This window comes from Nocardia sp. NPDC003963 (assembly GCF_053605105.1).
Map to the genome: position 1 here is coordinate 1 of NZ_JBSGIP010000030.1, position 57276 is coordinate 57276.

General features: G+C 68.5%; 53 protein-coding genes (1 of these 53 only partly in view). 30 read left to right on the forward strand and 23 right to left on the reverse strand.

What is annotated here, in order from left to right:
• Positions 1 to 178 precede the first annotated feature (178 nt).
• Both ACWEWT_RS28945 and ACWEWT_RS28950 read left to right on the forward strand, forming a co-directional pair.
• Complete coding sequence (locus tag ACWEWT_RS28945; RefSeq protein WP_452563654.1) at positions 179 to 334, forward strand: hypothetical protein; 156 nt, start codon at positions 179 to 181, stop codon at positions 332 to 334.
• Positions 331 to 1296 carry a glycerate kinase gene (locus ACWEWT_RS28950; RefSeq protein WP_452563655.1) on the forward strand — a complete coding sequence of 322 codons (966 nt, stop codon included), beginning with the start codon at positions 331 to 333 and terminating at the stop codon, positions 1294 to 1296. The genes ACWEWT_RS28945 and ACWEWT_RS28950 overlap by 4 nt, the downstream gene beginning before the upstream one ends.
• A 20-nt stretch (positions 1297 to 1316) precedes the next feature.
• On the opposite strand, the gene ACWEWT_RS28955 is transcribed toward ACWEWT_RS28950, so the two are convergent.
• On the reverse strand, positions 1317 to 1784 hold the full coding sequence (locus ACWEWT_RS28955; RefSeq protein ID WP_452563657.1) for a PPOX class F420-dependent oxidoreductase: 468 nt from the start codon (positions 1782 to 1784) through the stop codon (positions 1317 to 1319).
• A gap of 146 nt (positions 1785 to 1930) precedes the next feature.
• A complete protein-coding gene (locus ACWEWT_RS28960) occupies positions 1931 to 2368 on the reverse strand; it encodes a MarR family winged helix-turn-helix transcriptional regulator (protein WP_452563659.1) in 438 nt (145 codons plus the stop codon).
• Positions 2369 to 2479: 111 nt separating this feature from the next.
• On the opposite strand from ACWEWT_RS28960, the gene ACWEWT_RS28965 reads away from it, so the two are divergent.
• From ACWEWT_RS28965 to ACWEWT_RS28980, 4 genes are all read left to right on the forward strand, one after another.
• A complete protein-coding gene (locus ACWEWT_RS28965) occupies positions 2480 to 3394 on the forward strand; it encodes an SDR family NAD(P)-dependent oxidoreductase (RefSeq protein WP_452563660.1) in 915 nt (304 codons plus the stop codon).
• A gap of 7 nt (positions 3395 to 3401) precedes the next feature.
• Positions 3402 to 4295 (forward strand): 4-hydroxyphenyl-beta-ketoacyl-CoA hydrolase, encoded by an 894-nt coding sequence (gene couO / locus ACWEWT_RS28970; protein WP_452563661.1) that lies wholly within the window; start codon positions 3402 to 3404, stop codon positions 4293 to 4295.
• Positions 4296 to 4321: 26 nt separating this feature from the next.
• Positions 4322 to 4786 carry a p-hydroxycinnamoyl-CoA hydratase gene (couM, locus tag ACWEWT_RS28975; protein WP_452563662.1) on the forward strand — a complete coding sequence of 155 codons (465 nt, stop codon included), beginning with the start codon at positions 4322 to 4324 and terminating at the stop codon, positions 4784 to 4786.
• Between the two features lie 70 nt (positions 4787 to 4856).
• A complete protein-coding gene (locus tag ACWEWT_RS28980; RefSeq protein WP_452563663.1) occupies positions 4857 to 6416 on the forward strand; it encodes an acyl-CoA synthetase in 1560 nt (519 codons plus the stop codon).
• Positions 6417 to 6899: 483 nt separating this feature from the next.
• Here ACWEWT_RS28980 and ACWEWT_RS28985 read toward each other — a convergent pair whose 3' ends face one another.
• The 11 genes from ACWEWT_RS28985 to ACWEWT_RS29035 form a co-directional block, all read right to left on the reverse strand.
• On the reverse strand, positions 6900 to 7802 hold the full coding sequence (locus ACWEWT_RS28985) for an alpha/beta hydrolase family protein (protein ID WP_452563665.1): 903 nt from the start codon (positions 7800 to 7802) through the stop codon (positions 6900 to 6902).
• A gap of 30 nt (positions 7803 to 7832) precedes the next feature.
• Positions 7833 to 9596 (reverse strand): CocE/NonD family hydrolase, encoded by a 1764-nt coding sequence (locus tag ACWEWT_RS28990; RefSeq protein ID WP_452563666.1) that lies wholly within the window; start codon positions 9594 to 9596, stop codon positions 7833 to 7835.
• A gap of 58 nt (positions 9597 to 9654) precedes the next feature.
• Positions 9655 to 10875, reverse strand: a complete 1221-nt coding sequence (locus tag ACWEWT_RS28995) for an MFS transporter (RefSeq protein WP_452563668.1) — start codon at positions 10873 to 10875, stop codon at positions 9655 to 9657.
• A 5-nt stretch (positions 10876 to 10880) separates the two neighbouring features.
• Positions 10881 to 12143 (reverse strand): 2-hydroxyacyl-CoA dehydratase, encoded by a 1263-nt coding sequence (locus ACWEWT_RS29000; RefSeq protein ID WP_452563670.1) that lies wholly within the window; start codon positions 12141 to 12143, stop codon positions 10881 to 10883.
• Positions 12140 to 13225, reverse strand: coding sequence for a 2-hydroxyacyl-CoA dehydratase (locus ACWEWT_RS29005; RefSeq protein WP_452563672.1), 1086 nt, complete (start codon positions 13223 to 13225; stop codon positions 12140 to 12142). Before ACWEWT_RS29005 ends, ACWEWT_RS29000 begins: the two co-directional genes overlap by 4 nt.
• Entirely contained in the window at positions 13222 to 14460 is a 1239-nt protein-coding gene (locus ACWEWT_RS29010) for a CaiB/BaiF CoA transferase family protein (RefSeq protein ID WP_452563674.1), read from the reverse strand. Before ACWEWT_RS29010 ends, ACWEWT_RS29005 begins: the two co-directional genes overlap by 4 nt.
• Entirely contained in the window at positions 14460 to 15614 is a 1155-nt protein-coding gene (locus ACWEWT_RS29015) for a CapA family protein (protein ID WP_452563676.1), read from the reverse strand. Before ACWEWT_RS29015 ends, ACWEWT_RS29010 begins: the two co-directional genes overlap by 1 nt.
• Positions 15611 to 16429, reverse strand: a complete 819-nt coding sequence (locus ACWEWT_RS29020; RefSeq protein ID WP_452563678.1) for an amino acid ABC transporter ATP-binding protein — start codon at positions 16427 to 16429, stop codon at positions 15611 to 15613. The genes ACWEWT_RS29015 and ACWEWT_RS29020 overlap by 4 nt, the downstream gene beginning before the upstream one ends.
• On the reverse strand, positions 16426 to 17358 hold the full coding sequence (locus ACWEWT_RS29025; RefSeq protein ID WP_452563680.1) for an amino acid ABC transporter permease: 933 nt from the start codon (positions 17356 to 17358) through the stop codon (positions 16426 to 16428). The genes ACWEWT_RS29020 and ACWEWT_RS29025 overlap by 4 nt, the downstream gene beginning before the upstream one ends.
• A gap of 61 nt (positions 17359 to 17419) precedes the next feature.
• Entirely contained in the window at positions 17420 to 18337 is a 918-nt protein-coding gene (locus ACWEWT_RS29030; protein ID WP_452563682.1) for a transporter substrate-binding domain-containing protein, read from the reverse strand.
• A gap of 134 nt (positions 18338 to 18471) precedes the next feature.
• Positions 18472 to 19281: a PaaX family transcriptional regulator gene (locus tag ACWEWT_RS29035; protein WP_452563684.1), complete on the reverse strand. Its 810-nt coding sequence runs from the start codon at positions 19279 to 19281 to the stop codon at positions 18472 to 18474.
• Between the two features lie 727 nt (positions 19282 to 20008).
• On the opposite strand from ACWEWT_RS29035, the gene ACWEWT_RS29040 reads away from it, so the two are divergent.
• The 8 genes from ACWEWT_RS29040 (at position 20009) to ACWEWT_RS29075 (ending at position 27740) form a co-directional block, all read left to right on the forward strand.
• A complete protein-coding gene (locus ACWEWT_RS29040; protein ID WP_452563686.1) occupies positions 20009 to 20338 on the forward strand; it encodes a hypothetical protein in 330 nt (109 codons plus the stop codon).
• A gap of 7 nt (positions 20339 to 20345) precedes the next feature.
• On the forward strand, positions 20346 to 21809 hold the full coding sequence (locus ACWEWT_RS29045; RefSeq protein ID WP_452563687.1) for an aminotransferase class I/II-fold pyridoxal phosphate-dependent enzyme: 1464 nt from the start codon (positions 20346 to 20348) through the stop codon (positions 21807 to 21809).
• A gap of 138 nt (positions 21810 to 21947) precedes the next feature.
• Positions 21948 to 22082, forward strand: coding sequence for a hypothetical protein (locus ACWEWT_RS29050; protein WP_452563689.1), 135 nt, complete (start codon positions 21948 to 21950; stop codon positions 22080 to 22082).
• Between the two features lie 278 nt (positions 22083 to 22360).
• Complete coding sequence (locus ACWEWT_RS29055; protein WP_452563762.1) at positions 22361 to 23011, forward strand: ABC transporter permease; 651 nt, start codon at positions 22361 to 22363, stop codon at positions 23009 to 23011.
• Positions 23004 to 24191, forward strand: a complete 1188-nt coding sequence (locus tag ACWEWT_RS29060) for an ABC transporter ATP-binding protein (RefSeq protein WP_452563690.1) — start codon at positions 23004 to 23006, stop codon at positions 24189 to 24191. The genes ACWEWT_RS29055 and ACWEWT_RS29060 overlap by 8 nt, the downstream gene beginning before the upstream one ends.
• Positions 24188 to 24967 carry an ABC transporter permease gene (locus ACWEWT_RS29065; protein ID WP_452563692.1) on the forward strand — a complete coding sequence of 260 codons (780 nt, stop codon included), beginning with the start codon at positions 24188 to 24190 and terminating at the stop codon, positions 24965 to 24967. The genes ACWEWT_RS29060 and ACWEWT_RS29065 overlap by 4 nt, the downstream gene beginning before the upstream one ends.
• On the forward strand, positions 24964 to 25941 hold the full coding sequence (locus tag ACWEWT_RS29070) for a glycine betaine ABC transporter substrate-binding protein (RefSeq protein WP_452563694.1): 978 nt from the start codon (positions 24964 to 24966) through the stop codon (positions 25939 to 25941). The genes ACWEWT_RS29065 and ACWEWT_RS29070 overlap by 4 nt, the downstream gene beginning before the upstream one ends.
• 23 nt (positions 25942 to 25964) lie before the next feature.
• Positions 25965 to 27740: an FUSC family protein gene (locus ACWEWT_RS29075; protein ID WP_452563696.1), complete on the forward strand. Its 1776-nt coding sequence runs from the start codon at positions 25965 to 25967 to the stop codon at positions 27738 to 27740.
• A 54-nt stretch (positions 27741 to 27794) separates the two neighbouring features.
• Here the strand turns inward: ACWEWT_RS29075 and ACWEWT_RS29080 are convergent, their stop codons facing one another.
• A complete protein-coding gene (locus ACWEWT_RS29080) occupies positions 27795 to 29348 on the reverse strand; it encodes an alpha/beta hydrolase (protein WP_452563698.1) in 1554 nt (517 codons plus the stop codon).
• Between the two features lie 359 nt (positions 29349 to 29707).
• Here ACWEWT_RS29080 and ACWEWT_RS29085 point away from each other — a divergent pair, with 359 nt between their 5' ends.
• The gene (locus ACWEWT_RS29085) at positions 29708 to 30847 is read left to right on the forward strand and encodes a lipase family protein (protein WP_452563700.1); all 1140 of its coding nucleotides are present in this window, start codon (positions 29708 to 29710) and stop codon (positions 30845 to 30847) included.
• 182 nt (positions 30848 to 31029) lie between these two features.
• Here ACWEWT_RS29085 and ACWEWT_RS29090 read toward each other — a convergent pair whose 3' ends face one another.
• Together ACWEWT_RS29090 and ACWEWT_RS29095 are read right to left on the reverse strand one after the other, a co-directional pair.
• Positions 31030 to 31623, reverse strand: a complete 594-nt coding sequence (locus tag ACWEWT_RS29090) for a TetR/AcrR family transcriptional regulator (RefSeq protein WP_452563702.1) — start codon at positions 31621 to 31623, stop codon at positions 31030 to 31032.
• A 40-nt stretch (positions 31624 to 31663) separates the two neighbouring features.
• The gene (locus ACWEWT_RS29095; RefSeq protein WP_452563704.1) at positions 31664 to 32887 is read right to left on the reverse strand and encodes a cytochrome P450; all 1224 of its coding nucleotides are present in this window, start codon (positions 32885 to 32887) and stop codon (positions 31664 to 31666) included.
• Between the two features lie 117 nt (positions 32888 to 33004).
• Between ACWEWT_RS29095 and ACWEWT_RS29100 the strand changes: the two genes are divergently transcribed.
• The 10 genes from ACWEWT_RS29100 to ACWEWT_RS29145 all read left to right on the forward strand — a co-directional run bounded on the left by ACWEWT_RS29100 (position 33005) and on the right by ACWEWT_RS29145 (position 44351).
• Positions 33005 to 33349 carry a YnfA family protein gene (locus ACWEWT_RS29100; protein WP_452563706.1) on the forward strand — a complete coding sequence of 115 codons (345 nt, stop codon included), beginning with the start codon at positions 33005 to 33007 and terminating at the stop codon, positions 33347 to 33349.
• 224 nt (positions 33350 to 33573) lie between these two features.
• Positions 33574 to 34899 carry a bifunctional o-acetylhomoserine/o-acetylserine sulfhydrylase gene (locus ACWEWT_RS29105; protein ID WP_452563708.1) on the forward strand — a complete coding sequence of 442 codons (1326 nt, stop codon included), beginning with the start codon at positions 33574 to 33576 and terminating at the stop codon, positions 34897 to 34899.
• Positions 34900 to 35070: 171 nt separating this feature from the next.
• Positions 35071 to 35499, forward strand: a complete 429-nt coding sequence (locus tag ACWEWT_RS29110; RefSeq protein ID WP_452563710.1) for a hypothetical protein — start codon at positions 35071 to 35073, stop codon at positions 35497 to 35499.
• Positions 35500 to 36101: 602 nt separating this feature from the next.
• Complete coding sequence (locus ACWEWT_RS29115; protein WP_452563712.1) at positions 36102 to 36209, forward strand: potassium-transporting ATPase; 108 nt, start codon at positions 36102 to 36104, stop codon at positions 36207 to 36209.
• Entirely contained in the window at positions 36206 to 36295 is a 90-nt protein-coding gene (locus ACWEWT_RS29120) for a potassium-transporting ATPase subunit F (RefSeq protein WP_452563714.1), read from the forward strand. The genes ACWEWT_RS29115 and ACWEWT_RS29120 overlap by 4 nt, the downstream gene beginning before the upstream one ends.
• A complete protein-coding gene (kdpA, locus tag ACWEWT_RS29125) occupies positions 36296 to 37966 on the forward strand; it encodes a potassium-transporting ATPase subunit KdpA (RefSeq protein ID WP_452563715.1) in 1671 nt (556 codons plus the stop codon). It begins immediately after the preceding gene.
• Entirely contained in the window at positions 37966 to 40113 is a 2148-nt protein-coding gene (kdpB, locus tag ACWEWT_RS29130) for a potassium-transporting ATPase subunit KdpB (protein WP_452563717.1), read from the forward strand. Before kdpA ends, kdpB begins: the two co-directional genes overlap by 1 nt.
• Before the next feature lies 1 nt (position 40114).
• Positions 40115 to 41059, forward strand: coding sequence for a potassium-transporting ATPase subunit C (locus ACWEWT_RS29135; protein ID WP_452563719.1), 945 nt, complete (start codon positions 40115 to 40117; stop codon positions 41057 to 41059).
• A 26-nt stretch (positions 41060 to 41085) separates the two neighbouring features.
• A complete protein-coding gene (locus ACWEWT_RS29140; RefSeq protein WP_452563722.1) occupies positions 41086 to 43632 on the forward strand; it encodes an ATP-binding protein in 2547 nt (848 codons plus the stop codon).
• Positions 43632 to 44351, forward strand: a complete 720-nt coding sequence (locus ACWEWT_RS29145) for a response regulator (protein WP_452563724.1) — start codon at positions 43632 to 43634, stop codon at positions 44349 to 44351. Before ACWEWT_RS29140 ends, ACWEWT_RS29145 begins: the two co-directional genes overlap by 1 nt.
• A gap of 158 nt (positions 44352 to 44509) precedes the next feature.
• On the opposite strand, the gene ACWEWT_RS29150 is transcribed toward ACWEWT_RS29145, so the two are convergent.
• A complete protein-coding gene (locus ACWEWT_RS29150; protein ID WP_452563725.1) occupies positions 44510 to 46333 on the reverse strand; it encodes an alkyl/aryl-sulfatase in 1824 nt (607 codons plus the stop codon).
• 286 nt (positions 46334 to 46619) lie between these two features.
• On the opposite strand from ACWEWT_RS29150, the gene ACWEWT_RS29155 reads away from it, so the two are divergent.
• Positions 46620 to 46850 (forward strand): lipopolysaccharide assembly protein LapA domain-containing protein, encoded by a 231-nt coding sequence (locus tag ACWEWT_RS29155; RefSeq protein ID WP_452563727.1) that lies wholly within the window; start codon positions 46620 to 46622, stop codon positions 46848 to 46850.
• Between the two features lie 43 nt (positions 46851 to 46893).
• Here the strand turns inward: ACWEWT_RS29155 and ACWEWT_RS29160 are convergent, their stop codons facing one another.
• The 5 genes from ACWEWT_RS29160 to ACWEWT_RS29180 form a co-directional block, all read right to left on the reverse strand.
• On the reverse strand, positions 46894 to 48591 hold the full coding sequence (locus ACWEWT_RS29160) for a SulP family inorganic anion transporter (protein WP_452563764.1): 1698 nt from the start codon (positions 48589 to 48591) through the stop codon (positions 46894 to 46896).
• A 59-nt stretch (positions 48592 to 48650) separates the two neighbouring features.
• On the reverse strand, positions 48651 to 49310 hold the full coding sequence (locus ACWEWT_RS29165; RefSeq protein WP_452563728.1) for a GAP family protein: 660 nt from the start codon (positions 49308 to 49310) through the stop codon (positions 48651 to 48653).
• A 169-nt stretch (positions 49311 to 49479) separates the two neighbouring features.
• Positions 49480 to 49908 (reverse strand): DUF7144 family membrane protein, encoded by a 429-nt coding sequence (locus ACWEWT_RS29170; protein ID WP_452563730.1) that lies wholly within the window; start codon positions 49906 to 49908, stop codon positions 49480 to 49482.
• A gap of 84 nt (positions 49909 to 49992) precedes the next feature.
• Positions 49993 to 51165: an AI-2E family transporter gene (locus ACWEWT_RS29175; RefSeq protein WP_452563732.1), complete on the reverse strand. Its 1173-nt coding sequence runs from the start codon at positions 51163 to 51165 to the stop codon at positions 49993 to 49995.
• Positions 51162 to 51536, reverse strand: a complete 375-nt coding sequence (locus ACWEWT_RS29180; protein ID WP_452563734.1) for an SHOCT domain-containing protein — start codon at positions 51534 to 51536, stop codon at positions 51162 to 51164. The genes ACWEWT_RS29175 and ACWEWT_RS29180 overlap by 4 nt, the downstream gene beginning before the upstream one ends.
• A 222-nt stretch (positions 51537 to 51758) precedes the next feature.
• Between ACWEWT_RS29180 and ACWEWT_RS29185 the strand changes: the two genes are divergently transcribed.
• The 3 genes from ACWEWT_RS29185 (at position 51759) to ACWEWT_RS29195 (ending at position 55849) form a co-directional block, all read left to right on the forward strand.
• Positions 51759 to 54392 carry a LuxR C-terminal-related transcriptional regulator gene (locus tag ACWEWT_RS29185; protein WP_452563735.1) on the forward strand — a complete coding sequence of 878 codons (2634 nt, stop codon included), beginning with the start codon at positions 51759 to 51761 and terminating at the stop codon, positions 54390 to 54392.
• A 116-nt stretch (positions 54393 to 54508) separates the two neighbouring features.
• Positions 54509 to 54706: a hypothetical protein gene (locus ACWEWT_RS29190; protein WP_452563736.1), complete on the forward strand. Its 198-nt coding sequence runs from the start codon at positions 54509 to 54511 to the stop codon at positions 54704 to 54706.
• Between the two features lie 270 nt (positions 54707 to 54976).
• On the forward strand, positions 54977 to 55849 hold the full coding sequence (locus ACWEWT_RS29195) for an aldo/keto reductase family oxidoreductase (protein ID WP_452563738.1): 873 nt from the start codon (positions 54977 to 54979) through the stop codon (positions 55847 to 55849).
• Positions 55850 to 55881: 32 nt separating this feature from the next.
• Here the strand turns inward: ACWEWT_RS29195 and ACWEWT_RS29200 are convergent, their stop codons facing one another.
• Entirely contained in the window at positions 55882 to 56895 is a 1014-nt protein-coding gene (locus ACWEWT_RS29200) for a polysaccharide deacetylase family protein (RefSeq protein WP_452563739.1), read from the reverse strand.
• A gap of 151 nt (positions 56896 to 57046) precedes the next feature.
• Here ACWEWT_RS29200 and ACWEWT_RS29205 point away from each other — a divergent pair, with 151 nt between their 5' ends.
• A protein-coding gene (locus tag ACWEWT_RS29205; protein ID WP_452563741.1) for a putative glycoside hydrolase crosses the window boundary here: on the forward strand, positions 57047 to 57276 show its 5' end (the start). Its footprint extends 1330 nt past the window's final position; only the first 230 of its 1560 coding nucleotides appear in the window; the start codon lies at positions 57047 to 57049; its stop codon lies off the right edge, out of view.

Consider the following 57276-nt stretch of genomic DNA (forward strand, 5'->3'; position numbering starts at 1 on the left):
GGGACGACGGAGATGGCCGACGTCATCCCGATCACCGATGCATGTGCCCGGGCGCTGACGGACCTGCAGTACGGCGTCCCTCGGGCGCCCGGATGCGGTGTCGTGCGCAGCGGGTCCGGAGCCGTTCGGCAGCCGGCACGGGGACCGGGGTACCGCGCTGACCGATAGAGTCGGCGCCATGAGCGTGTGTACGGTGGATCCCGGCCGAGAACCACTGATCGAGGGATTCGGCGGCGGGACCCGGCCCCCGGGATCCCGGGCGGTATTCGCCGCTGTTCCCGGCCGGCGCCCCGAGGCGCGACGGGCGCTCGCGAACGGCGGATTCGCGGCATGACCGTTCTCGTCTGTCCGGACAGTTTCAAGGGCACCTACTCCGCCACCGAAGTCGCCGACGCCGTCGCCGCGGGCGCCGAGGAATCCGGCGCGACAGCTGTGCGCCTACCCGTCGCCGACGGCGGCGAGGGCACACTCGACGCGCTCACCCGGCCGCTCGGACTGCACCACGTGACCGCTGCGGCGCGAAACCCCTGGGGCGCCCCGTATACCGCGACTTTCGGCCTGTCCGAAGACGGTACGGCGGTGATCGAGATCGCCGCGGCCGGTGGTGTCACCACTCCGCACGACGGTCCGCGTGATCCCGTGACCGCCGATACCTACGGCACCGGCATGCTCATCGCGGCGGCGGTGCGACGCGGAGCTCGGCGGATCGTGGTCACCGCGGGCGGTTCGGCCACCACCGACGGGGGCACCGGAGCGATCGCGGCCATCGAGGAAGCCGGTGGTCTCGGTGGAGCGTCGATCACCGTACTCACCGATGTGACCACCCGGTACGTGGACGCGGCGCGGGTCTTCGGACCGCAGAAAGGGGCCGATCCGGCCACTGTCGAACTGCTCACCCGACGCCTCGCCGAAACCGCGCGCACCCTGCCCCGTGATCCCTCCGGAGTCGACGCGACGGGCGCGGCCGGCGGTTTCTCCGGCGGTATGTGGGCCCGGTACGGGGCCGAATTACGTTCGGGCGCGGAATACGTGCTCGACAACACCGATTTCGACGCTCTCGCGGCAGAGGCGAGCGCGATAGTCGTCGGGGAGGGCCGCCTCGACGGGCAGACCCGGGCGGGCAAGATCATCTCGGCGATTCTCGGACGGGCCGGCCACACCCCCGTCTACGCGGTGGTGGGCTCCGTGGGCGCGGACCTCGGCGACTATCGGTCGCGGTTCGCCGAGATCATCGTGGCCTCCGATCTGGCGGCCATGCGCGCGGCCGGCCGGCGGATCGGCGCCGCCGCCCGCTGACCGCGAACAACCCCGGACGGTCAGCCGGCGGTGCCGGGATCGGGCGGGAATCCGCCCGTGGCGATCGGTCCCCACCGCTCGATCGCTATCCGGACCAGCGATTTGTTCTGCCGCGCCATGGCGGCGCGGTAATCGTCCCAGTCCGGATGTTCACCGGCGATACCGCGGTAGTAGTCGACCAGCCCGTCGAGCGCCTCGGGCATATCGAGAATTTCGGCGCGGCCGTCGACCTGCACATACGCATCGTCGAACTCGTCGGAGAGCACACAGATCGAGACCTGCGGTTCGCGACGGATATTGCGCGCCTTCGCGCGATCGGGATATGTGGAGACGACGATCCGGCCCTGCGGATCCAGTCCGCAGGTCACCGGCGACATCTGCGGACGGCCGTCGGCTCGGGTGGTGACGAGCACACCGTGATGCCGGGAGCCCAGGAACGCCAGCAGATCGGCCCGGTCGACGAGGGTGGTGGTCGCGATACGCGGCATGGAGACCTTTCGGGAGCGGATAGGTACTCGGGTGCACAAGCAGCATAGCCACCGTCGCCGCGCGGCCCGGCGACGCGCGGACCCGGTACGGGGCGATTCCGGTGTCACCGGGCCCTGAGCCGGTACGACAACGCTCCCGGCTCGGGTCACTCGTTGAGGACCACTGCGCGCAATGCCTCTTTCAGGCTGTTCACGATATCGCCGGGCAGTCCGCCGAAGAGCCGCGCGTGCACGTCGTCGACCCGGCGGTGCGCCTCCTCCAGCAACTCCTGGCCGGCGTCGGTGGCCACGATCAGTTTGTTGCGCCGGTCCGCGGCGTCGGCGACCCGCTCGACCAGGTCGCGTCGTTCGAGATCGTCGATCAGCGCGACGATCTGGCTGGGGTCCAGACCCAATGTGGCGGCGACACTCCGCTGGTTCACGCCCTCGGCCTTCTCACAGGCGAGCATGAGCACCGAGTAGGGGCGCACCTTGAGGTCGACCGGGGCGAGCGCCCGGTTCACCTGCGCGGCTACCAAACCCCCCGCTCTGGACAGCAGAAACCCGAGGTCATCGGCCAGCTGCACCTGCCGCGATCGAGACATCGACCCTCCTGTTCGCACTCTCCGCGGCCATACAGTACCAGAAGTCAATGATTGACATTCTCAATTATAGATGTTTACTTGTGATGCGTAACCCCTTCCGAAGGAGCCGAAGTGGACTTGAGCAACAAGGTGGCGGTCGTCACCGGCAGCGGGCGCGGCCTCGGCCTCGCCTACGCGAAGGATCTCGCGCGCCACGGCGCCGCCGTCGTGATCAACGACGTCGACCGGAATACCGCCGACAACGCGGTCGCCGAGATCCGCGCCTCCGGTGGCCGCGCGGTCGCCGTGGTCGCCCCGGTCGGACCCACCGACACGGCGCAGCAGCTCGTGGCGACGGCAGTCGAGGAGTTCGGCCGACTCGACATCATGGTCACCAATGCCGGCATCCTGCGCGACGCCGTGGTGTGGAAGACGAGCGATGAGGCGTTCGACGCGGTGACCACCGTGCACCTGCGCGGCACCTTCACCTGTGTGCGCGAGGCGGTGCTGCGGTTCCGCGAGCAGGGCGAGGGCGGCCGCATCATCTGCATCGGTTCCCCCGCCGGCCAACGGGGCAACTTCGGTCAGACGAGTTACTCGGGCGCCAAGGCTGCCATCGTCGGCATGGTCCGCACCTGGGCGATGGAACTGCAGCGCGCCGGGATCACCGCGAACGCGGTCTGCCCGGTCGCGGTCACCGCGATGACCGAGACCGTCCCCCTCTTCCGGCCTCATATCGAGGCGGCGCGGGAGACGGGCACGCTGCCCGCCGTCCTGCGCCGTGACATCGGCCTGGGTACTCCCGACGACGCCGCCGGGATAATCACCTTCCTGGCGAGCGACGCGGCCGCCGATATCACCGGTCAGGCCTTCGCCATCGGCGGCGACCGCGTCGCCTTCTGGACTCATCCGCAACTCAGCGGTATCAGCTACCACGACGAGGGTTGGTCCGCCGAGGATCTCGCGGCCGAATGGCCGAACCTGTCCGAGCATCGGGAATCGGTCGGCGAGGAGTTCCCCGCCGAACTGATCGGTGGCGGAAAGTGAGGCAGCGATGACAACACGTTACGAGTACGCCATCGATTTCGAACGCGTCGAAGCGATCGATATCCACACCCATGTCGAGATCGACGGATGTGGGCATCGATCCCTCGACGACGAACTCATGGCGGCGTCGGCGAAGTACTTCAAGTCCGGCGAGGACCGGACGCCGGCTATCGACTCGATCGCCGAGCACTACCGCCGGCGGAATATGGCCGCCGTAGTGTTCACGGTCGACGCGCAGTCCGGTAGCGGGCATTCGCCCAACTCCGTCGAGGAGATCGCCGAGAAGGCCGCCGCCCACAACGACGTCCTGATCCCGTTCGGGTCCGTCGACCCGTGGCAGGGCCGAGCGGCGGTACGCCGCGCCCGCCGCCTCATCGACGAGTACGGCGTGAAGGGGTTCAAATTCCACCCCAGTATGCAGGCATTCGAACCCAACGATCGTGCCTTCTATCCCCTGTACGAGGCGCTGGCCGAGGCCCGCGTACCCGCCCTCTTCCACACCGGTCAGACCGGTATCGGCGCGGGTCTGCCGGGCGGGCACGGTATCAAGCTGCGGTATTCGGACCCGATGCTCCTCGACGATGTCGCCGCCGACTTCCCGGACCTCACGCTGATCATGGCGCACCCCGCGGTGCCGTGGGTGGACTCCCAGATCGCGATCGCCACGCACAAGGCCAATGTCTATATCGACCTGTCCGGCTGGTCGCCGAAATACTTCCCGCCGCAGCTCGTCCGGGCGGCGAACTCGATGCTGAAGTCGAAAGTGCTCTTCGGCTCCGACTTTCCGGTGATCCAGGTCGACCGCTGGATGACCGACTTCGCGAAACTCGAGATCGCGCCGGAAGTCCGACCGCTGATCTTCAAAGAGAACGCACTGCGCGCTCTCCGTATCGAACGCTGATCCTTTTCGATCCCGTAGGAGACACCATGACCACCACCCGCGTCGCCACGCTGGCCGAACTCGCGGCACTCGAGGGCCAGCCGCTCGGCACGAGCTCCTGGATCGAGATCCCGCAGCAGCGCATCGACACATTCGCCGACGCGACCGGCGACCACCAGTGGATCCACGTCGACCCCGAACGCGCGAAGGCGGAGAGCCCCTTCGGCGGACCGATCGCCCACGGCTACCTGACGCTGTCGCTGATCATCCCGATGTGGGACGAGGTCCTGACGGTCGACAGTGTCACCATGGCGGTCAATTACGGCCTGAACAAGGTGCGCTTCACCAACCCGGTACCCGCGGCGGGCCGCGTGCGCCTGCGGGCGACCCTGAAGAAAGCCGAGGAGCTACCGAAGAACGGACTGCAGGTGACCGTCGACGCCCTGATCGAACTCGAGGGTGCCGAACGCCCGGCCGTGGTCGTCGAGGCCGTGTACCGCTTCTTCGAGTAGCCTCGCCCGCCCCGCTCTCCGGAGGCGCGGGCCACCCCGCGCCTCCGGTCCTGCCTATCGAAGGAGTTCCATGCGCAACGAAGGCCTCGGCTCCTGGCCGCTGCGGCGCTCCCGCCTCTCCCCCGACAAGGTGGCGCTCACCTTCGGCGGCCGGACCACGACCTACCGCGAGCTCGACGACCGGGTCACGCGGTTGGCCCACGGCCTGAACGGGCTCGGCGTCGGTTCGGGCGACCGGGTGGCACTGCTCAGCGGGAACCACCCGGCGTACCTCGAAGCGCTGTTCGCCGCGGGACTGCTGGGCGCCATATTCGTCCCGCTCAACGCCCGGCTCACCGCCGCCGAAATCGAATACTCGCTGCGGGATTGCGGCGCCTCGGTGCTGATCCACTCCGCCGCGGCCGCCGAAATCGCGAGGGACGCGGCACAGGCAGTGGATCTGCGCGTACGTGTAGTCCTCGACGGTCCGGACGACCATGGCGCCCCGGGGTACGAAGAACTGCTCGCCGCAGCCGCGGCCCAACGGATCGATGAACCGGTCGGCCGGGAAGACCCGTGCTTCATCATGTACACCTCCGGCACCACCGGGCGGCCGAAGGGTGTCGTGCTCACCCACGGCAATATCGTTTTCGCGGCGCTGAACGCGGTCATCGATCTGGACCTGCACAGCGACGAGATCGCCCTCGTCTGCGCCCCGCTGTTCCATACCGCCGCACTGGACATGGTCGCCCTGCCGACCCTCCTCAAGGGCGGAAACGTGCTCATCGAACCGGGCTTCGACGCCGGCCGGGTGCTCGAGGTGATCGACCACGACCGGGTCACCTACGCGTTCGCCGTGCCGACGATGCTCGATCAGATGACGGCACACGACAGCTGGCCCGGCACCGATCTGTCCGGGATCCGCCGGATTCTCGTCGGCGCCGCCCCGGTACCACCCCGGACCCTGCGCACTTACACCGAACGCGGCGTCAAGATGTGCCAGGGCTACGGGCTCACCGAGGCGGGCCCGGGCACCCTCGTACTCACCCCCGACAATGCCGAACGCAAACTCGGCACCGCGGGTGTTCCGCACTTCTTCACCGATGTACGGATCGTCGACGCGGACGGACGGGAGGTGGCCCCCGGCGCGAGCGGCGAGATCCAGATCTCGGGACCGAACGTCATGCGCCACTACTGGAACAATCCGCAGGCCACCACCGACGCGTTCGCCGACGGCCGGTGGTTCCGCTCCGGTGATGTGGGCACGGCGGACGCGGACGGTTTCGTCACGATCGTGGACCGCCTGAAGGACATGATCATCTCGGGCGGCGAGAACATCTACCCCGCCGAGGTCGAGGCCGCGATTCTCGATATGCCCGGCGTGACGAGTTGCGCCGTATTCGGTGTGCCCGACCGGAAGTGGGGCGAGACCGGCTGCGCGGCGATCACTCTCGCACCCGGAACCGAGATCGACCACGAGCGGCTGGTCGACTTCCTCACTCCGCGCCTGGCCAAGTACAAGATCCCGAAATCGACCCTGGTCCTCGACGAGATTCCCCGCAACGCTACCGGGAAGATCCGCAAGGACGTCCTGCGTGCGCGCTACCCACAGGGCGGGAACCGATTGCCCTCGCGCCGGGCCGGCGACTGAGCCCCGCGACCGGCAGGCAGACACGGTCGCCCGAGACCCGGCTCTCGACGTCGCGGTGCGCTGCCGACCGGGGACACCCGTGGAGACGGCCGGTGGCGCGGGAGCGCCGCGGGTCACGGATCCGCGGCTACCGGCGCCCCCGGTCGGCGGCCGCCGACCGGGAAACGATGGTGCCCGGCCGGCACCGCCCACTCCGGCCCCTCGAGAAGTCCGCGATGCCCGGTCCCCAGCGCATCCATTCCGGAACAACAGCATTCACATCCTCCATGCCGTCACGTGAAAGTTGCCCGCCGCGAGAGACGGTCGGACTTTCGATCCCCCGCACCCCGGCCGGCGGGAGAATTCTCGTTCGCCCGGTCGTCGGATCTCACCGCACGACCGGGCGAACCGCGTGATGTCGACCGGATGAGCAGCGAGACGGCCACCTGCCGGGGCCGACCGGCCGGATCTCCCCTCATATCGAGATCCGGCCGGCCACCGGATTCAGAGATTCTTGGTCCGGACCGTCCAGGTGGGTTTCGTGCACAGCCCGCAGTCCGGGCCGGCGAACTGCGCTTCCGCCTCGGCATTGCCGTGCAGGGTGTAGTCGAACCAGTCGGTGACCATGGTGTAGCCGGCGATCATCATGGGACCGCTGGTATCACCGGCGTCCAGGCCGTAGGTCAGACCGCTGTGGCCCGCGGTTTCCTGGGAGACGAGAGCCGCCGGGGTATCGAGCAGTTCGAAATTGTCGATGCTGTTCTGTTTCGCCTGGTCCTCGTCGCCGCCGTTGAACAGCAGCGTCGGTACCTCGATCTTGTCCAGTTCGGCGCGCTCGTAGCCGAAGCGTTCGCGCGGGAAGAAACCGGTATTCAGGCCCACGACCGCGTCGACCCGCGGGTCGGACGCGGCCAGGAGCGCCTCCACTCCGCCGCACGAGGTGCCCATGACGCCGACTTTCCCGGTGTCGGCCTTACCGCCGAGTTGGTTGCCACCGGCGCCGAGAGCCCAGTCGATCGCGTCGGTCAGCCGGTCCGGGCGGGCGAGAGTGTCGTCGGGCAACTGTTCGATCGGGTGTTCGGCGGGAGCCCCGTTCGCGATCACGATATAGCCCTGGGCCGCGATCCCGCTCAGGAAGCTGGTGGTAGCGATATTGCTGGTGCGGCAGCCACCGTTGGCCCAGGCCAGGACCGGGACGCTACCGTCCGGGAAGGTGTCCAGGTCCGCGGGCCGGAAAACGGTGTGCCCGGCCAGCCCGGCGGTCGCCTCACGCACGGTGGGGTGGTAGTCGTCGCGGGCATCGGCCACCGCGGCCGGTCCGGGATCATCCTGCTCGGTTCCGCAGGCGGTGAGACCACCGGCCACGGTGAGCGCGCACACCAGTGCGGCGGTTCGGGAAAATCTCATGGATGGTTCTCCTGGTGATTCGGGCGATTGTCAGGGCTGGGCAACGGGCAACCGGACCAGCGAGGGTTGCGCCGGATCGGAGACGACCTCGATCGCCGACCCGTGGGCATCGGGCAGCGGGATGCTCTCGCGGTGGTCGTAGCCGGTCACCGTGATCTGCATGCGGTGGCCTTCGCGGAATACATAGGACAGCGGCAGGATGTCGAAGCGCAGGCGCACGGATTCACCGGGTGTCAGCGGTTGCGCGTCCTCGCGGAACGAGCGGTGGTACGGGACACCGTCCGGAAGTGTGTACGGCGCTTCGCCTTCCGCGCGCAGGGAGGCGGTGAGCCGGCCCTCGGTGACCACCGAGACCGTACCGTCCGGTGCCACGTCCTCGACATAGGCGAAGATATGGGCGTCGGTGCGGTCGACCCGGACGGTCAGATCCGCGAGCGGGGTTCCGGTCACCTCGGTGTCCGTGGTGAGCGGTGCGCTCGTATACGAGGTGCCCTCACCGGCCGTATGGCACGGCTGGACGGTCGATCCCGAACCGGCGTCCGGACATTCGACGGTCGTGTGCACGGTGAATTTCCGGTTGCCGGGTGCGGACGAGCCGAGCACCCCGTCACCGCCGAGCACGAAATCGGTCTGTCCCGAATCGGTGGGCGGCCAGGCCCGGGCCTCGCGCCAGTCGATGGGGCCGGTGGGGTCGTCGATATCGGAGACGGTGGCGTAGCGGATCGGGGGTGCGTCGTCGAGACCGGTATCGATCCCCTTCAGATTCTCGTCGAAGAAACGGTGCGCCTCCTGCACCAGGGCCAGGCCCGGGTTCTCACAGTGCAGCCACGGTCCGATCAGCAGTTTCGACCCGGAGGTGTTGAGAGCGGTCACGATTCCCTGATCCCGGAACTCGTCGCGCCAGCCGCCCACGATGTACAGCGGCACGTCCGATTCCCGGATCTGGTCGGCATAGGTGCTCAGGCTGCCTTCGGCCCAGAAGCGGGAGCCGACGAGCGGCGAGAAGTCGTCCCGGTACGGCATACCGGCCCACATCTTCGCCAGCGGGGTGGATTGCTGGTGCTCCTCGGCTGCCTGCCGCAGCAGGACCTTGTCCTCGTCACCGGCGACCGGGGTGACTGTCATATCGTCGGCCACGGTGCGCGTGGGACCGTAGCCCCATTGCGCAGCGATCCCGCCCCGTCGCATGGCATCGAACTTGTTCCACGAGAAGCACCCGGCGAAGGCCGCTTTCAGATGCGGGGGCCGCATCGAGACCGCGTGCATTGCGGCGTCACCGGTATTCGAACAACCGTAGACACCGACCTGCCCGTCCGACCAGGGCTGAGCGGCTAGCCATTCCGTGACGTCGTAGGCATCCTGCGCCTCGACCCGGTCGTGATAGCCGCGCCGGACCCCGAACGATTGACCGTTACCGCGGCGGGCCACCTGCGCGATGATGTAACCGTGCTCGGTCATGGCGGTGAGGTTCGAGTAGCCGGCTTCCCGCGGGCCCACACCGTCCTTCGGGCTGGGGTAGATATCCAGCTTGTGGTGCCAGATCACCGGGAACTTCCCCGCGACCGCCTCTCCGTTCACGGCGGGGCGGTGCAGGAGGACCGCCAGACGGGTGCCGTCGCTCATGGGTAGGTAGAAGGTCTCGGTGGTCGCATCGGTGAACTGCTTGTCGGGGGCGTATTCGGCGAAACCTACTCGAGCGGAGTCGATTCCGGGCGTTCGCGCGATCGCGAACACCGCGCCCGCCACGACCAGCAGGCCGACGAGACCCGCCACCAGCCAGCGAGATCTGGACATACTAATCTCCTTGAAATTATCACGGCGAGAACAGATCTCGCCTGTGCGCACCGGTCCGTTACGGAACAGCCGGAGCGTGTTCGGGCGCCGGATGGGGTGTCCGGCCGCCCTTCGCCAGTACGGCGCCGCAGACGAGACAGGTGACGGTCCCGACGAGCAGTGCGATACGCGCCGAGGAACTGTCGATGATCGAGCCGGCGATCAGCGCGCCCACGGGTGCGACACCGACACTGCTCATGGTGAGCAGCCCCGCGGAACGCCCGAGCAGACCGGGCGGGCTCAGCTGCTGCACCGTACTGTTGAGCGAACTCTGGAACGCGCCCAGACCGAGCCCGATCAGCGGCGAGATCGCGAGGAATACCAGCGGATTCGGAGCCAGAGCCGCCGAACCGAGCGAAATCCCGAGGACGGCCGTGGCCGGCGCCACCACCCGGGTTCCCCGGTGGGTGATCGTCGAGATGATCAGCCCGCCGATCACGGCCCCCACCGCATTGAGCGTATGCGCGGCACCCAGTTGCGCCGGGTCACCGTCGAGGGTGATGGTGACCATGGCGGTGACGACGACCATGAAATTCATGGCGAGGACGGTCACGGCGATATTTGTCCCGAAGAGCCGCAGCAGGGTCGGGTCGGCGAGCAGCGTCCGCGCTGCGCCTTTGTCGGTGGCCGCGGTTCGAGATCGTTTCTCCGCGAAGGCTTTCGGATTCATCACGCACAGGGCGAGCAGGACCCCGGAGTAGGTGAGCGCATTGACTGTGAAGCAGGTCGCGGCGCCCGCCGCGGCATAGGTCACCCCGGCCAGGCCGGGCCCCAGCGACCGGGCCGCGGACAGGGCGACCGTATTGAGCGAGACCGCCGCGCCCAGCTCGCGAGCGCCGACGAGTTCGTACAGGAATGCCTGGCCCGCAGTGCGGTCGAAGGCCTGCACGATTCCGCTGAGCGCGACTATGCCCAGCAGGGTGGTGAGTTCGTCGTGACCCGAGGCCGCGGTGACTGCGAGTGCCGCCGCGGACAGTGCCATGAGCGGCGCGGTCACGAAGAGTATGGTGCGCGGGCGGAACCGGTCGGCCACCGCACCGGCCGGCGCCGACAGGAGCAGCATCGGCGTGAACTGGCAGACCGCCACCAGCGAGAGCGCGAGTGCGCTCTCGGTCGTCTCGACGATCCACAGGCTCAAAGCCAGATTCTGGAACCAGACCCCGGTATTGGCGCAGATCTGGCCGCAGAAGTACAGGAGGAAGTTCCGCCGGCGCAGCGGGGGCGGGAGCAAGGTCGGCATGGCGGTCAGCCGAGTACTCGCCGCTCCAGGAAATCGCCGATGGCGGCTTCCAGCGCCGCCGCGGCCCCACCACGCGAATCGGCATTGTCGGCGTTGATCTCCAGTACCGGGATTCCGGCGACTTCCAGGGCCTCGGTGGTGAACGCCGAGCCGGGGACATCGTCGGCAACCAGGTGGACGACCGCGTCCACCCCGTGACTACGCGCCTCCTTGACATACCACTGCGACGACAGCGGTGGGGTGTACAACTGGTCGGTGAATCCGGTGAACCGGGCCGCCAGGGCGCGCATCGGGTCGTCGCCGTAGCGGGCGTAGCCGTCCGCGGCGATCGCCAGGTACATGGACCAGACGAACACCGCCCCGTACTTCTCCTGAAACCGCTGGTAAAGACCGAGATCGAACCACAGACCACGCCCGATCCACATCAACCGCACCCGTTCTCCGGGGCAGACGGCGCGGCCGTCGCGCACCGCTTGCTCGACCTCGTGGAACAACGCGCGCGCCGCGTCTCGTCCCCATACGCTGCCGCGATGCCACTGCGGGATCATCACCGCGGGAATGCTGTCGTTGACAGAGACCGGGGTGGGCCTGGTTGCGGCGAGCAGATCCCTTGTCCGCCTGTTCCATTCGGCCTGCTCGTTGACCAGCGCCATCACCTCGGCGAGCCGATCGATATCGAAGGACCGGCCCGTACGCTCGGTGAGGAAGTCGACGAGTTGCCAATTCTCGCTGGTCATCAGGTCGAGCCGATCCTCGGCGTAGGCACGTTCCCATTCGTGCGGGACGATTTCCCACCAGTTGTCCGGGGCCGTGGTGGCCGAGGACCTCTCGAACGGGAAGAATTCGGTATCCGGATGTTCGGCCCACAGATCGAAGACTTTGCGGGTGGCGTCGGCACTGCATTCGGCGATCACGAAATCGGGTCTGGGCAGGCCACCCCACGGTGCGTGGGCGGCCGGCAGGTCCATGGAGCCCAGGCCGATCGCGTCGTATTGCAGCGAGTCGTCCGGATAACCTCGGGCGGCGACACTGTCCAACGCGGCGGGGCCCATCCGTTTGGCCGATACCACCGATGCCCACCACTGGTTCACCACGTAAGGGATGCCCATGGCCCGCAGGATTTCCTGCGGCGCGTCGGCGTTGACCAGGGCCAGTGGCGCGCCGGCGGCGACCTCTTCGCGCATCCGCGCGAACCAGCGCTTCTGGTATGCGATCGCGGCGGTCGCCGCGGCCAGCCGCGCTACCGCGGCGGTGTGGGGTGCGTTCATCGTGCCGTGGCCTCGCAATCTTGCCGGGTGAGCAACTGGGCGGCGGTGGCGAGTTCGCCCGCCGACCAGAGGTGGCCGGCGACGGGCACCGTCACCACCCGCACATCGGGACCGAGCTCCCGGATCAGTCCCGGACGATCCCAGCCGGGCGCCGGGTCGTTGCGCCGACCGACCGAGAGCACCCTCTGCGCGCCGCAGCGGCGGACGCAGGCCGCGCTGAAGCGGGCGCGATCGGAGAGTCCGGAGGTCTGTGCCATCGGTCCGAGTCGCAGCCGGTGCCCGGCGATATCGGTGAAGGCGGTACGTAGATCGGTCGCCTCGGTGGGTGTCTCCCAGAGGTCGGCGACCGGGTCACCCCAGTTGTGATCCTCGCCGGCGATCAGTACACCGGCCGATTCGAGGCCGGCGTACACCGAATCCTGGTCGACGGTACTGCCGGTGAGGAAGACCCTGGGCTCCTCCGATGCTTCCGGCGCGGTTTCGAGTACTGCGCCGATCCGGGCGAGGCAGTCGGCCGGGGTGTGCGTTTGGGCGAGGGTGTACAGACGCAGCGCGGTCACACCGGGAACAGCACCCAGGGCCCGGCGCGCGCGGAGCTCACGCAGCGCGGAGCCCAGCCGCCCCCGGACCGCCCGGGCCTCGTACAAGGCGCCTGGGGTGACAGCAGTTCCGGTCCATTCGGCAATGACGTCCGCCAGTTTCGCGACCTGGACGGCGTTGTAGTCGCGCGTCGATTCACGCGGGAGATGCAGCAGGTCGACCAGATGCACTTCGGGCACCGCGCGACCCTGTTCCGCCAGCATCCGCAGTACGTAGAACAGTCGCAGAGATCCCTGACAGTCGCGGGAGACAACCAGCCCGCGCAGGCACCCGAACTCTCCGGCGAGGATGCGATCCAGTAGTGAATGGAAAACGGAATCCACTGCGGCACCCAGTAATTCGACCGCATCGGCGCCCGCCGTCCGCGCTGCGGCGGAAAGCCGGAGAGCATGCGCGCCGCAGGCCTCGATGATCTCTACCGGCACATCGCCACCGATCACACCGATCACCGGCCGTCCCGACTCGGCAGCGGGTGTGCTCACAGCACTTCGCCTTCGGTCAGCGCGGCGATCCGTGCCGCGTCGTATCCCAGCAGCTCGCCCAGCACTTCGTGGTTGTGTTCGCCCAGTGCCGGCGCGGGCCGGTCGAGGCTGGTGTCGCTGCCGGACATGGTGATCGGCAGACCGCTGCCGAACAGCTCGACCACCTCGCCGTAGCTGGGATGGCTCAGCGGAACGACCTCCCCGCGCTGCCGCACGATCGGATCCCGGACCGCGTCCCGCGGTGACCGGACCTCCGCGCAGGGCGCCCCGTGACTCTCCAGCTCGGTGATCACCTCGGCAACCGGCCGGTCGGCCGCCCACTTCGTGATCATGGCGTGCAACTCGTCGGCGTGGTGGACTCGGCCGTCCCGCTTCGCGAAACGCGGATCGGTGATCAGGTCGGCACGGCCGATGGCGGTGAGTACCCCGTGTGCGAACGGGTCCGTGGGACCGCAGATCGCGAAATAGCCGTCGGCGGCCGGGAAGACCCCGAACGGCGCCAATCGCGGCACCATATCGCCGGTGCGAGTGGGCAACCCGATCATCTCGAAAGCATCGAAAGGTTCGGCGGCGACCAGTGAGGTGAGCGCACCCAGCATGGAGACGTCGACGTGCTGGCCGTGGCCGGTCTGCCCGGCCTGGATCACCGCCGACAGGGTGCCGATCACCGCGAACAGCGGGGCGAGCAGATCACCGATGGGCAGACCGAACCGGATGGGACCGTCCCCGGGACTACCGGCGGTCATCATGACCCCGCTGAGGGCCTGGATGATGGTGTCCATCGCCTTGCCGGTACCCGGGCCGCCCTGGCTTCCGAATCCGCTGATCGAGGTGTAGACGATTCGCGGGTTCACCGCGGCGACGGCACCGTGATCGATACCCAGCCGCGCGGTGACCCCGGCGCTGTAGTTCTCGACGACGATATCGGCCTGCGCGACCAGATCGAAGAACACCTCCCGTCCTTCGGGCTTCTTGAGGTCGAGGGTGATCGACTCCTTGTTCCGGCCCCGCGAGAGCATCGATACCGACATGTCCTCCTCGGTGGTGCGCCGTACCGACAACCCGTCGCGGGTGATGTACGGCGAGTTGTTGCGGGAGGCGTCACCACCGCGCTCCGGGTTCTCGATCTTGATCACTCGGGCGCCGAGCCCGGCGAGCAACAGGGTCGCGTACGGACCGGCGAGCGCCGTCGTCAGGTCGAGTACGATCTTGCCTTCCAGCGGCCGTCGATCCATCAGGGTTTCCTTTGCTGTTGCTCGGGCTCGGCCACCGTGACGAGGTCGGTGTCGTGGCGGAACAGGGTGTCGAAACCGGCCGCCCGGGTGATCTTTTCGATATAGTCGGCGACCTCGATACCGCGCGGATCACCCGGGGCGAGCGGCACGGGGCGAGCGTCGTCGTCGATCCAGCACGGCACGAATCCGGCGCGGAGGGTTCCGTCCGGACCGAAGGTGCACGAGGCGATCGCGGTGTTCCGGCTCTCCGGATGGAAGGGATAGGACGGCATATCCGGGTCCGGGACGAATCCGAACATCTGCTGCCGGCGTGCGGCCCACGCCCGGCGTTCCGCCGAGTCGCCACCGACCGGGGTCAGCGCACGAGTCACGGTGACGAAATTGCCGAGCCCGTGGAATATCGGTTTACCGCGGTACATCTCGATCCCGCGCATGATGTGCGCGTGATGCCCGATCACCATATCGGCACCGGCGTCGACCGCGGACTGCGCGAGAGGTGATTCGTAATCGGCCAGTACCGCCGGGGTATGACCGATCCCTTTGTGCAGGGCGACGACCACGATATCCACTTCCGCCCGCAATGCCCGGATATCGGACTTCATCTGCGCAAGGCTGTCCGGGGCCACGAAGGTGTAGACGGTGGGCGGTCCGCCGGGTGTCGCCGATTCCAGCTCGTAGTGGGTGAGCACATTGACATAGGCCGCGCCCGCCTTCTGCGAGGCCGCCCACGAAACCCGCGGGCCCACACAGTTGTAGCTGAGCACGCCCACCCGCCACCCGGCCGCCTCGTGGACGGCGGGTTCGCGGGCCGCGGCGAGGTTCGCTCCCCCGCCGGCGGTTTTCAGTCCCGCCGCTCGCGAGTAGCGGATCGTATCCAGGACCCCCTCGGTGCCCACATCGTAGAGATGGTTTCCGGCGAGAGTGACGATATCGAAACCGGCGTCGGTGACCGCCTCGAGCGCTTTCGGATCAGCCGGCGGGGCAGGGACATCGGTGCTGGCCTGGACGGTGCTGGTCGAATGCGGGACCTCGATATGACCGATCGCGATATCGGCGGCCCGCAGCAGCCGCGCGCTCGGTGCGAAATACGATTCGGGTCCGGGTTCGTCGAGAACGAGATCCCCGACGGCGAGAATGGTGCAGGTGCCGCTCATCGGGTCTCCTCCACGAGTTCGGCCGCCCGGCCGCGGGATTCGTTGAAACGGCTCAGAAACCGTCGCAGCCGCTCGGTCCGCGGTCGTTCGAAGAATTCCTCGGTGGTGTTCTGTTCGACGACCTTCCCGTCGACCATGAACACACAACGATCGGCGACCTGGCGGGCGAATTCCATTTCGTGGGTGACCACGACCATGGTCAAACCCGAACGGGCTAGATCCTTGATCACGGTCAGCACCTCCTCGACCAGCTCGGGGTCCAAGGCACTGGTCGGCTCGTCGAACAACAGCACCCGCGGCCGGGTTGCCACCGAACGGGCTATCGCGACGCGCTGCTGCTGGCCGCCGGACAATTGCCGCGGATAGGCGTTCGCCTTGTCGGGTAGGCCGACTTTCTCCAGCAGGGTTTCGGCCCGCTCCCGTGCCGCGCCCTTCGACATCCCGTGCACCGCCACCGCGGCCTCGGTGATATTGCGCAGCACGGTCCAGTGCGGGAACAAGTTGAACTGCTGGAAGACCATGCCCATCCGGCGCCGCTGGGCGGCGATTTCATCCTCGGACAACGGCCGCAGGGCACCGTGTCTGTGCACGAACCCCAGGAGTTCGCCGTCGAGATAGATCGCCCCGCCGTCGATCTTCTCCAGCTGGTCGATACAGCGCACCAGTGTGGACTTACCCGATCCGGAGGGACCGAGAACGACGACCACCTCTCCTTCGGCGACGGTGAGATCCACCCCGTCCAGCGCTGGACGGCCGTGATAGACCTTGCGCAGGTTCGACACCCGCACCACAGGCGTGGCGGTCTGATCGCTCATCGAACGCTCCTTCCACGATTCAGCGCGCTGCGCCACAGACTCGGCCGGTCCCCCGCGCGCCGTTCGCCGCGGCCGTAGCGGCGTTCGAGCCGGCGCTGGAACACCGTGAGCAGCGAGACCACGGCCAGGTACCAGATACAGGCGACGATCAGCAGCGGCACCACCTGGTAGGTGCGGTTGTAGATGAGCTGGACGGAGAACAGGAGATCGGTCATCGCGATCACCGAGACAAGCGAGGTGCCCTTGAGCAGCGAGATGAACTGGTTGCCGGTGGGTGGGACGATCACCCGCATCGCCTGCGGCAGGATGATGCGCGAGAACGTCCGCCATCGACTGAAACCCATGGCCATCGCCGCGTCCCGCTGACCGGCGTCGACTGCGCCGATACCGGAGCGGATGATCTCCGACATATAGGCGGCCTCGTGCAGGCTCAATCCGATCAACGCGGCGGTGAGCGGGCTGATCAACTCGGTGGACGACCACGAGGCGAAAGTCGGGCCGAACGGGATGCCGATCGACAGCTGCGGCAGCAGATAGGCCAGGTTGAACCAGAAGATCAACTGAACCAGCGGCGGGATACCGCGGAAGATCGCCACGTACCCCTGGCACACCAAGCGCACCGGCCAGAAGTCGCTGTTCTGGCCCGCGGCCAGCGCCACGCCCAGCAGCGAACCGACCACCATGCCGATCACGGTGATGAACACCGACATGGCCAGCCCCTTCAGGACTGTCGGATAGAAGAGATAGCCCCAGACGATATCCCAGCCGAACCGCTCGTTCGTCACGATGAAATTCACGAGCTGCGCGGCCAGCACCACCAGGACGACCGAGACGATCCAGCGCAGGGGTCGCAAGCGGGGCCGGGCGGCGGCAACATCGTCGGCGACGGATACGGCCGCCGGGGGCCGCTCGGTCAGGGATGCGGTCATCGCGTTTCCTTGTTCGTCGGACATGGGTTCGTCGGACACGGGATGGCTCGAAGTTCCCGGCTCATGCCGGCGCGGTGGGGTTCAGCACCGGCTCGGGGATGGCGATATCCTCGAGCTTCCATTTCGCGACCAGCTCGGCGTATTGCCCACCGGAGAACAGCAGTTCGAACGCCTCGTAGAAAACCGGCCCCAGACTGTTGGTCTTGGGTGAGAGCAACACCAGCTGGTCGGCGCGGGCACCCTGGTCCTCGGTCTGGGCGACGGCACGCCAGGTGTCGGGCTGCGCGGCGGCGGTATCGATGGCACCGCTCTGGGTGAGCGCGGCCGAATCGGCACGGCCGGACTGCACGGCCAGCAGGGTCGCATTGGTATCGGCCAGGCCGACGAACTCGAGCGGCCGCTTACCCTCGCTCTCGCACCAGTCCGACAGTTTGGCGGCCTGTTCCTCGGTGATCGAGCCGATCACGCCCGCGGTCCGGGTCCCGCACAACTCGTCGGTGCTCTGCGCGGCGATACCTCCGTTGATCGGCAGCAGATAGGAGGTGCGGCTGGTCAGCCACTGCACCCCGTCGAATTCGGCCAGGCGTTGTGGTGTGGCCTTGACCGGTCCGTTGAACGCGTCGTAGCGACCGGACAGCATCCCCGACAGCATCGCCGGAAGACCACTGGAGACCTCCATACGGATCGGGACCCCGAGCACGCCGGACAGTGCCTGCTGGATATCCGGATCCATGCCGGTGATCGTCTTCCCGTCGGCGGCGACCGTGCGGTAGGGCGGATGCGAATCGCCGACGAAGACGATTTCGCCCTTGTCCTTGATCGCCTGCGGTAGCCGGTCGTACAGCGCGCCGGCATTCTCTCCCGGGCCGGACAGCTGCTCGGTCTCGGCTGTTTTCTCGTCGATCGACGTACATCCGGCGAGTGCCAGGGCCAGCAGCGCGACGACGGCGACGAACGCCTGTGTTCGGGTCGGTCTCATCGAATCCCTCACGTGATGAGTATCGAGTGGGTCTGTGCACGCTTCGGGCCTGTGACGGAAACCGCCTTCGGCAGCCGATGTGACCTGGCGAACATTAGACGTATTCTCAACCCCCGTCAAGAAAATGACTAATATCAGTGCTCGGCAAGCGGTTCCAGCGAACGCAACTCCAGCCGGTCCACGGCCTCCGCCCTGGCGACCGCGTCCAACTGGTCGTGCAGTTCGTGGAACGCGCGCTGCGCCGCCGCGGCCGGCCAGTCCGCGGGCAGATGCTCGACGGGCAGGCGGGGATCCTGCCGGATGACATCCAGCCACTCCGTCACCAGCAGGAGCTGCACCGCCAGCGCATCATGGGATCGGGAGCGCTCCGCGTCCCCCCAGCGCCCGAGGAAATCGCGGTACAGCGCCGCGATACCCGCGACATCCCAGGCATCGAGCAGCATGGCGGGGATATCGGTCTCGGCATCGGCGCGACTACGGAAGACGCGGATCCGGTCGGCGCCCTCCACCCCGTCCAGGACCTCCCGGACATTCGTCGTCGACGGCGCGATCCACAGACCGCCCTGCAACGATCCGAATCCCGCCCACTGCAGCCGGGCCCGCAGATCGTGCCGCTGCCGCTGCCAGGACTCGGGAAAACTGAAGGTCAGCATGGTCCACGAACCGTCCCAGTTCGCCTCGACCGCGCCGGTACGCCAGATCCGCACGTGCCCGTCCCGCAGAATTTCGGTCAATCGGGGGGTCAGCACCATATAGGTCTGACGGCCTACGCGATGCCGGTCCAGCAGGCCGCGTTTGACCATTCGGTTGAGCGTGGACCGGGTAGCGTGCTCACCGATACCCAGCGAGGCCAGCACGTCGATCAGGCCGGTCGTGCTGACCATCACGTCCCGGTCGAGGACATAACGCCCGAGAACGGTCAGCAGAACACTCTGCGGTTTCACAGACGGCGCGATATCATGAGTCATAATTTCTGCATGCGTCACAGATATGACGATATACATGGCTGAGCATCGGCGGTAGTCGACATCCCACCGCATCGAGTCGGTAGGTGAACGATGCGCCTCGCCCGCTCCGAGGCGCTCCAGGCCGGCACCGCCTCGCCGAAGTGCCGGCCGATCTTCGACCGTTTCGCGCTCCACCGGGGCGCCTACGGAGAACTCGCGCAGCACGCGCGGGCCACGCGCGATGAACGAGTTTCCCGACTACCCAGCCGACCAACAGTGCGGATGGATGTGATTCACCGGGCACGCTCCGGGTATCGCGATCCGTACCCGGATTCCACGACAGTGCCCGCACTCGGCCGACAGGAGCGATCGTCATGCGTGCCACCGATCCACAACGCCCATCCCCCGCACCGGATCCGGCGCCCGATCCCGCGCCCACCCCACCACTCCCGTCTCCCCCGCCGGCCCCCCGGCCACCGATGCCCGGCCCGGCTCCGGAACCACAGCCCCCGATACCGGGCCCACCGCCGGAACCCCGCCCGCCGTTCCCGGAACCGCCGGGTCCCGCTCCGGTACCGGGCCCGGCCCCGGACCGACCGGATGTCCCGGATCCGGGTCATCCGGAACCGCCGCCCCCGGTACCCGGCCGCCACCGCGGTGATTCAACCACCACCGCGCGGGTATTCGCACCGAAGTCCCTGGTCGACGGCTCGACAGGAAGGATATGACCATGGTCGCCGGATCCAACGATTCCGATCAGAGCAATTCCCCGGGCGAGCATCGCTTCCCCGACGACGCACGGACCACCCGATCACATGCCGGTGAATCGATCGAGGACCGCCGCAATTGGCCGGGCATCATCCTGGCGGCGATCGGTATCGTGCTGGTCGGCCTGACCCTCACCGCGGCCGGTTACGGTTTCGCCGGATGGGCGGTCGTCGCCGGAATCACCGGCGTGATCTGCCTTATCGCGGGTGGACTGATCGTGGTCGCCGAACACCGGCGCATCAAGCTCGCGGAAGGCGCGACGCTACGTGAGCCGCGTGGCCACTGACCGGCGGATGGACCACAGTAGTGCGCCGCTGATCGAGGCCCTGCGCGACTACCGGCGCTGCGTCCGCTACGGGTTCACTCCGCCCGGCCACCGGCAGGGCCGCGGTGTGGACGAACGGGTGGCGGAGGTCATCGGCGCGGACGCGTTCCGCGCCGATGTGCTGGCCGCTCCCGGGCTGGATGACAGGTTGGCGCGCGGCGGCCATCTGGCCCGCGCCGAGGAGTTGATGGCCGATGCCGTGGGCGCGGAAAAGACGTTCTTCGCGACCTGCGGGAGTTCGCTCTCGGTCAAGGCGGCCATGATGGCCGTGGCGGGCGGTGCCGAGCACGGTTTGCTCGTGGCCCGGGACAGCCATAAATCGATCGTCGCCGGGCTGATCTTCTCCGGCGTGCTGCCCCGCTGGATCACGCCGCGCTGGGACACACAGCGTCATCTGTCCCATCCGCCGTCGCCGGAGCAGGTCCGGCAGGCGTGGGAGCAGCACCCGGACGCGGCCGGGGCGCTGATCGTGAGCCCCAGCCCGTACGGAACCTGCGCGAATATCGCCGGGATCGCCCGGGTCTGCCATGAGCGCGGTAAGCCGCTCATCGTCGACGAGGCATGGGGTGCCCATCTGCCCTTCCATCCCGGGCTGCCCACCTGGGCGATGGACGTTGGCGCGGATATCTGTGTGGTGAGCGTGCACAAGATGGGCGGTGGGTTCGAACAGGGTTCGGTGTTCCACGTCCAGGGCAATCTGGTGGACCCGGTCCGGTTGCGCCACTGCGTCGATCTACTGATGACCACGAGCCCGAATGTGCTCATCTACGCGGCGCTGGACGGGTGGCGCCGGCAGATGGTCGAACGGGGCCACGACCTGTTCGACGCCGCCCTGCAGACCGCCCGCCGCACGCGTACCGAACTGGACCGGATACCGGGTGTACAGGTGATGGAGGACGAACTTCTCGGTGTGGAAGCCTCACACGACCTCGATCGTCTCCAGGTGCTGCTGGATATCGCCGGCACCGGCGCCACCGGCTACGACACCGAGGAATGGTTGCGCCGGGAACGACATATCGACGTGGGGCTCAGCGACCACCGGCGGATACTCGCCACCCTGTCCTACGCCGACGACGCGGAGACGTCCGCGATGCTGGTCGATGCTGTCGGTGACTGGCGAATGCAAGCACCCGAGGGCCGATCCCCACGGGATATCCGGCTGCCCGAACCGGACGAACTGCAACTCGACACCACGATGCTGCCCCGCGACGCGTTCTTCGGCCCCACCGAGATGGTGCCCGTCGAAGAGGCGGCGGGACGGATCGCGGCCGAGCAACTCACCCCGTATCCGCCCGGCATCCCGGTGGTCGTACCCGGTGAGCGCCTCGACCGCGCGGTGCTCGACTATCTGCGCACCGGTCACGAAATCGGGATGAACGTCCCCGATGCCACGGATACCTCGATGGAAGCGGTCCGCGTCGTCGCGCGCTGAACCGGCAGGCTCGGCAGATCGATCGGTTCGGCGGCGCAGGCCCACGGGTGGGCCGCCGGCCCGCTCGAATCCACGGAGACGAACCGCCGACCCGCCGGTGCGCTGATTCGATCGACCCGGCCGGGGTAGACGCCCGTCATGGAACTACTCGTCATCCTGGTGATAGCGATCCTGGTCGCCGCGATGGTCGGATACCGGTTGTGGAAGGGACAGCGTCCGGGCGCCCTCGATTCCCCGGACAACGACGGTAATCCGCACCGCGACGACCAGTAACGCGCCCCGCCTCCGACATCGGGCCCCGCCGCACCGGGAGCTGCGCCGGACGCGAAACGCGGGCGTACCGCAGCGCGCACCGCGGCCACACCGGGAGCGATACATCGGGCCTACCGTGTTTCGATCCCCGCGGCCGGGGGCATTCCTGCTGCGGACGCGGCGGGCAGCCCGGTACGTCCGCGCGAACTCTCGACGGCCGCACGTGCTCCGGGAAAACCGGTCCGGGCGTGGCGAGGTCGCGATAGCCTCGCTGCAGGCCCGGAAGGGGAGGTCGGATCCTGGATACGTGGTGGAACTTCGTCGTGGAACGGCGGAATCAGCTTTTCGTGGACTCCTACCTGCACGTATCGGCGGTTGTGCAGTCACTGCTCATCGCGACGGCCGTGGCGGTTCTGATCGGGGTGGCGGTCTACCGCAGCCCCCTCGGATCGGCGGCCGCGACGGCCGCGGCCGGGACGATTCTCACGGTCCCGTCGTTCGCACTGCTCGGTCTGCTCATCCCGCTGATGGGCCTCGGTGTCGCACCGACGGTGACCGCCCTGGTGCTCTACGCACTGCTGCCGATCCTGCGCAATACACTCATCGGCCTCTCCTCCGTCGACACCGCGGTGGTGGATGCCGCGCGCGGCGTCGGGATGAACCGGCTGCGGATACTCGCCGCGATCGAGTTGCCGCTGGCCTGGCCGTCGATCCTGACCGGTATGCGGGTGAGCACGCAGTTGATCATGGGCATTCTCGCGCTCGCCGCCTACGCGAAAGGCCCCGGACTGGGCAATCCGATCTTCTCCGGGCTGGCCCGGCTCGGTAGCCCCAACGCGGTACCGCAGGCGCTGACCGGCACGGTACTGATCATCGCGCTGGCCCTTGTTCTCGACGGGATCTTCGTCCTCGTCGGACGTTTCACCATTTCGAGGGGAATTCGTGACTGATTCCGAGACCCGCACCGCCCCGGCGGTGTCCGGGGTCGAGATCGTGCTCGACGCCGTGACCAAACAGTATCCGGGACAACGTGATCCGGCGGTCGACGCGGTATCGATGACGATTCCGGCCGGTGAGATCGTGGTGCTGGTCGGGCCCTCGGGCTGTGGCAAGACCACCACCATGCGGATGATCAACCGCCTGATCGAGCCCACCTCCGGCACGGTCACCATCGACGGTCGCGACGCCGCCGGGATCGACGCCGACCGGTTACGGCGCGGGATCGGGTATTCGATCCAGCAGACCGGGCTGTTCCCCCATATGACCGTGGCGAAGAACATCGCGACCGTTCCCGGGCTGATCGGGTGGGACCGTAAGCGGATCGCCGCCCGCACCGACGAGATGCTCGATCTGGTGGGTCTGGATCCCGGGACCTATCGGCGCCGGTATCCGCGCCAGCTCTCCGGTGGTCAGCAGCAGCGGGTGGGCGTCGCGCGGGCGCTGGCCGCCGATCCGCCGATCCTGTTGATGGACGAACCGTTCGGTGCGGTGGACCCGATCACCCGCGCGTCGCTCCAGGACGAACTGCTGCGTCTACAGGTCGAACTGGGCAAGACCATCGTCTTCGTCACCCACGATTTCAACGAAGCGGTGAAACTCGGCGACCGGATCGCGGTCCTGGGCGACCGTTCCCGGATCCTGCAGTACGACCGGCCCGCCGCGATCCTGGCCGATCCGGCCGATGACACCGTGGCCGGGTTCGCCGGATCCGATGCCTCGCTCAAACAATTGACGCTGACCCGTATCCGCGAGGTGCCGCTGGGCGAATGCGCCACGGTCGCCGACAACGATTCGCCGGCAGTGGCGCGGACCGCGGCCGCCGGACAACCCCGGGTCCTCGTGCTCGATGCCGGCGGTCGGCCGCTGCGCTGGATCGCCGCGACAGAACTCGCCCACGCCGGATCGATCACCGAGGCCCGATCCGCGCCGGTGGAAACCCTGTCCGCGGAATCGACACTGCAGGAGGCGCTGGCGGCGCTGCTCGGCGATCGGAACGCGACCGCGGTGGTAACCGGGACGCGCGGCGAGTACACGGGTCTGGTCACGATCGACACCCTCGTCGGTCATCTGGCCGCACTGCGTACCGCGAACGAGACAGGCGAGAGCACCACCGCGGATGTGCCGGCATGACCGCCGCCCTGACCGCGGGAGTACCGGGAAAGCGATCCGCGCAGCGGCGGGCCGAGCGCCTGCGGCTACTCGTGCAACCGGTACTCGTCCTGGTGCTCACCGCGGGTGTCCTGGTCTGGGCGTTCCGCCGTGACCTCACGATCACCCAGCAGGAAAGCCTCAACCCGGGCAATATCGCCACCGTGACCTGGCAGCACATCCTGATCACCGCCACGGTGGTACTGCTCGTTGTCGTGGTCGGGGTACCGCTGGGCACGGTGCTCACCCGGCCCGGATATCGCCGGCTCGCACCGTTCTTCGTCGGTATCGCCAATATCGGTGCCGCCGCACCGGCGATCGGGTTGATCGTGCTCTTCTATCTCCTCACCCGGACCACGGGTTTCTGGATCGGGGTGGCACCGATCGCGTTCTATTCGCTGCTACCGGTACTGCGCAACACCATCCTGGGCTTCCAGGAGGTGGATCCGCTGCTGGTGGACGCCGGACGCGGCCAGGGTATGTCGGCGACGACCGTCCTGCGCCGCATCGAATTCCCGCTCGCGGTCCCCTACATCCTGGCCGGGTTGCGTACCTCACTGGTACTGGCGGTGGGCACCGCGACGCTGTCCTTCCTGGTCAGCGCGGGCGGTCTGGGGATCCTCATCGATACCGGATACAAGCTGCGCGACAATGTGACGCTGGTGGTCGGCGCGGTCCTGGCCGTCGCGCTGGCGCTGCTGGTGGACTGGCTGGGCGCGGTCGCCGAACAGTTCCTCGGCCCGCGGGGGTTGACATGAGAGCCGCCCGATCACCGCGATTGCTCCTCCTGGCCGCCGTACTGCTACTGGCCGGGTGCGGTCTGCAGGCCGGTAGCGCGGTGCCGCTACAGGTGGGGCCGGGCAGTATCCGTCCGGTTCCCGAGCTCGCGGGTGTGCCGATCACGGTGGGCTCCAAGGATTTCACCGAACAGAACACCCTCGGCTACATCATCGAATTCGCGCTGGTCGCGGCGGGCGCCGAAGTCCGCGATCTGACGAATATCCAGGGTTCCAACAGCCTCCGCGACGCCCAGGTCGACGGACAGATCGATATCGCCTACGACTACACCGGTACCGGCTGGGTCAACTACCTCGGCAACGAGAAACCGGTTCCGGACGAACAGGGCCAGTTCGAGGCGGTCCGCGACGCCGACCTCGCCGCGCACGGCATGGTGTGGACGGCGATGGCGCCGATGAACAACACCTATGCCCTGGCGACCGCGCGCCGGACCGCCGAACGCACCGGCACCTGGACCCTCTCCGACTACGCGGACCTCGTCGCCACCGACCCCGCCGCGGCGAGTACCTGTGTCGGTACCGAGTTCAATGTGCGTCAGGACGGGTTCCCCGGGGTGACGCGGGCGTACGGGATCGACGGCGACCGGGTGCCCAAACGTATCGTCCAGGACGCGGTCGTCTACCAGGCGACCGCCGACGCGACGCAGTGCGGATTCGGCTCGGTCGCGGCCACCGACGGCCGCATTCCCGGCCTGGACCTGGTCCTGCTGCGTGACGACCGTTCCTTCTTCCCCAAGTACAATGCTGCGCTGGTGATGCGCGCGGATTTCGCCCGGGCGCATCCGCGGATCGCCGAGATCATGGCACCGATCTCGCTATTGCTGACCAACGAGTCGATCACCGAACTGAACCGGCAGGTCGATGTCGAGGGCCGCGAACCCGCGGATGTCGCCCGCGACTGGATGGTCACGCAGGGGTTCGTCACCGAGGAGTAAACGGCCGGACAAGGAGATGGTGAATGGTAGCGCCGGACGGTCCGAAGCTTCCCTCACCCGCTCCGGCTCGATCGGTGCTGTTCGGTCTGCCACCGGCCGGGCGGCGACTACCCGGCGCGGCGCGCGCGGCCCTGGCGTTCGGTGCGCCGGCCCTGATCGCGGTATCCCTCGGCCACGAACAGCAGGGCCTGATGGCGGCCACCGGTGCGCTGGCGGTGATCTTCGGGGAAGGTCAGGTCTACCGCCGCCGCTGGCGCGTCATCGGCGCCGCCGCGGTATCGCTGACGATTTCGGCGTTGGCCGGCGGGCTCGCCGGGGAACTTATCCAGCAGCGGCTCGGCGCGGGCGGCTCGCACTGGTGGCAGTTGCTGATCGTGCTCTTGATGTCGGCGGTCGCGGTGACCGGGACATTCGTGAACTCGGCGCTGCGCATGGGTCCCCCGGGTGGGTTCTTCTTCGTGCTGGCCGCCGGTGTCGGCGCGCTGATCGTGGGGCACGGCGTGCCACCCGGCCAGGTGGCGCTGTGGACTGCGCTCGGCGGGGTCAGCGCGCTACTGGTGGGGATGTCGGGGGCGCTGACCGGAGCGCACGCACCGGAAGAGCGCGCAGTGGACGCCGCGGTCGGCGCGGTGCGCGACTACGCCGCACTCGACACCCTGGCCGGGGACCGGGTGGACGCACGCTACGCGACCGCGATGAAGGTACAGACGGCGTGGGCGCTGCTCGACGACGCCCGGCGGGCCGGAGACGGCCGGCTCGCCGCCACGCTGACCGACGCCCAGCGGCTCTTCGCCGAGGCGCTGCACCGCAACGGATCCGGTAACGACGAATCCGATCTGCTGTTCGATACCGGCCGTCCCGCGCCGACACCCCGACCGTCGGTGCGCTATCGGATCCTGCGGTCGCTGTCACCGGACAGTCATGCGGCGGTCTCGGCGAATCGGATCGGCCTCGCCGCGGTCCTCGCCGGGTGTTCGACGGTGGCACTGGATCTCGGCCGGCCGGACTGGGCGGTCCTCACCGTCACCGTCCTGCTGCATCAGGGTCCGGACCGGGTGCGCGGCACGTACCGCGGGGTACACCGGATCGGCGGCACCGCGCTGGGGCTGGTGCTGTTCGCGGCGCTGTACGCGCTGGAGCCACGGAGCTGGGCGCTGGTGCTGATCCTGATGACGCTGCAGTTCGCGATCGAGATGTTCGTCGCCCGCAACTACGGTCTCGCGGTCGTCTTCATCACGCCGCTGGCGCTGCTGATCGGTGGCGGCGGACAGTACGGCGATATGTTCCCGGTGCTGCGCGACCGGCTGCTCGAGAGCGTTATCGGTGTGGTGATCGGATTGACCGCGCTGTGGGCGGTCGACCGCCGTGCCCATCGGCGGGTGCTGCTGCGCAACGATCAGCGGGTCCTCGAGGTCCTCGGACACCTCCTGCGTCGAATTCCGCCGGGCCGGGTGCAGCACGATTCCCCGCCGGCCCCTCGGCGCGAGCCGCCGGATCCGCGGCACACCACTCCACCGGGCCGCCCCGGCGGCCCGCCCTCGGATCCACTGCGCGAAGCGCTACCCGAGGTGCGGGTGCTGCGACGGGAACTGGAGTTCGAACTGATGGGTTCCACCCTCGGTGCGATCGATGCCGCCCACAACGAACCCGAATGGGCAGGTGCGCATTGGACCCGGCACCAGCGCATCCGCCGGCTGGGCCACGAGGTGCTCGCCGCGACCAGGCAGGCCCCGGAACAGGTACCCGGCGATACCGCACAGCTGGGTCGCTGGTCCCGCAGCCTCGCCGAACTGGCCTAGCGGCGCCGGCCGGGGACGATGCCCGAACCCGGTGCGAGCGACCGCCGGGACACCCTATCCGGATTGCGCCGGGTTCGAGTCGGGGCGGCAGGTGGTGTCGGTATCGGGGAGGGTGCCGTCCCGGAAGTAGGTGTTGACGATATCGCTCACGCAGCCGCTCATACCGGCGCGGAGGACACCGTGCAGGCGGGTATCCGCCAAGGTGACCATTCGTGACGACGTCAGGTCCTGGTGCAGGGCAACGCCCTGCTGGTAGGGAGTGCGGGTGTCGCCGGTCGCCTGCAGGATGAGGGCCGGTGCCGAGTTGTGCACCGTGGTGGCCGGCTCGACGGGCTCCGGCCAGAACGCGCAGGCGGTGATGTTGTTGGCGAACGCGCCGAACACCGGTTGGGTCGCCCGCACACTTTCGATATTGCGGTAGTACCAGGCCGGATCGCGCGGTGCGGCCTTGTCACCGCACAGGACAGCGGCCATACCCGAGGCGTTCAGCGCCACGGGGCCACTGATCTTCGTTTTCAACTGCTCCATATCGATCGGCAGCCCGGACACCGCGTCGGCCACGATCCGCACGACGGCGGCGAGGTCGGCGTTCTTCTGCGGGCTCGACAGCAGCGCCAGCAGCATCATCGGCACGGTGTGTTCGTCGATGAGGTAGCCGTTGCCGAGCACCGGACGGGCGGCGGCCCGCCGGATCATATCCTCGACGAAGGCGCGGACCTGCGGTCCGCTGTCACCGAAGTGGTAGTCGGCGTCGCGGCCGGCCGCCCAGATCGCCCAGTCGTCGAGCGCGGCCTCGTTGACCGCGCCCATGTCCTGGTAGGTGCCGATCCAGTAACGGTCCGGGGCGATGGCACTGTCCAACACCATCCGGTCACTGCGCCCGGGGAACATCTGCGCGTACACCGCGCCCAGGTAGGTGCCGTAGGAACCGCCGTAATAGCTGAGTGCGCGCTCACCGAACGCGCTGCGGACGATATCCATGTCCCGGGCGGTATTGCGGGTGGTGATCTGGCGGGCCTTCTCGGGGTCGGGTGCCACACAGGACGCCGCCAGCGCGGCGGCCAGGGTGGTGTCGCGCGCGAAACCGAAGCCGTCGAAACCGGCCGAGAACAACATGGTGGGCAGCGGCAGCGCGCAGTTCACCGGGTCCGATCGGCCGATACCGCGCGGGTCCATGCCGATCAGGTCGTATCGAGCGCGGACATCCGGGGTGAGCCGCTCCTGGAGCTCGGCCATCATGCTCAGGCCCGGGCCGCCGGGACCGCCGGGGTTGGACAGCATGATGCCGCGGCGCCGGTCCGGGTCGGTGGCCGGGATACGCGAGATCGCCACGGTCAGCGTGCGTGCGTCCGGCCTGCTGTAGTCGAGCGGGACGGCAACGCCCGCGCACTGGGCCCCGGCCTCGTCGAGCGCCGCGTCGTCACACGGCTGCCAATCCAGCTGCTGGTGATAGAACCGCTCCAGCCCACCCGGGATGCCGTCGACCGGCTCGGCGCTCGCCGACGCCAAGGGCAGGGTGGCGAAGACGGCTGCCGATATGACCGCCGGCACGAGCCATCGGATCCAGGGACGACTCGTGCGGTAGCGGCGGTGAGCATTTTTCATCATCGCGGCCGGCACCTCTCCTTCGATGAGCTTTCGATCGGCCAGAGCGAACTGCAATCGTTATGTTATCGTGTGGCGAGTCGTTACGCTATCGTGATCTTGACCCAGGAATGGTAAAGCCGGTCGATGCGGGCCCGGAGTGCTTGCGCGTCGGAAATCCGAATGCGGGAGATGTGATGGAATCCGGGCTGATATTGGCGAGAAATTCGAGAAGTTCGTGCCGAACGAGGTATTCGGCCACCGACGTATCCGGCCCGCCGGCCGACGGCACCCGCCGGCCCCCGGCGATATCCCGGCGGATCGGCCGACTGTGGCTCGCGCTCGTCGCCCTCGCCGCGATCGCCCTACCGGCAATAATGTCCATGCCCATCGCGCGGGCCACGGTGCCGCCACCGGCCGAGGACCCCTTCTACGCCGCGCCCGGCGATCTCGCCGCACATCCGAACGGCGCGATGCTCGGGGCCCGGACGATCACGCCACTCGGCCTGCCGATACCGGTGCAGGCATGGCAATTGCGTTATCGCACAACCGATTCCGATAACAATCCGCAACTGAACATGACTACGGTGCTGGTCCCACCGGTGCCCTCGAACGGGCCGCGACCGGTGTTGTCCTATCAGGTACCCGAGAACAGTCTCGACACCAGATGCGCGCCGTCGTTCACGCTGCGCGGCGGACGCAACACCGATATCGCGGCCGTCGCGCAGGATGTGCCGTTCATCGCCGACGCGCTCATGCGTGGCTGGGCCGTCGTGGTCAGCGATTACGAAGGCCCGCAATCGCGGCTCTTCGACGGGGTGACCTCCGGGCGGGGAGTACTGGACGGAATTCGCGCCGCACGATCCTTCGCCGCGGCCGGGATCGACGCCGCGAGCCCGATCGGCGCCTTCGGCTACTCGGCCGGAGCCTTCGCCACGCTGTGGGCCACACAGCTGCGTCAGGAATACGCACCGGATGTGCGGTTCGTCGGTACCAGCGCCGGCGGAGTCCCCACCGATATCCCGATCATGGCCGAACGCGCCGACGGCGAAGCGGGAGCGATGCTGATCCTGCTCGGGCTGGCCCGCAACGAACCCGACTCCCGGCTGGCCGACCTGCTGAACGAGCAGGGACGCAATGCGTTGCGCGCCGCGGACACCTCCTCCTGCGGTGCGGATCTGGCGCAGAAGTTCCCGGACCCCCACATGGAAAACTTCACCACGGTCCCGAACCTGCCGGCACAGCCCGCATTCCGCAGCGCGGCCGCGCCCAACGAGCTCGGCGGCACCACCCCCGACACGCCGTTGTACCTGTACCACAGTGTCTCCGACGAGAAGATCCCCGTCGCCGGCTACACCGCCCTCGTCGATACCTACTGCGCGCAGGGCGCGACCCTCACCGCGACCCACTCGCTGTTCCCGGGCCATATGGGAGCCGCCGCGGGTGAGGCCATCGGCGGTATGAACTTCCTCGCCGACCGCTTCGCCGGTGCCCCGCCGGCTCCGGGCTGCCAGGTGTCCTAGTCGGGTTGTTCGTCGTACCGGCCGGCGGCACGGGCGCGGCGTGGTGAATCACGCGATCAACCCGGGTCGATCCGCCGGTCGTGTGCTCACAGACCAGGGTGCCGGCCGAGGTCGAGGCGCAGGCGTACCGACGTCGTGCAGCGGCCTCGTCGCGCCCCGGGTATGCACCGGGCCGGGCCGGCTCAGCCCGGCCCCACCGCCGAACCGGAATCCAGGAGGAACGGCAGCAGGAAATCGCGCAGCAGGGCGCGTTCCTCGTCCTCGGTCGCCGGTGGCAGCGTCAGCAGCGAGATCATCACCCGGACCGCCCACCGGCCCAGCCGGTCCGCGGCCGCGACGGGCAGATCGGGACGCAACCGCGCCACGAATACCGCGACCAGTTCGTCGATCACCTCCGACGAATCCGACAGCCGCGCCACGATTCCCACGTTGGCCGGTTCGAACCACACGGCCAGATGCGGAGTCTTGCGGGCTTCGGTCAGGGTCGCGGTCATTCCGTCGAGCAGGAGTCCGGTGCGGTCCGGGCCGTCCAGCGGCCGGTCGCGCCAGACCCGCGCGAGGAGCTGGGTGGCCTCCCGGCCGGCGAAGGCCACGTACAGCGCCTGCCGGTTCGGAAAATAGCGGTACAGCGTGGCCCGGGAACATCCCGCCGCCTCGGCGACCTCGGCCATGCCGACCGTCCCGGCACCCTTGTCGATGACCAGGGCGCGGACCGCGTCGAGGATCCGTTCGCCGGCCAGTTCGACCCGGCCACCGGCCAGCCAGTCACCGGTCATCGGCGGGCCCCGGCGGCAGCCGGACGGCCGCGCCCGGCGATCACGGCGCGCACCGGAACGGGACACTGATCGGCCGCCGGACATACGGGCCGGGCGCGTAACGGACGGCGTCGATATCGACGCGGTAGTCCGGGAAGCGATCCAACAGTTCCTCCAGCGCCACCCGCGCCTGCATCCGGGCCGCCGCCGCGCCCAGGCAGTGATGCGGACCGTGCCCGAAGGTCATGATGCGCTGCGGGTTCCGTGCGATATCGAGCTCGGCGGCATCGGCGCCGAAGACCCGTTCGTCGCGATTCGCCGAACCGTACACGAGCAGCACTTTACGGCCCTCGGGAATCGTCACACCGTCCAGCTCCACCGGATGCGTGCTGGTGCGGGCCAGGCCCTGTACGGGCGAGGTGAGCCGGGCGAACTCCTCGATCGCGACCCGGATGTCCGCGGGATCGGCGGCCAGCGCCGCGCGCTGCTCGGGATACTGCTGCAGCAGCTGCACCGCGCCGCCCAGCAGGCCCGTCGTGGTGTCGTTACCGCCGGCGACCATGGTCCAGGTGTAGGCGAGGATCTGCACAAGACCGTCGATATCGGTATCGTCGGCGCCGATTCCGGCCTGGACCAGCAGCGATACCGTATCGTCGCCCGGGTCGGTGCGGCGCCGCGCGATGAGTTCGGCGAAATAACCCAGCATCTCCATCGACGCGGCCTGGGCGTCGGCCGTGCGCTGGGTACTGGCCGCCACCACCGCGTCGGTCCAGCCGTCGAAGCGGGAGCGGTCTTCCTCCGGGACCCCGAGATAGTGGGCGACCACCATCGTCGGCAGGGGTTTGAACAGGTCGGTCACGATATCGCCACCGCCGTGCGCGGCCAGCCGGTCCAGCCGTTCCCGGACGTATTGGCGCACCACCGGTTCCACCTCGGCGACCTGACGCGGGGTGAATCCGCGGGCGACCAGTTTGCGGAAATCGGTGTGCTCGGGCGGATCCTGCATCACCATCGGTGGATTCCCGGTGAGCCCGATCTGTTCGAGTTCGCCGTACTCCACCGTCAGCCCCTGCCCCGAGGAGAACGTACCGGTGTCCCGGGCGGCGGCGTACACGTGTTCGTGCCGGGTGAGCACCCAGTAGTCGTTCTCCGGGTGGTCGGCGGGAACGACCCGGTGCACCGGATCGCGATCTCGCAATGCGGAATACATCGGCCACGGCTCGCGCCATGTCTCGCCGGAGCGTAGGTCGAAGCGTGCCCGATCTTGATACGTATCTGCCACCATGTATCGACCATAAGACACATAACTGATTCTGTCTTACCTTTCGGCGAGATGCGGCCGCCGTAGCGAGCGGGCCGTCCACGCCGGTCGCGCGACCGGCATCTCGTAGGCTCGGCGATCATGAGCGTTATCCGGTCGATCCTGCTGTTCGCCCTCGCCGCCTTCGCCGAGATCGGCGGCGCCTGGCTGGTGTGGCAGGGCGTACGCGAACATCGCGGCTGGATCTGGGTCGGGGCGGGGGTCGTCGCGCTGGGGCTGTACGGATTCGTCGCCACCCTGCAACCCGATGCGAACTTCGGCCGGATCCTCGCCGCGTACGGCGGGGTGTTCGTCGGCGGTTCACTACTGTGGGGGATGGTGCTCGACGGATACCGGCCCGACCGCTGGGATACCACCGGCGCGCTGTTCTGCCTGACCGGGGTCGCGATCATCATGTACGCACCGCGCGGCCTCGCGGCGGGCTGAAGCCGCACCGGGAATCAGCGGGAAAGGGCCGCACGGGTCCGGGCACCACGGCATGATTGGAATCCGCGCGAACAAAACCGTGGCCGTTTCCGCACAGCCACCCCTAGCGTGAACGAGCCGCAGCGGCGCATCCGGCCGCGGCAGGCCGGAAAAGCGTGCAGCCCGAGGCAAATTCGCTGTGTCCGGCGCGATCGTCCCGCCCCCACCCAGAGGAGAGTTCCGAGATGACCGAACCCACCCCGCCGGCCGACCCGTCCGCCGGTTGGAGCTTCGAGACCAAGCAGATCCACGTCGGCCAGGATCCCGACGCGAGCACCAACGCCCGGGCCCTCCCGATCTACCAGACCACCTCCTACACCTTCCGCGATACCGCGCACGCGGCGGCACTGTTCGGGCTGGCGGAGCCGGGCAATATCTACACCCGGATCATGAACCCGACCCAGGACGCGGTGGAACAGCGGATCGCGGCACTCGAAGGCGGGGTGGCGGCGCTGCTGCTCTCCTCGGGACAGGCGGCGGAGACGCTGGCCATCCTGAACATCGCCGGCGCCGGTGACCACATCGTCTCCAGCCCCCGGCTCTACGGCGGCACCTACAACCTCTTCCACTACACCCTGCCCAAGCTGGGTATCGAGGTCTCCTTCGTCGACGATCCCGACAACCTCGACGAGTGGCGTGCGGCGGTCCGGCCGAACACCAAGGCCTTCTACGGCGAGACAGTGTCCAATCCGCAGAACCATATCTTCGATATCGCGGGGATCGCCGAGGTCGCGCATACCGCGGGTGTGCCGCTGATCGTGGACAACACGGTCGCGACCCCGTACCTGATCCAGCCGCTGGCGCACGGCGCCGATATCGTCGTCCACTCGGCCACGAAGTACCTCGGCGGCCACGGTGCGGCCATCGCCGGTGTGATCGTCGACGGCGGCACCTTCGACTGGACCGTCCGCGGCGCGGACGGCCCCCGCTTCCCCGGCTTCACCGAACCCGACCCCAGCTACCACGGTGCTGTATTCGCCGACCTCGGCGCCCCGGCCTACGCGCTCAAGGCACGGGTGCAGCTGCTGCGCGACCTCGGTACCGCGATCGCGCCCTTCAACGCCTTCCTGATCAGCCAGGGCCTGGAGACGCTGAGCCTGCGGGTGGAGCGGCATGTGCAGAACGCCCAGGCCGTCGCGGAGTTCCTCACCGAACAGCCCGGGGTCACCTCCGTGTCGTACGCGGGCCTGCCGTCCTCGCCCTGGTACGAGCGGGGTAAGCAGCTGGCACCCAAGGGCACCGGCGCGGTGGTCGGTTTCGAACTGGCCGGCGGCGTCGACGCGGGCAAGAAGTTCGTGGACGCGCTGACCCTGCACAGCCATGTCGCCAATATCGGTGATGTGCGTTCACTGGTCATCCACCCCGCCTCCACCACGCATTCCCAGCTGACACCGGACGAGCAGCTGAGCTCCGGGGTCACCCCGGGCCTGGTGCGCCTGGCGGTGGGTATCGAGGGTATCGACGATATCCTCGCCGATCTGCGTGCCGGCTTCGCCGCCGTGGCGGGCTGACGTCCGAAACGAGCTGTGCACGCAGGGGAGCCGGATCCGCCACCGAGCGGTCCGGCTCCTCTGCTGTTCCCCGGGGGTGCTCCCGGGCCTTCGACTCCGCGTAACGAGTGCTGATAGCAGAACGATCTCGAAGTGATCTACAGCACATAACAACGAGTCGAAGGGATTCTCATGAAGAGAGCCGGCATATGCGCGATCGTGCTGTCCACCGCGGTACTCGGCGGTTGCGGCCTACCGCAGTCCGAGGCACAGTCGCGCACCCCGGTCCCCGCTCCGGTGCCGGTCCAGATCACCAGCGTCGAACTGGCGCAACCCACCCCGGTGCCGCAGCCGGTCGCGACCGAGACCGCCGCGCGCGCCACGACCCGGGTACCGATGCCCGCGGTCGTCTGTATGAATCTGCAGGCGGCACAGGATCTGATCCAGACCGCGGGCGTGTTCTACTCGCGCAGTGAGGATGCCACCGGCCAGGGCCGCAGACAGGTGGTGGATCGCAACTGGGTCGTGGTGGGGCAGACCCCGATGGCCGGAGCGCTCATCGGAGAGGGTGACGCGGTGCTCTCGGTAGTGAAGGTCGGTGAACCGACCGACTGCTACTGACCCCATCCGGGCGTATCCGGCCGCCCTCCTTTCCGGGCGGCCGGATACGCCCACGCGATGATCGGCCCGCGTGGGCGCGGAGCCGGGTCAGATCGGGACGCAGGGGGTCCCGGACGAATACACGTGCAGGACACAGCGCACGGCCAGGATCACGGCCTGGACGAGCTCGATCGGGTGATAGGCGAACGGGTGCATCGACAGTCCTCCGTTGTGCGGGCCGAAGCCGATCCGGTCAGGTGACCATGCCGTACGCGATGCGTGCTCGCTACAGCGTGCCCTCCCGGCCCCGTGTCGCGCGCCGGTTCGGACGGACCCGTCCGCATAAACTTTCCGGAGCCACCGCCCCGGCCCCCGGCGACGGTGGGATCCACCGCTCGTCCCGGACGGGCCGGCCGGGTACGCGGTCGGCAGCACGGGGATTCCCGGCACGACCGATCGGCCGCGACAGGCGTCACATCGGCCGGGTGCTGTTCGCAAGGAAGGCGTCAATGCGGGGAACCGGCCCGTAAAGGACCCGTCAACGTCCCCGGTGACCGGGCGCGCTGCTCGTAATTTCGATCCGGTTCGGCAGCAGCGGCCGACCGGCTGCGCGGTGCTGCCCCATGTGTGCGGAAACGGAGGCGAGAGTGTCGATCCTGGCCTATCTCCTGGTCACGGTCGCGGTATTCGGTGTGCTCGGATTTGTACAGCGGATGGTGGAGCGATTGTGAACGTCGTCAATGCCGTGGGACTCGTCCTGGCCATATCGGTGACCGTGTTCCTGGTGGCCGCCCTGCTGTTTCCCGAGAGGTTCTGAGTGAGTACCACCACCGCGGGGGTCCTGTTCCTCGCTGCCCTGGTGATCGCGCTGGCGCTGGTACACGTTCCGCTCGGGGACTACATGTACCGCGTCTACACCCGCACCGGCCATGCTCGTATCGAACGCGGTATCTACCGTCTGATCGGCGCCGACCCCGATCGGGAACAGACCTGGGGCGGTTACGCCCGCAGCGCACTGGCGTTCTCGGCCATCGGTGTCGTCTTCCTGTACCTGCTGCTGCTCGTACAGGACAGGCTGCCGTTGGTCCCGGCCGATCCCGGTACACCGATGACGGCCGGGCTGGCCTGGAACACCGCCGTCAGTTTCGTCACCAACACCAACTGGCAGAACTATGCCGGTGAATCCACGCTCGGGCATCTGGCCCAGGCCGCCGGACTGTCGGTGCAGAATTTCGTCTCGGCCGCGGTCGGTATGGCCGTCGCGATGGCCTTCGTCCGGGGCTTCGTACGGTCGCGCACCGGTACGCTCGGCAATTTCTGGGTCGACCTGGTGCGCGGCACTCTGCGCATCCTGCTGCCGCTCGCCGTGGTCTCGGCGATCGCGCTCATCGCGGGCGGGGTGATCCAGAACCTGCACCTGCACGATCAGGTGGTCACGACGCTCGGTGGAGCCGAACAGACCCTGCCCGGCGGCCCGGTCGCCAGTCAGGAGGCCATCAAGAACCTGGGCACCAACGGTGGCGGTTTCTTCAACGCCAATGCCGCCCATCCGTTCGAGAACCCGGCCGCGTGGACCAACTGGCTGGAGATCTTCCTGCTGATGGTGATCGCGTTCTCGCTGCCCCGCACCTTCGGACGCATGGTCGGCAGTCCGAAGCAGGGCTACGCCGTCACCGCCGTCATGGGCGTACTGGCCTTGATCAGCATCGGGCTGGTCAACCTCTTCCAGCTCCAGCACCACGGCACCGTGCCGGCCGCGGTCGGCGCGGCGTCGGAAGGGGTGGAACAGCGCTTCGGCGTGGCGAATTCGGCGACCTTCGCGGCGGCCACCACGCTCACCTCCACCGGCGCCGTCGATTCGGCGCACGATTCCTACACCAGCCTCGGCGGCATGATGCTCATGTTCAATATGCAGCTGGGCGAAGTCGCGCCGGGCGGTGTGGGGTCGGGGCTGTACGGCCTGCTCGTGCTGGCGGTGATCACGGTGTTCGTGGCCGGGCTCATGGTCGGGCGCACCCCGGAATACCTCGGTAAGAAGATCACCCCGCGCGAGATCAAGCTCGCCGCCGGTTATTTCCTCGTCACACCGGTGATCGTGCTGACCGGTACCGCCCTCGCCATGGCCATGCCCGGACAACGCGCCTCCATGCTGAACTCCGGGCCGCACGGTCTCTCCGAGGTGCTCTACGCCTTCACCTCGGCCGCCAACAACAACGGTTCGGCGTTCGGCGGTCTCACCGGCAATACCGAATGGTTCAACACCGCGCTCGGGCTGGCCATGCTCCTGGGTCGTTTCCTGCCGCTGATCCTGGTCCTGGCCCTGGCCGGTTCCTTCGCCCGGCAGGGCACCACGCCCGCGTCCGAGGGAACGCTGCCCACTCATCGACCACAGTTCGTCGGCCTGGTCGTCGGCGTCACCCTGATCCTGGTCGCTCTCACCTTCCTGCCCGCGCTGGCGCTCGGGCCGCTCGCCGAAGGAATCCACTGATGTCCGCTCCCGTTCTGGAATCCGCCGGCGCACCGGGTGAATCCGCCGGAGGTGACAAGCGCGTCCGCGGAGGTCTGCTCGATCCCCGGATGCTGCTGATCTCGCTCCCCCAGGCATTGCGCAAACTCGACCCCCGGACCCTGTGGCGCAATCCGGTGATGTTCATCGTCGAGATCGGCGCCGTCTGGTCCACGGTGCTCGCGATCGCGGAGCCGAGCTTCTTCGCCTGGGCGATCGTGATGTGGCTGTGGCTGACCGTGGTGTTCGCCAATCTGGCCGAAGCGGTCGCCGAAGGCCGCGGTAAGGCACAGGCCGACACCCTGCGCAAGGCCAAGGCCGATACCGTCGCCCGGCGGTTGCCCGACTGGTCGCCGGGCACGACCGGTGTCGAGGAGGCGGTTCCGGCACCCGATCTGCGCCGCGGCGATCACGTCGTGGTGGAGGCGGGACAGGTGATCCCCGGCGACGGCGATGTGGTCGAGGGCATCGCCTCGGTGGACGAATCGGCCATCACCGGTGAATCCGCGCCGGTGATCCGGGAATCCGGGGGCGACCGGTCCGCGGTGACCGGTGGTACCACGGTGCTGTCCGACCGGATCGTCGTCCGGATCACCCAGGAGCCGGGGCAGAGCTTCATCGACAAGATGATCGCGCTGGTGGAGGGCGCGGCCCGGCAGAAGACACCCAACGAGATCGCGCTGAACATCCTGCTCGCGGCGCTGACCATCATCTTCGTGGTGGCGGTGGTGACCCTGCAGCCGCTGGCGATCTTCTCCAAGGCGAACAACCCCGGCATACCCGACGGTCTGGCACTGGGCACCCACGGTGTCACCGGGATCGTGCTGGTCTCGCTGCTGGTGTGCCTGATCCCGACCACGATCGGCGCCCTGCTGTCGGCGATCGGTATCGCGGGTATGGACCGGCTGGTGCAGCGCAATGTGCTGGCCATGTCGGGTCGCGCGGTGGAGGCGTCCGGGGATGTGAACACCCTGCTGCTCGACAAGACCGGCACCATCACGCTGGGTAACCGGCAGGCCGCGGCCTTCCTTCCGCTCACCGGGGTGGACGACGCGCGACTGGCCGACGCGGCGCAGTTGTCGAGTCTGGCCGACGAGACCCCCGAGGGACGTTCCATCGTCGTATACGCAAAACAGGTACACGGGCTGCGGGAACGCACACCTGGCGAACTGACCCACGCGCAGTGGGTGCCGTTCACCGCGGCCACCCGGATGTCGGGCGTGGATGTGGACGGGCACCAGTTGCGCAAGGGTGCGGCCAATTCGGTCGCCGAATGGATCCGCAGCCAGGGCGGTACGGTGCCGACCGAACTCGGCTCCGTCGTCGACGGGATCTCGGCGGCGGGCGGTACCCCGCTGGCGGTCGGCGAGATCCGGGACGGCGACGCCCGGGTACTCGGCGTCATCCACCTCAAGGATGTGGTGAAACAGGGGATGCGCGAGCGGTTCGCGGAAATGCGCCGCATGGGTATCCGCACCGTCATGATCACCGGTGACAATCCGCTCACCGCGCGGGCGATCGCCGACGAGGCCGGGGTCGACGATTTCCTCGCCGAGGCCACCCCGGAGGACAAACTCGCGCTGATCCGGCGGGAACAGGAGGGCGGCCGCCTGGTCGCGATGACCGGCGACGGTACCAACGACGCTCCGGCACTGGCCCAGGCCGATGTCGGGGTGGCGATGAACACCGGTACCTCGGCGGCCAAAGAGGCCGGGAACATGGTGGATCTGGATTCCGATCCGACCAAGCTGATCGAAATCGTCGAGATCGGTAAACAGCTGCTCATCACCCGCGGGGCGCTGACCACCTTCTCGATCGCCAACGATATCGCCAAATACTTCGCGATCATCCCGGCGCTGTTCGTCGGCCTGTTCCCGGGGCTGGACCTGCTGAACATCATGCGACTGGCCAGTCCGCAGTCCGCGATCCTGTCGGCGGTGATCTTCAACGCCCTGGTCATCGTCGCGCTCATCCCGCTGGCGCTACGCGGAGTGCAGTACACCCCGAGCAGCGCGTCGAGTCTGCTGAGCCGCAACCTGTCGGTCTACGGTCTGGGCGGGATCATCGCGCCGTTCCTCGGGATCAAACTCATCGATCTCTTCGTCCGATACCTCCCCGGGATGTCCTGATATGTCTCTGCGCGATCTGATCCGACAGCATCTCGCGGCGCTGCGTGCGCTGCTGGTGCTCACCGTGCTGACCGGCCTGCTCTATCCGGCCGGTATCTGGGCGGTGGGTCAACTGCCCGGACTGCACGACAAAGCGAACGGTTCGATCATCGAGGCCGACGGCCGGATGGTCGGCAGTGCGCTGATCGGCCAGTCCTTCACCGATGCCCAGGGTGCGCCGATCCCCTGGTACTTCCAGGGCCGGCCCTCTTCCGCCGGTGACGGCTACGACGCACTCGCCTCCGGCCCGGGCAATCTCGGCCCGGAGGATATCGTCGACACCCCCGCCGATCCGGCCCTGCCTACTACGGGCGCGGATCCGGAAACCGCCGGTTTCGCACCGAGCCTGCTCACCCGGGTCTGCACGCGCAGCCGCGAGATCGGCGAGCGGGAAGGTGTGGACGGCGCCCGGCCGTTCTGCACCCCCGGCGGTGTCGGCGCGGTGCTCTCGGTGCTGGGGACCTTCCACCACGACGGGACGGTGACGCCGGCGCGAGTGGTGAGTGTGAACGAACCGTGCCGGACCGGACGCGGCGCGCCGCCGGTGTTCCTGGCCGAATACCAGGGTGTCCGAGTCGAATGCGCCCGATACGGCGAGGACTACTCGGCCGGCCGGATCGTGCCGATCCCCGGTACCGCGCCCACCGACCCGGCGGTCCCGGCCGACGCGGTCACCGGCAGCGGTAGCGGACTGGACCCGGATATCTCCGTCGCCTACGCGGATATCCAGGTGAACCGGGTCGCCGCGGCCCGGGGGATCGACCCGGCCGTGGTGCGTGCGGCCGTCGCGGCGCACACCACGGGCCGCGAGCTCGGCTTCCTCGGTGAGCCGCGGGTGAACGTGCTCGAACTCAATCTCGATCTGGACGGCCGCTATCCGGCGCCGGCCACGGCGGGCGGCGAGTGACCCGTGCACGGTGACATGATGCGGACGTGAGCACCACACACGACCGCACCCCGGGTGAGCTGCGCATCTATCTCGGCGCGGCCCCCGGGGTCGGGAAAACGTACGCGATGCTGGGCGAGGCGCATCGCCGGCTCGGCCGGGGCCAGGACGTGGTGGCCGCGATCGTCGAGACGCACGGGCGCGCACAGACCGCGGAACTGCTCGAGGGCGTCGAACAGCTGCCCCGGATCGCGATCGCCTACCGCGGGACGGTGCAGTACGAACTGGATGTGGACGCGGTACTGCGGCGGCGACCGGAACTGGTACTCGTGGACGAACTCGCGCACACCAACACCCCGGGCAGCCGTAACCGGAAGCGCTACCAGGACGTACAGGAACTCATCGCGGCCGGTATCGATGTGGTGTCCACGGTGAACATCCAGCACCTCGAGGGTCTCAACGATGTGGTCGAGCAGATCACCGGTGTCGTGCAGCGCGAGACCGTACCCGACGCGGTGGTCCGGGCCGCCGACCAGATCGAACTCGTCGATATCACCCCGGAAGCCCTGCAGCGGCGGATCAGCCGCGGCAATGTGTACGCGGCGGACAAGGCCGATGCCGCACTCGCCCACTACTTCCGGCGCGGCAACCTCACCGCGCTGCGCGAACTGGCGCTGCTCTGGCTGGCCGACCAGGTCGACGCCGCGCTGGCGAAATACCGGGCCGACCATCGGATCACCGATACCTGGGAGGCCCGGGAGCGGGTGGTCGTGGCGGTCACCGGCGGCCGGGAATCGGAGACGCTGGTCCGGCGGGCGGGGCGGATCGCGGCCAAATCCAGTGCCGAACTACTCGTCGTCCACGTGGTGCGCGGCGACGGGCTGACCGGGGTGGCCGCGCCGCAGATGGCGGCGGTCCGCGAGCTGGCCACGCATCTCGGGGCCGAATTGCATACGGTGGTCGGCGACGATGTGCCCGTCGCGCTGCTCGATTTCGCCCGGACGGTCAACGCCACCCAGCTCGTACTCGGCACCTCCCGGCGCTCCCGCTGGGCGCGGATGTTCGACGAGGGCATCGGCGCGGAGGTGGTGCAGCGGTCCGGCAAGATCGATGTCCATATGGTCACCCACGAGGCGGCGGGGCGGCGGCGCCGCCGACGCCGGCCGCGGCCCCGGTTGCGCCGCACGGCGGCCTGGGTCGCCGCGTTCGTCGTACCTTCGGCGATCTCGGCACTGCTGGCGACCTGGCTGGACCGCTATCTCGATCTGGTGAGCGAGAGCGCGCTGTACTTCGTCGCGGTACTGGCCGTGGCGCTGTTCGGCGGTGTACTGCCCGCGATCGCCGCCGCGCTGCTGGCCGGGCTGCTGCTCAATGTCCTGTTCACCGACCCCCGCTACAGCATCACCATCCAGGAGCCGAACAATTTCCTGCCCGCGGTGCTGTTGCTCGTCGTCGCGGTCGCGGTGGCGGTCCTGGTCGATACCGCCGCGCGGCGGGCCGAACAGGCCGGACAGGCATCCCGGGAGGCCGAACTGCTCACCCTGTTCGCGGGTTCGGTCCTGCACGGCAGTGATCTGCCCGCACTCCTGGACCGGCTGCGCCAGACCTACAACCAGCGCGCGGTCAGCCTGCGCCATCACACCGACGGCGTGATCGCGGCCGTGGGCGACGACCCGCCGGAACGGGCCGATACCGCCGATACCGCGGTGGAGGTACGCGACGGCGACTACTGGCTGCTCCTGGGCGGACCCACCCTGCGGGCCCGGGACCGGCGCGTACTGGAGGCCGTTGCCAATCAGGCCGTCGGGTTGGTCCAGCAGCGGCAACTCGCCGCGGAGGCCAACCAGGCGGCGGCGCTCGCCGAGGCCGACCGATTGCGCCGCGATCTGCTCTCCGCGGTGAGTCACGATCTGCGGACGCCGCTGGCCGGGGTCAAAGCCGCCATCTCGAGCCTGCGCTCCGACGATGTGGAGTTCTCCCCCGAGGACCGCGCCGAACTACTGGCCACGGTGGAGGAGTCGGCGGATCAGCTGACCTCGCTGGTCGGCAATCTTCTCGACTCGTCACGGCTGGCCGCGGGGGTGGTGCGGCCGCGGCTGCGACCGGTCTACCTGGACGAAGTGGTGCATCGGGCGCTGGTCAGTGTGGGGGTCAGCCCGCGCGGCGCCCGCCGCGGGGCCCTGGAACGGGTCACGGTGGCGGTGGGGCCGACAGCGGTCCGGGCCGACCCCGATCTCCTCGAGCGGGTACTGGCCAACCTCGTCGACAACGCGCTGCGCTACGGCGCGGAATCTCCGGTCAAGGTGGATGCCACCACGGTGGACGGGCAGGTGGTCGTCCGGGTCGTCGATCACGGGCCCGGGCTACCGGGCACCGATCCCGAGCGGGTTTTCGACCAGTTCCAGCAACTCGGCGACCGCGACAACACCAGCGGGCTGGGCCTGGGGCTCTCGGTGGTGCGCGGATTCGCGGTCGCCATGGGCGGTTCGGTCAGCGCCGAGCCGACACCCGGCGGTGGTTTGACCGTAACCGTCGAACTCGCGGACGCGACCGGTAACGTCGGCGACGAACCGCTGCCTACGGAGGTGTCGTGATGAAGACCGCGCCGGAGCACGGGCAGGAGCCGGGACCGCATCCGACCGTTCTGGTGGTCGACGACGAACCGCAGATCCTGCGCGCCATGCGGATCAACCTGTCGGTGCGCGGATACGAGGTGGTGACCGCGTCCACCGGCTCGGGCGCGTTGCGCGCGGCCACCGAACGCCGGCCCGACGCGGTGGTGCTGGATCTGGGACTGCCCGATATCGACGGTATCGAGGTGCTGGCGGGATTGCGCGGGTGGACCCGGGTGCCGGTGATCGTGCTCTCCGCCCGCACCGATTCGGCCGACAAAGTGGACGCACTCGACGCCGGCGCCGACGACTACATCACCAAACCGTTCGGTATGGACGAGTTCCTGGCCCGGTTGCGCGCGGCACTGCGGCGCGCGGCGGCCTCGGTGGAAACCGACGAACCGGTGGTGGTGACCGATTCGTTCACCGTCGACCTGTCCGCGAAGAAGGTCGTCAAGGGCGGCGCCGAAGTGCACCTGACCCCCACCGAATGGGGCGTGCTGGAGATGCTGGTCCGCAACCGCGGAAAACTGGTGGGCCGCACCGAACTGCTGCGCGAGGTCTGGGGTCCGGCCTACCAGACCGAGACCCATTATCTGCGGGTCTATCTCGCCCAGTTGCGCCGCAAACTGGAGGACGATCCGTCCCACCCCAGACATCTGCTGACCGAACCGGGTATGGGGCACCGGTTCCGGCAGTAGTGCCGGGGCGGGCTACATCTCGCCGGGCCGCCCGGTGGCGCCCGCCTGCCGCGTGCGAGGTGCCGCATGCGCCACCGGCGGACTTCCGCTCGCCACGTTGCCGGACCGGACCGGATGCGGGCCGCCGAAACGCCGCGGGTGGCACGCGGTCGTATCGCTCACGGGGTGACGATGGGGAACTGTGGGTCCGGCGCGTCCAGCAGTCCGATGAAGGTATCGAGCAGGCTCCGGTCACCGGTGATCGTCACACCGTCGAACCCGGCTCCGCTCACCGCCTGCAGTAACTGCACTTTGGTGAGCGTCAGCGTGAGGTCCGCGGATCCGGCGGCGGGAGCCTCCGGTGACGGGGAGCGATGGGTCAACGCGCCGTTGGACAGCGTGATGCGGTGAACGGTGTTCTCGTCCGTCAGCTCCCAGTCCATGGTGAAATCGACCGCTGCGGCGCGCAGCCCGTCGACCCGCACCGCCAGCGAGTCGATGATCATCTCCAGGGTCAGCGCGGTCATCATCTCGGGGCTCGCCGACTGGATCGGCGTGGGACTCGGGCCCTTCCGCAGCTCCTGCGCACCGGTCAGGAAGAAGTTGCGCCAGGTGCCGTTCTCGGCGCCGTGGCCGAGCCGGTCGTAGACCTGCGCGAGCGTGTCTTTGGCACCGTCGTGGCCGGGGTCGGCGAAAACCGCGTGGTTGAGCAGGGTCGCGGCGAACCGGAGGTCGCCGGCCTCGGCGTATTCGCGCCCCTTCGCCACCAGCGCCTCGACCCCGCCGTAGTCGGCCGCGTACCGCTGTGCCTGCGCGACGGGCGGATGCTCCCACAGATGGGCCGGATTACCGTCGTACCAGCCCATGTACCGCTGATAGATCGCTTTGACGTTATGGCTGGTCGAACCGTAGTAGCCGCGGTTGGCCCAGATCTTGTCCAGCGCGGGCGGGAATTCGAACCGTTCGGCGATCTCCGTCCCGGTGTAGCCCTCGTTGGTCAGGCGCAGCGTCTGATCGTGCAGGTAGGCGTACATATCACGCTGGTCGGCCAGCCATCCGGTCCAGTTCTCCCGGCCCCAGGTGGGCCAGTGGTGCGAGGCGAACGCGACATCGGCCCGGTCGCCGAACCGGGCGATGGCCTCGTCGAGATACCGGGCCCAGACCCGGGAATCGCGGACCACCGCGCCGCGCAGCGTCAGCACATTGTGCATATTGTGGGTCGCGTTCTCGGCCATACAGAGGGCCCGACGCTCGGGGAACAGGAAATTCATCTCCGCCGGTGCTTCGGTGCCCGGGGTGAGCTGGAAGACCATCCGAACCCCGTCGATCTCCTCCTCCTGACCCGTATGCGTGATGTCTACGGTGGGCGGGATCAGCGTGATGGTGCCGGTGGAGGTCGTCATACCCAATCCGGCACCGATCTGGCCGTCGGGCGCCTTCGGCAGCACCGCCCCGTACATGAAGACGGCGCGGCGGTTCATGGCATTGCCCGCGTAGACGTTCTCGCTCACCGCGTGTTCCAGGAAACCGGCGGGAGCCAGGATGGGCACCGGCGGGTGCCCTTCCGGCACCGCGGCCCGCGCCCCCGCGAAATGGTCAGCGTGCGAATGGGTGTAGATCATGCCGGTGACCGGCCGGTCGCCGCGCTGCGCGCGATACAGGGCCAGGCCCGCGGCCGCCGTCTCCACCGAGAGCAAGGGGTCGATCACGATGACACCCTCGCGCCCTTCGACGAGCGTCATATTCGACAGGTCCAGGTTCCGAATCTGATAGATCCCCTCGGTGACCTGGAACAGCCCCTGTTTGTTGCAGAGCTGGCCCTGCCGCCACAGGCTGGGGTTCGCGGTGGCCGGGCAGTCGCCGTCGAGGAATTCGTAGGCGCCGATGTCGTAGACCACCCGGCCGTCGGCGGCTGTCACCACCGGTGGATCGAGTTCGGCCATGAACCCGCGCGTCGCGTTGCCGAAGTCGGCGGTGTCGTCGAAGTCCAGCTCTGCGGTCATCGTTACCTCGCGATCTCTCGGCGGGCCTACCGTTCCCGGTGCGGGTGATCGCTCCCCGCCGCCGCGCACGCCGGTCGCGCGTGCACAGGTGGCGGTGCGGGCACACCGGCATCGTCCACGCTAGGTACGGCCGCCGGACGCTGGATCACCTGCGGCGGGTGAACACCTTCCGCACCGGACCCGCCCGCCCCGGCCGCACGACTCATCCCCCGCGGGTGATGCCGGAGACGCGCCTACGCTGGAGACTGCACAGTATTCCGATAATGCGACCTCCCGGAGGACCGCGATGACCGAACGCGCACCCAAGCCGTCACTGCTGTCTCGGATCACCGTGAACCAGTGGCTGGCCCTGGCCCTGACCGTCGTCGCCGTGATCTTCATCATCGAGAACCGCGACCATGTGGAGATCAATTTCCTGCCGGTCACGGTGAGTTCGCCGATGTGGCTGATCCTGCTGATCATGTTCCTGATCGGTCTGGTGGCCGGCCTGCTGATCCGGCGGCGCGGCCGGCACTGATCCACCGTCACCGCTCCCCTGCTCCGCGGATCGGACGCTCGAATCACCCGTGTTCCGCCGCAGGGTGCCGCGGCCCCGAACCCTGCTGCTCGTCTTCCACAGCGGCGGCTACGGTCGGGTATACCGGAATCCGCGCGGTGCCCGGGTCCGCAGCCACCAGTTCATCGCCGAACTGCCCGATGGAACGCGCGATCCGGAAGTCCACCCGGCGGCGCGCGAGGGTATCGCGCAGATCGACCAGCATCGCCGCCGCGGTCACATCGATCACCGGTGAAGTTTCGGCGTCCAGTACGACCCGCCGGGTGCGCTCGGTACACATCTGCTGGATCCGGCGCCGGACGTTGTCGGCGTTGACGAAGTACAGTCCCGATTCCACCCGCACGACCAGTACATCCGGGCGCGGGGCGAGTCCCGGGTGCCGGGCCGTGTCCAGCCACAGCGGTCCCTGCGGAGCGAGAGCCGCGATATGCGGCTGCGAGGTGCGGTAGACCAGCAGCACCAGGGCGATACCGATACCGATCAGCAGGCCGGGCAGGGTGCCGAAACAGAGCACACCCAGCAGCGCGGCCACCGCCGCGATGAAATCGGCACGGGCGGCCTTCCCGTAGATCCCGCCCAGCCATTGCGACCACACCCGGTACAGCCGGCGCAAGGCCGCGATATCGACCAGCTCGATCACCGCGGCGATCACCACGGCGGCCAGTGTCGCCTTGGGCAGTTGTTCGAACATCCCGGTGAGGAACAGCAGCGTCAGTACCGTCAGCGCGGCCACCACCAGCCCGCTGACCTGCGACTTGGCCCCGGCGGATCCGTTCACCGCGGTTTTCGACAGACTCCCGTTCACGACCATCCCGGAGAAGAATCCGGCCCCGAGGTTGGCGGCGCCCAGGCCGAGCAGTTCGCGGTTCGGATCCACTTCGTATCCCGCCTTGGCGGCATAGGTTTTCGCGGCGCCCAATCCCTCGGCGAACCCGATCAGCAGCACGCCGACGGCGGGGCCGAGCAGATCCAGATAGTCGGGTAGCGCGAGGCCCGCGGGCAGGCCCGGTACGGGCATCCCGGATTCGATGGGCCCGACTATCTCGACGCCTTTCTCGTCCAAGTCGAGCAGGGTGACCACCAGGATCCCGCCCAGCACCGCCAGCAGGGACCCGGGAACGAGCGGGAGCCAGCGTTTCACGGCCAGTACCAGTGCCAGGCTCAGCCCGCCGATCAGCAGCGTGCGCCACTCGCTGTCGCCGAGATGGGTCAGCACACCCCAGGCCTGATCGAAGAAATCGCCGTCGTGTTTCCCGATACCGAGCAGCTCGGGCACCTGGCCGACGATGATGACCAGCGCCAGCCCGATGATGAAACCTTTGAGCACCGGCTCGGAGATGAACGAGGCGACGAAGCCGAGCCGCAGGAACCCGGCCAGCAGCCCGGCCACCCCGGTCGCGATCGCCAGCGCGGTGGTGAGCGCCAGATACCGCCCGCCGTCGGCCCCGGCCAGTGGTGTGACCAGCGCGGCCGACAGCGCCGCCGTCGCCGACATCGGCCCGACCACGAGATGCCGGGAACTGCCGGCCAGTGCGTAGAGCACCAGCGAGGGCACCGCGGCACAGAGCCCGACCACCGGCGCGACACCGGCGATGGTCGCGTACGCCAGTGCCTCCGGCACCAGCACCGCCCAGACGGTGAGACCGGCGACCACATCGGGACGCAGCCAACTCCGCCGATACCCGTGCAACGAGGGGAACAGCGCACCGCCCAGCGCCCGGAGCGCGCCGGGCCGGCCGGATCCCGGAGCACCCGTGCCGCTCACAGGCCACCGAGGCCTTTGCCCAGAACTACCGCGCCCATCACCAGCAGCACGATCGCCATCACCATATGGTTGTTCGCCGCGAGCCAGGCCCGCGCGCGGTCGAGTGTGCCGCGCACCCGGTCGGCCGCGACGGCGTAGCCGAGGACGACGCCCAGCACGCTGGCGGCGGCGAGCACCGTGAATACGACCCCGGCGAAGATCCGCGCACCCACCCCGAGTCCGCTCGCGCCGACCGCCACCCCCGCGGCAGCGCACAGCAGCAGATTCTTCGGGTTCACCGCCGCGAGAGCGGCACCGAGCAGGACCGCCCTACCCGCGGTCAGCGAATCGATCCCGCGCATCCACCCGGGTTCGGCGGTATCGGCACGGTGGCGCCACTGGACGACGGCCACCGCCAGCAACAAAAGACCCAGCGCCACCTCGAGCCACGCCGCGGCCGCACCGGGCTCGGTATCGGCGGACAGCCCGAGCACCGCGGCGAGAACGGCGAATATCGCGGTGGCGAGCGCGATACCAGCGGTCCAGCCGACGGCGAAACCGCCCGCCGCCGCGGACGCGTTCTTCGACAGGATCATCAGCATGGCCGCCACGAGCGGTATCGGTGAAATCGAGACCCCGACCGCCAAGGGGAGGAGATCACCGATCACTGTGCCCATCCGGCCACGGTAGGGCCGGGCCGGGCCGGATCTCGTCATGCGTGCCGGGTGAGATCCGGGCGCCTGCGGCCGGCCTCCGATACAGCGCGACGAACACATCCGGCACCACCGGCCCGGACAGCGCGGTACCCGGCGGCCGGGCCGCCGGGTACCGCGCCGGACACAGTGCTCAGGTCTGCGGCCGCCAGGTGGCGATCGCCCAGATCACCACGATGTTCAACGCGATGATCAGAATCGACCACCACGGGTAGTAGGGCAGCCACAGGAAATTCGCGAGAATGGACAGTGCGGCGATACCGATGGCCAGACCGCGTCCCCAGGAAGTGCCCGTCAGCAATCCGAGCGCGCTGATGATCAGTACGGCACCGATCGCGATATGGATCCAGCCCCAGGTCGTGACGTCGAATCGGTAGACGTAGTCGATACCGACGACGAACAGTTCGTCCTCGGCCACCGCGGATATCCCCTCCAGGACCGACAGCACACCGACGGTCAGCAGCAGGATCGCGGCGGCGATAGAGGTACCGGCGGCGACCCCCTGCCGCAGCGGGGCGCGGCCGCCGGAGGTCCCGGCCGCCGGGTCGGGTGCTGTTGTCATCTCCACTCCTTCCGAGCGCAGGTGTTTGTCGACTCTCGCGTGGGCGGCGGCCGGTTCACCTCACCCGTCCCGGGTGAACCCCGGTCACGATGCCGGGTCGGCGGCCGGAGCCTCGTCCTCGGAATCGGAATCCGGTGGCCGATCGCTGATGAGCACATCCATCCAGCGCGTCGACGGATCGATATCGAACAGCAGGGCCTTGGCCAGCAGGGTGAGCGGAATGGCCAGCAGGGCCCCGAGCGCGCCCAGCACCCAGGACCAGAAGACCAGGGAGAGGAAGGTGACCGTCACACTGAGGCCGACCGCGTCACCCACGTACTTCGGCTGGATCACCGACTGCACCACCACGTTGAACACGCAGTACAGCACGATCACCCACACCATCTTCGTCCACCCGCCGTCGAGGAGGGCCAGCAACGCGGGCGGGATCAACCCGATCACGAATCCGATGTTCGGGATGTAGTTGGTGATGAACGACAGCAGACCCCACAGGATCGGGAACGGGACCGCCAGCAGCCACAGCGCCGCACCATCGAGTACTGCCACGATGAGCCCGAAAACCGTCGAGACGATGAGGTATTTCCGGGTGCCGGCCGCGAAGGTGCTCAGCGCGTGCGAGATATCGGGACGCATCCCCGCCACCGCACTCATCCGGCGGCCGATGGTCATCCCGTCGAACGCCATGAACAGCAGCAGGGCCAGTACGAAGAGCAGATTCGAGAAAACACCGGCGAGTTCGCGCAGCGCGGATTCGAGTACCCCGACCAGATTGCCGAAATCGAAGCCGCTCAGCGCCTGCTCTATCCGGTCCTGGTCCACGTTCACTTGCTCCATCAGGGAGCGGACCTGATCGAACAGCGAGGAGAACTGCGCGGAGTAGTCCGGTAGCGCGGTCGCCAGCTGGGCGGCCGACAGTGCCATCGCGGCGACCAGACCCAGCAGCACCAGATACACCACCGCCAGCGCCGCGAGCATGCCCAGCCAGGCGGGCCTGCCGCGCCGCTGCATCCGGGTCTGGATGGGTTGGGCCGCGATCGCGAACATCAGCGCCAGGAACACCGGGCCGAGCACACCGGAGAACGCTTTGGCCCCGGTGACGGCCACGACGGTGGCCGCCGCGACGAGCAGCACGATCAATCCGCGGGGGATGGCCCACTGCACCGCGCCGGTGTGCTCCGGCGCCGGCTCACCGGGCTCCGGCGTCGCCTCGCCTCGCTCCGGCGTGGACTCGTCCGCACCGGAGGCCGGACCGGTCACGACAAAGCCTTGGCCTTGAGTCGCTCGAATTCGGTCTCGGTGATGGTGCCCTCGGCGAGCAGCCGCTTCGCGTCGGCGATCTGCGCCGCCGGATTGGTCCCGGCGGTGTGCTGGATGTACTTCTGCTGCGCCGCCTCGACCCGCTCGGCCTCGGCGGCCGTGCGTTCGGTCATCCCCCGGCCGCGCACGATCAGGTACACCAGCGAGGCGAGCAGCGGCAGCACGATGAGCAGCACCACCCAGATCGCCTTGATCCAGCCCGAGGTCTGCTTGTCCCGGAACAGGTCACCGATGATGTAGAAGAGCAGCAGCAGATAGGCGACGAACGCGAAACTCACGATAACCAGCCAGAGTGCTTCCCAGAAGGACATGGCCCACCTCGTTCGCATCGTATACAGGAGTCCCCGGGTGCCGGTGACCCTTTCACGCTATGGCTGCCACGGGCCCGGACGGCTCACCCGATCCGGATGATTTCGACCGGATACGCCCTGGTAACAGGTTGGTTCACGACCCGCTGCGAGCCCTCGGGGCTCCGGTAGGCTGCGGCCGAGTGCGTGCTAGTGCTGTTTCGGACGACGTCTTCGGGAGGCACCGTGACCACTTCGCCAACACTGGATCTCACCGGCCGCTCCGTACCGCGATCCCGGGCCCGATCTCCGATCCCGGTATTCCCCTTCGCGCCCGTGTCCCGGCCGCAATTGCATTCGATGCTGGATGCGGTGGTCGACGGCGGCAACGGTGGGGTCCTGCTGATCTGTGGCGCCGTGGGGATCGGCAAAACCGTGGCCGTCGCGGAATGGGCCGCGCGGCAGTTGCCGCGCACCCATCACGACACGCGGATCGCCTGGGTCACGATCCGCGAACAGACCGCGCTCTGGCCGCAGCTGCGATCGTGCCTGGGCAATTCCGGACCGGGCACCGGGCAGCCGGCGGCCGGCGTCGGTGAGGCCGAGGCCGTGATCGCCGCGCTCGCCGACGATCCCGTGCCGACAGTGCTCGTCCTCGACGACGCCCATCTGATCACCGACCCGCTCGCGCTCGCCGGGCTCGAATACTTCCTGCAGTACGCTCCGCCGACGGTGACGACAGTGGTGTGCGCGCGATTCGATCCCCCGATCCGGTGGCATCTACTGGAACTGCATTCCCGGCTCACCCGGTGGACCGCTGCCGACCTCGCCTTGTCGCCGGAGGACGTCGCCGGGCTCTGCGGTGAGCACGGCTGCGACCTCGATCCGGAATCGCTGCGGACCCTGATGTCGCTCACCGAGGGCTGGGCCGCGCTGGTCCGGATCGCCGCGATCTATCTCGCCGCACACGACGACGACCACACCGGCGCCCTGACCGCACTCGCCCGGCCGCCGCACGCGTTCACCGATCTGCTGGTCGGCGAACTCATCGATACCCTCTCGCCGGCGCTGCGCCAGTTCCTGACCTGCACCAGCATCCCGGAGGAGTTCACCGAGGAACTCGCCGACGCCATGGTCGGCGGCGGTTCGGCGCACTGGCTCTACGAACTCGACCGGATCAATTTCCCGATGACCGCGCAGACCCGGGACGGCAAGGTCTGGCACACCTACCATCCGATGCTGCGCGCCTATTTTCTCGCCGAGGCCAACCGGCTGGGTGCGGACCTGTGCTCGGATCTACGGCTGCGGGCCGCGCGGCAACTCATGTCGGCCGGCGAGTTGCGCTCCGCGCTACCGCATCTGCTCACCGTGGCCGACCATCGGCCCCTGGCCGGTTTCCTGGCCGAGCACGCGCTGGCGCTGGTGTTCGCCGGTGACGGGGAGACGCTGTTCGACGCGCTGGCGGAGACGGCGCCGGATGTGCTGGCCGACCCGTATCTGCGGTTGCTGCAGGTCACCGACGCGCTACTGCACGGTGACAGCGGTTCGGCCCAGGCCTACCGGGACAGCGCCCGGCTGCTCGCCGACGACGATCCGGTCTCGCTGGCGGGCCCCTATCGCCTCGAAGCACTCACCACCGCGGTCGACGCGGAACTGGCGGTGGCCGCCGGCAGCGCCACGGAACCCGGAGTCTTCCCGGACCGGATGCCGCCCACCGACCGTCCGGACCTCGACGGCTACCTCGCGGTGACCACCGGAACCGCGCTGGCGCTGCGCGGTGAGATCGCCCGCGGCGAGGAACGATTACGGATCGCGTTGGCCCGCACCCGGTCGCGCTGCCATCCCCGGCTGCGGCTGATCGCGGTGACCCGGCTCGCGGTCACCGCGGGACTGGCCGGATCGATCACGACCATGCGACAGCGCGCCGAACGGGCCTGCGCCATCGCGCGCGACCACGACCTGCTGGATCTACCGGAAACCGTGCACGCTACCGCCCTGGAGGCCTACGGCGCCTATCTCCAGGGCACCGAACCGCAGCCCGGGCATATCCGGATCCTGTGCGCCGAGCACATCCGCCGCGACGGCACTCCGGGCCCGGTGGCGGGCTGGCTACCGCATGTGGTGGGCAGCCTGCTGGATTGTCATCATTCGGCCGACCGCGGCGCCGCCGCGGAACGGCTGCGGCGCAGTATCGGACGGCTCCTCGACGCCGATCCGCCGCCGGTGCTCAGCAGCGGTCTGCTCAGTGCCGCGGTATGGGCGCTGCTGGGGGCGGGCGAGATCGGGACAGCACAGCAGTTGACCGAACGCGCGCGCACCGTCCTGGGCCGCACCCCCGATACGGTGCTGGCCGGTGCGGCGCTCACCGCGGTCACCGGTAACCACCACGGCGTGGTTCTGCAGGTCGAACCCTTGCTGACCGCGACTCCCGGACTGCATCCGGTCACCCAGCTGACCAGCTGGCTGCTCTACGCCCGGGCCCACTATCAGCTGGGCAACGACTCCAAGACCCGTGAAGCCGTCGACAACGGTCTGTGCATCGCCGCCACGCACCGGATCACCCGGCCCTTCTTCGATGTTCCCGGCACCATCGAACTGCTCGACTACTACGCGGGATGCTTCGGCCACCGCAGTGCGTTCGCCGATTCGGTGCGCGCCGGGCACCAGGCGCACCGGCGGATCGACCATCCCGCGCTCACCGCGACCGAGCTGACGATCCTGCGCCAGCTGCCCTCCGGCCGGACCACCCAGCACATCGCCGACGATCTCGGTGTTTCCATCAACACCGTGAAGACCCATATGCGCGGGATCTACGCCAAACTCGGCACCAGCTCCCGGATGGAGACGCTGCAGGAGGCGCGCCGCACCGGTCTGCTCTGAGACGGCGGCAAGCTTCACCCGGTGCGGACGATGTGCCGGGCCACGGTTGCGGCGCAGACTCGAATTCTCCGCGACGGCATCGGCTGTCGGAGGTCCGCACGAGGCAGGAGACGGCGATGCGATACCAGTTCACCATCGACGGCGAACTCTCCGAACGCGCGCTCGCCGCCTTCCCCGAGCTCAACGGTGACTGCGGCCAGGGCACCACCGTGCTGTCCGGTCCGCTCACCGATCCCACCGGTGTCCGTGCGGTGCTGGCCCGGATCGACAATCTCGGGCTCACCATGCTCGAAATGCGCCGCCTCCCGGACTGAGGACCGGCCGGCCGGCGAAGATCGCGCGACGCGGGTCGAGACGGGTGAGCGAGGCACCCGGATGCGGTCGACGGCTCGCGCACGCATCCCGGGAAGGCCTCGAACTCCGTCTTCGCCCGTGCCTTCTCGGTGTCCGCGGCCGGCACCGGCATCAGCGCACCGGTGGGTGGCTTACGCACTTTCGAGTGCCTACTCCCCATACCGAAGTAGCTCTCCGATAATCAATCGGGATGCCGTAAGCGCCACTACCGCACGAGGAAAGGCACCACCGTGAACACCTCCACCACCTCCCTACCGGGCGGTACCTGGACTCTGGGCGACTCCACTGTCACCCGGTTCGGTTACGGCGCGATGCAACTCGCGGGGCCCTGGGTCATGGGACCGCCCGCCGACCACCGCGAAGCCCTGGCGGTGCTGCGCGAGGCCGTCGACCTCGGGATCACCCATATCGACACCAGCGACGCCTACGGGCCGTACCTCACCAACGAGCTGATCCGTGAAGCACTGCACCCCTATCCGGAGTCGCTGTTCATCGCCACCAAGGTCGGCGCGAACCGGGACACCCGGGGCGGCTGGCCTCCGGCACGGCGACCCGAAGACCTGCGCAAGCAGGTTCACGAGAACCTCCAGCGTCTCGGTGTCGAAACACTCGACCTGGTCAACCTGCGCATGGGCGATGCCGAAGGTCCCCGGCCCGGATCGCTCGCCGAGGCATTCGGCACACTCGTCGAACTCCGGCACGAGGGCCTGATCCGGCACCTCGGGGTCAGCAACGTCACCGAGGAGCAGATCGCCGAGGCACGGGGGATCGCGCCGATCGTATGTGTGCAGAACATGTACAACCTCGCCCACCGTCACGACGACGACCTCATCGACCGCCTCGCCGCCGACACCATCGCCTACGTGCCGTTCTTCCCGCTCGGCGGCTTCACACCACTGCAGTCGGAGGCACTCTCGAAGGTCGCCGCCCGGGTGGGCGCCACACCGATGTCCGTGGCGCCGGCCTGGTTGCTGCAGCGCTCACCGAACATCCTGCTCATTCCCGGCACTTCGTCGACCGCACATCTGCGCGAGAACATCGCCGGTGCGGGGCTCGTGCTCGCCGAGGAAGATCTGGCCGAACTGGACAGTATCGGCCGCTGAGCGATAACGGCTACGCCGCGACTCACCGCCCGTCAGTACGGGACCGCCCGTTCGGCCCAGCGCGGGGCGAGGTCACCGGCCGAACCGCGGGGGAACGAGATCCGCTGGGCGTCGCCGTCGGAGGTGAAACGGGTCCCGGGGTTCGCCGCGAGTTCGTCGAGCCAATACGCCGAATCGAACGGAACCCGGCCGAGACCGGACCGGATACGGGGTACGGCGCCGGGATCCACCGCACCGAACGGTGAGGGCGCCGGGTTCGCCCCGACCAGCATCACCGCCTCGAACCGATAGGGTGTGCCACCCCAGGTACCCGCGCGGGCGAGACCCGGGTCGGCGGGGGAAGAGCCGAGCGGTAGTGCCATCGTGCGCACCTCGGTACCCGGTGCGGCGGCACCGATCTCCGCCACGTTCTGCGCCAGCTCGCGTTGTACGCCGGCGGGGTCCAGCGATCCGAGGTCCGGATGGGTGGCGGTATGCGCGCCGATCTCGTAGCCGTGCCGGGCCAGCCACGGCAGTGCCCGCGGGTCGCCGCCGAACGGTTCGCCGGTGACGTAGAAGGTCGCCCGGGCCGGGAAATCCGGATGCCGGGCCGCGAACTCCTCCAGCACGCCCACCGCGCTGTCCGGAGCGGGTACGCCGGCGGCGGTGAAACGCAACTGACTGGTCGTGGAATCGTCGAAGGTGAGCACCACCGGATGTGTTCCCGCCGGTATGTCCACGACTCCGGCCGCGTACTGCGCGGCCGTGATCGGGCGGTACCCCTCACGATGGAGGCGGTCGAGTTCCGCGCGGAACTCGGCGGGAGTCTGGTCGTACTCGCCCTCGGGCCGCGCCACCACCTGGTGGTACATGAGGATCGGGACACTGCCGAGTTCGTCGGCGCCGACGGCGGCCGGGTCGGGCGGAGGCGGTGTGGTCACCGGCGGTGGGGCGGGTGCCGCCGCCGGTGGCGGCGCCGCGTCGGGTGCTCCGCCGCAGGCAGTGGCCGTGCCGAGCACCAGCGCGGATACGACCGCCCGTACGAGAACTTCCGGGAATCGCACCATCGCCCGAATGTTACGTGCCGACAACGATTTACGTCTCGTCTCCGGGAAAGAGATTGAGAACCGCGCGAACTGTCCATATTGACGGGACAGTGTTCGTGGGAGTTGATGCGTTGTGCTCATGCGGTTCCGGGCGGCCGATCGAAAGCGGTTGGTGGCCTTGGCCTTTGGTGTCCTGTTGGCAGTACTGCTGGTCGCGGCCGGGATCGGGGCCGGACGATCTCCGGCCCCGGCGCTCCCGCTGACCGGCCTCCCCCCGGGCCCCGTGGGCGCCGGCACCCTGCGTGATCTGGCCCTGCGGGTGGACGCCACCGGACACGATCCGCACGCGGTGCAGATCACGGTGGACGGTTCGGCGGTCACCGGCCGGGTGGAGGGCGACAC

What these genes read in the sequence shown, in the direction of transcription:
- ACWEWT_RS29145 (WP_452563724.1), top strand. Translation starts at nt 43,632, where the DNA reads ATGAAGACCGCGCCGGAGCACGGGCAGGAGCCGGGACCGCATCCGACC.
- ACWEWT_RS29180 (WP_452563734.1), bottom strand. Translation starts at nt 51,536, where the DNA reads ATGTCCTTCTGGGAAGCACTCTGGCTGGTTATCGTGAGTTTCGCGTTC.
- ACWEWT_RS29015 (WP_452563676.1), bottom strand. Translation starts at nt 15,614, where the DNA reads ATGAGCGGCACCTGCACCATTCTCGCCGTCGGGGATCTCGTTCTCGAC.
- ACWEWT_RS28955 (WP_452563657.1), bottom strand. Translation starts at nt 1,784, where the DNA reads ATGCCGCGTATCGCGACCACCACCCTCGTCGACCGGGCCGATCTGCTG.
- ACWEWT_RS28980 (WP_452563663.1), top strand. Translation starts at nt 4,857, where the DNA reads ATGCGCAACGAAGGCCTCGGCTCCTGGCCGCTGCGGCGCTCCCGCCTC.
- ACWEWT_RS29065 (WP_452563692.1), top strand. Translation starts at nt 24,188, where the DNA reads ATGACCGCCGCCCTGACCGCGGGAGTACCGGGAAAGCGATCCGCGCAG.
- ACWEWT_RS29150 (WP_452563725.1), bottom strand. Translation starts at nt 46,333, where the DNA reads ATGACCGCAGAGCTGGACTTCGACGACACCGCCGACTTCGGCAACGCG.
- ACWEWT_RS29025 (WP_452563680.1), bottom strand. Translation starts at nt 17,358, where the DNA reads ATGACCGCATCCCTGACCGAGCGGCCCCCGGCGGCCGTATCCGTCGCC.
- ACWEWT_RS28950 (WP_452563655.1), top strand. Translation starts at nt 331, where the DNA reads ATGACCGTTCTCGTCTGTCCGGACAGTTTCAAGGGCACCTACTCCGCC.
- ACWEWT_RS29080 (WP_452563698.1), bottom strand. Translation starts at nt 29,348, where the DNA reads ATGATGAAAAATGCTCACCGCCGCTACCGCACGAGTCGTCCCTGGATC.
- ACWEWT_RS29085 (WP_452563700.1), top strand. Translation starts at nt 29,708, where the DNA reads ATGCCCATCGCGCGGGCCACGGTGCCGCCACCGGCCGAGGACCCCTTC.
- ACWEWT_RS29110 (WP_452563710.1), top strand. Translation starts at nt 35,071, where the DNA reads ATGAAGAGAGCCGGCATATGCGCGATCGTGCTGTCCACCGCGGTACTC.
- ACWEWT_RS29100 (WP_452563706.1), top strand. Translation starts at nt 33,005, where the DNA reads ATGAGCGTTATCCGGTCGATCCTGCTGTTCGCCCTCGCCGCCTTCGCC.
- ACWEWT_RS29040 (WP_452563686.1), top strand. Translation starts at nt 20,009, where the DNA reads ATGACCATGGTCGCCGGATCCAACGATTCCGATCAGAGCAATTCCCCG.
- ACWEWT_RS29170 (WP_452563730.1), bottom strand. Translation starts at nt 49,908, where the DNA reads ATGACAACAGCACCCGACCCGGCGGCCGGGACCTCCGGCGGCCGCGCC.
- ACWEWT_RS29190 (WP_452563736.1), top strand. Translation starts at nt 54,509, where the DNA reads ATGCGATACCAGTTCACCATCGACGGCGAACTCTCCGAACGCGCGCTC.
- ACWEWT_RS29070 (WP_452563694.1), top strand. Translation starts at nt 24,964, where the DNA reads ATGAGAGCCGCCCGATCACCGCGATTGCTCCTCCTGGCCGCCGTACTG.
- ACWEWT_RS29105 (WP_452563708.1), top strand. Translation starts at nt 33,574, where the DNA reads ATGACCGAACCCACCCCGCCGGCCGACCCGTCCGCCGGTTGGAGCTTC.
- ACWEWT_RS29090 (WP_452563702.1), bottom strand. Translation starts at nt 31,623, where the DNA reads ATGACCGGTGACTGGCTGGCCGGTGGCCGGGTCGAACTGGCCGGCGAA.
- ACWEWT_RS28945 (WP_452563654.1), top strand. Translation starts at nt 179, where the DNA reads ATGAGCGTGTGTACGGTGGATCCCGGCCGAGAACCACTGATCGAGGGA.
- ACWEWT_RS29030 (WP_452563682.1), bottom strand. Translation starts at nt 18,337, where the DNA reads ATGAGACCGACCCGAACACAGGCGTTCGTCGCCGTCGTCGCGCTGCTG.
- couO (WP_452563661.1), top strand. Translation starts at nt 3,402, where the DNA reads ATGACAACACGTTACGAGTACGCCATCGATTTCGAACGCGTCGAAGCG.
- ACWEWT_RS29095 (WP_452563704.1), bottom strand. Translation starts at nt 32,887, where the DNA reads ATGGTGGCAGATACGTATCAAGATCGGGCACGCTTCGACCTACGCTCC.
- ACWEWT_RS29010 (WP_452563674.1), bottom strand. Translation starts at nt 14,460, where the DNA reads ATGGATCGACGGCCGCTGGAAGGCAAGATCGTACTCGACCTGACGACG.
- ACWEWT_RS28960 (WP_452563659.1), bottom strand. Translation starts at nt 2,368, where the DNA reads ATGTCTCGATCGCGGCAGGTGCAGCTGGCCGATGACCTCGGGTTTCTG.
- ACWEWT_RS29045 (WP_452563687.1), top strand. Translation starts at nt 20,346, where the DNA reads ATGGACCACAGTAGTGCGCCGCTGATCGAGGCCCTGCGCGACTACCGG.
- ACWEWT_RS29000 (WP_452563670.1), bottom strand. Translation starts at nt 12,143, where the DNA reads ATGAACGCACCCCACACCGCCGCGGTAGCGCGGCTGGCCGCGGCGACC.
- ACWEWT_RS29020 (WP_452563678.1), bottom strand. Translation starts at nt 16,429, where the DNA reads ATGAGCGATCAGACCGCCACGCCTGTGGTGCGGGTGTCGAACCTGCGC.
- ACWEWT_RS29155 (WP_452563727.1), top strand. Translation starts at nt 46,620, where the DNA reads ATGACCGAACGCGCACCCAAGCCGTCACTGCTGTCTCGGATCACCGTG.
- ACWEWT_RS29050 (WP_452563689.1), top strand. Translation starts at nt 21,948, where the DNA reads ATGGAACTACTCGTCATCCTGGTGATAGCGATCCTGGTCGCCGCGATG.
- ACWEWT_RS29165 (WP_452563728.1), bottom strand. Translation starts at nt 49,310, where the DNA reads ATGGGCACAGTGATCGGTGATCTCCTCCCCTTGGCGGTCGGGGTCTCG.
- ACWEWT_RS29135 (WP_452563719.1), top strand. Translation starts at nt 40,115, where the DNA reads ATGTCTCTGCGCGATCTGATCCGACAGCATCTCGCGGCGCTGCGTGCG.
- ACWEWT_RS29200 (WP_452563739.1), bottom strand. Translation starts at nt 56,895, where the DNA reads ATGGTGCGATTCCCGGAAGTTCTCGTACGGGCGGTCGTATCCGCGCTG.
- ACWEWT_RS28995 (WP_452563668.1), bottom strand. Translation starts at nt 10,875, where the DNA reads ATGCCGACCTTGCTCCCGCCCCCGCTGCGCCGGCGGAACTTCCTCCTG.
- kdpB (WP_452563717.1), top strand. Translation starts at nt 37,966, where the DNA reads ATGTCCGCTCCCGTTCTGGAATCCGCCGGCGCACCGGGTGAATCCGCC.
- ACWEWT_RS28990 (WP_452563666.1), bottom strand. Translation starts at nt 9,596, where the DNA reads ATGTCCAGATCTCGCTGGCTGGTGGCGGGTCTCGTCGGCCTGCTGGTC.
- ACWEWT_RS29115 (WP_452563712.1), top strand. Translation starts at nt 36,102, where the DNA reads ATGTGTGCGGAAACGGAGGCGAGAGTGTCGATCCTGGCCTATCTCCTG.
- ACWEWT_RS29075 (WP_452563696.1), top strand. Translation starts at nt 25,965, where the DNA reads ATGGTAGCGCCGGACGGTCCGAAGCTTCCCTCACCCGCTCCGGCTCGA.
- ACWEWT_RS28985 (WP_452563665.1), bottom strand. Translation starts at nt 7,802, where the DNA reads ATGAGATTTTCCCGAACCGCCGCACTGGTGTGCGCGCTCACCGTGGCC.
- couM (WP_452563662.1), top strand. Translation starts at nt 4,322, where the DNA reads ATGACCACCACCCGCGTCGCCACGCTGGCCGAACTCGCGGCACTCGAG.